34 protein-coding genes (1 of these 34 running past the window's edge) are annotated in these 57,671 nt (G+C 73.9%); 24 read left to right on the top strand and 10 right to left on the bottom strand.

The annotated features are described in order from the left end of the window. The 6 genes from ACZ6TV_RS50430 to ACZ6TV_RS50405 form a co-directional block, all read left to right on the top strand. Positions 1–778 carry the final stretch of a BTAD domain-containing putative transcriptional regulator gene (locus ACZ6TV_RS50430; RefSeq protein WP_465308003.1) on the top strand. The gene continues 2,417 nt to the left of window position 1, outside the view, so only the last 778 of its 3,195 coding nucleotides appear in the window; its start codon lies off the left edge, out of view; its stop codon occupies positions 776–778. Positions 779–895: 117 nt separating this feature from the next. Continuing rightward, positions 896–4,039 (top strand): FG-GAP repeat domain-containing protein, encoded by a 3,144-nt coding sequence (locus ACZ6TV_RS50425; protein ID WP_465308001.1) that lies wholly within the window; start codon positions 896–898, stop codon positions 4,037–4,039. Next, the gene (locus ACZ6TV_RS50420; protein WP_465307999.1) at positions 4,036–10,422 is read left to right on the top strand and encodes an RHS repeat domain-containing protein; all 6,387 of its coding nucleotides are present in this window, start codon (positions 4,036–4,038) and stop codon (positions 10,420–10,422) included. Before ACZ6TV_RS50425 ends, ACZ6TV_RS50420 begins: the two co-directional genes overlap by 4 nt. Before the next feature lie 185 nt (positions 10,423–10,607). After that, the gene (locus tag ACZ6TV_RS50415; protein ID WP_465307997.1) at positions 10,608–17,750 is read left to right on the top strand and encodes a SpvB/TcaC N-terminal domain-containing protein; all 7,143 of its coding nucleotides are present in this window, start codon (positions 10,608–10,610) and stop codon (positions 17,748–17,750) included. Between the two features lie 28 nt (positions 17,751–17,778). Beyond that, a complete protein-coding gene (locus ACZ6TV_RS50410; RefSeq protein WP_465307995.1) occupies positions 17,779–27,531 on the top strand; it encodes a Tc toxin subunit A-related protein in 9,753 nt (3,250 codons plus the stop codon). Between the two features lie 20 nt (positions 27,532–27,551). Next, complete coding sequence (locus ACZ6TV_RS50405) at positions 27,552–28,190, top strand: GNAT family N-acetyltransferase (protein WP_465307993.1); 639 nt, start codon at positions 27,552–27,554, stop codon at positions 28,188–28,190. Between the two features lie 10 nt (positions 28,191–28,200). On the opposite strand, the gene ACZ6TV_RS50400 is transcribed toward ACZ6TV_RS50405, so the two are convergent. Continuing rightward, positions 28,201–29,016 (bottom strand): NAD(P)H-binding protein, encoded by an 816-nt coding sequence (locus ACZ6TV_RS50400; protein WP_465307991.1) that lies wholly within the window; start codon positions 29,014–29,016, stop codon positions 28,201–28,203. Positions 29,017–29,276: 260 nt separating this feature from the next. On the opposite strand from ACZ6TV_RS50400, the gene ACZ6TV_RS50395 reads away from it, so the two are divergent. From ACZ6TV_RS50395 to ACZ6TV_RS50375, 5 genes are all read left to right on the top strand, one after another. After that, a complete protein-coding gene (locus ACZ6TV_RS50395) occupies positions 29,277–30,833 on the top strand; it encodes an alpha-L-arabinofuranosidase B (RefSeq protein WP_465307989.1) in 1,557 nt (518 codons plus the stop codon). Then, positions 30,833–32,227 carry a family 43 glycosylhydrolase gene (locus tag ACZ6TV_RS50390; RefSeq protein ID WP_465307987.1) on the top strand — a complete coding sequence of 465 codons (1,395 nt, stop codon included), beginning with the start codon at positions 30,833–30,835 and terminating at the stop codon, positions 32,225–32,227. The genes ACZ6TV_RS50395 and ACZ6TV_RS50390 overlap by 1 nt, the downstream gene beginning before the upstream one ends. 290 nt (positions 32,228–32,517) lie before the next feature. Next, entirely contained in the window at positions 32,518–33,174 is a 657-nt protein-coding gene (locus tag ACZ6TV_RS50385; RefSeq protein ID WP_465307986.1) for a DUF7919 family protein, read from the top strand. Then, on the top strand, positions 33,174–33,458 hold the full coding sequence (locus tag ACZ6TV_RS50380) for a hypothetical protein (RefSeq protein ID WP_465307984.1): 285 nt from the start codon (positions 33,174–33,176) through the stop codon (positions 33,456–33,458). Before ACZ6TV_RS50385 ends, ACZ6TV_RS50380 begins: the two co-directional genes overlap by 1 nt. A 170-nt stretch (positions 33,459–33,628) precedes the next feature. Further along, on the top strand, positions 33,629–34,291 hold the full coding sequence (locus ACZ6TV_RS50375; RefSeq protein WP_465307982.1) for a DUF7919 family protein: 663 nt from the start codon (positions 33,629–33,631) through the stop codon (positions 34,289–34,291). Between the two features lie 75 nt (positions 34,292–34,366). Here ACZ6TV_RS50375 and ACZ6TV_RS50370 read toward each other — a convergent pair whose 3' ends face one another. Together ACZ6TV_RS50370 and ACZ6TV_RS50365 are read right to left on the bottom strand one after the other, a co-directional pair. Next, positions 34,367–35,167 (bottom strand): NAD(P)H-binding protein, encoded by an 801-nt coding sequence (locus ACZ6TV_RS50370; protein WP_465307980.1) that lies wholly within the window; start codon positions 35,165–35,167, stop codon positions 34,367–34,369. 67 nt (positions 35,168–35,234) lie between these two features. Next, on the bottom strand, positions 35,235–37,397 hold the full coding sequence (locus ACZ6TV_RS50365) for a ricin-type beta-trefoil lectin domain protein (protein ID WP_465307978.1): 2,163 nt from the start codon (positions 37,395–37,397) through the stop codon (positions 35,235–35,237). A 257-nt stretch (positions 37,398–37,654) separates the two neighbouring features. Between ACZ6TV_RS50365 and ACZ6TV_RS50360 the strand changes: the two genes are divergently transcribed. After that, on the top strand, positions 37,655–38,560 hold the full coding sequence (locus ACZ6TV_RS50360) for an ornithine cyclodeaminase family protein (protein ID WP_465307977.1): 906 nt from the start codon (positions 37,655–37,657) through the stop codon (positions 38,558–38,560). Here the strand turns inward: ACZ6TV_RS50360 and ACZ6TV_RS50355 are convergent. Genes ACZ6TV_RS50355 through ACZ6TV_RS50340 form a run of 4 tightly spaced genes read right to left on the bottom strand, consistent with a single transcriptional unit; the run spans position 38,529 to position 41,856 of the window. Next, positions 38,529–39,545: a pyridoxal-phosphate dependent enzyme gene (locus ACZ6TV_RS50355; protein ID WP_465307975.1), complete on the bottom strand. Its 1,017-nt coding sequence runs from the start codon at positions 39,543–39,545 to the stop codon at positions 38,529–38,531. The genes ACZ6TV_RS50360 and ACZ6TV_RS50355 overlap by 32 nt on opposite strands. After that, complete coding sequence (locus ACZ6TV_RS50350; protein WP_465307973.1) at positions 39,542–40,033, bottom strand: M20/M25/M40 family metallo-hydrolase; 492 nt, start codon at positions 40,031–40,033, stop codon at positions 39,542–39,544. The genes ACZ6TV_RS50355 and ACZ6TV_RS50350 overlap by 4 nt, the downstream gene beginning before the upstream one ends. Positions 40,034–40,053: 20 nt before the next feature. Next, positions 40,054–40,728, bottom strand: a complete 675-nt coding sequence (locus ACZ6TV_RS50345; protein ID WP_465307971.1) for a GNAT family N-acetyltransferase — start codon at positions 40,726–40,728, stop codon at positions 40,054–40,056. Positions 40,729–40,737: 9 nt separating this feature from the next. Further along, positions 40,738–41,856, bottom strand: coding sequence for a PucR family transcriptional regulator (locus ACZ6TV_RS50340; protein WP_465307969.1), 1,119 nt, complete (start codon positions 41,854–41,856; stop codon positions 40,738–40,740). Between the two features lie 158 nt (positions 41,857–42,014). Here ACZ6TV_RS50340 and ACZ6TV_RS50335 point away from each other — a divergent pair, with 158 nt between their 5' ends. From ACZ6TV_RS50335 to ACZ6TV_RS50320, 4 genes are all read left to right on the top strand, one after another. Continuing rightward, complete coding sequence (locus ACZ6TV_RS50335) at positions 42,015–42,830, top strand: alpha/beta hydrolase family protein (RefSeq protein WP_465307967.1); 816 nt, start codon at positions 42,015–42,017, stop codon at positions 42,828–42,830. Between the two features lie 12 nt (positions 42,831–42,842). Beyond that, positions 42,843–43,700 carry an alpha/beta hydrolase gene (locus tag ACZ6TV_RS50330; RefSeq protein ID WP_465307965.1) on the top strand — a complete coding sequence of 286 codons (858 nt, stop codon included), beginning with the start codon at positions 42,843–42,845 and terminating at the stop codon, positions 43,698–43,700. Between the two features lie 23 nt (positions 43,701–43,723). Next, the gene (locus tag ACZ6TV_RS50325; RefSeq protein ID WP_465307963.1) at positions 43,724–45,745 is read left to right on the top strand and encodes a cell wall-binding repeat-containing protein; all 2,022 of its coding nucleotides are present in this window, start codon (positions 43,724–43,726) and stop codon (positions 45,743–45,745) included. Positions 45,746–45,809: 64 nt separating this feature from the next. Continuing rightward, positions 45,810–47,828, top strand: a complete 2,019-nt coding sequence (locus ACZ6TV_RS50320; protein ID WP_465307961.1) for a cell wall-binding repeat-containing protein — start codon at positions 45,810–45,812, stop codon at positions 47,826–47,828. A gap of 34 nt (positions 47,829–47,862) precedes the next feature. Here ACZ6TV_RS50320 and ACZ6TV_RS50315 read toward each other — a convergent pair whose 3' ends face one another. Continuing rightward, positions 47,863–48,582 carry an SDR family oxidoreductase gene (locus ACZ6TV_RS50315; protein ID WP_465307959.1) on the bottom strand — a complete coding sequence of 240 codons (720 nt, stop codon included), beginning with the start codon at positions 48,580–48,582 and terminating at the stop codon, positions 47,863–47,865. Positions 48,583–48,615: 33 nt separating this feature from the next. Further along, positions 48,616–49,875 (bottom strand): EAL and HDOD domain-containing protein, encoded by a 1,260-nt coding sequence (locus ACZ6TV_RS50310; protein WP_465307957.1) that lies wholly within the window; start codon positions 49,873–49,875, stop codon positions 48,616–48,618. 125 nt (positions 49,876–50,000) lie between these two features. On the opposite strand from ACZ6TV_RS50310, the gene ACZ6TV_RS50305 reads away from it, so the two are divergent. The 6 genes from ACZ6TV_RS50305 (at position 50,001) to ACZ6TV_RS50280 (ending at position 54,431) form a co-directional block, all read left to right on the top strand. Beyond that, a complete protein-coding gene (locus ACZ6TV_RS50305) occupies positions 50,001–50,921 on the top strand; it encodes an anti-sigma factor RsbA family regulatory protein (RefSeq protein ID WP_465308023.1) in 921 nt (306 codons plus the stop codon). A gap of 87 nt (positions 50,922–51,008) precedes the next feature. Next, positions 51,009–52,217 (top strand): inorganic phosphate transporter, encoded by a 1,209-nt coding sequence (locus ACZ6TV_RS50300; RefSeq protein WP_465307955.1) that lies wholly within the window; start codon positions 51,009–51,011, stop codon positions 52,215–52,217. 11 nt (positions 52,218–52,228) lie between these two features. Continuing rightward, complete coding sequence (locus ACZ6TV_RS50295; protein ID WP_465307953.1) at positions 52,229–52,513, top strand: hypothetical protein; 285 nt, start codon at positions 52,229–52,231, stop codon at positions 52,511–52,513. 20 nt (positions 52,514–52,533) lie between these two features. Continuing rightward, positions 52,534–52,851 carry a DUF3349 domain-containing protein gene (locus ACZ6TV_RS50290; protein WP_465307951.1) on the top strand — a complete coding sequence of 106 codons (318 nt, stop codon included), beginning with the start codon at positions 52,534–52,536 and terminating at the stop codon, positions 52,849–52,851. Between the two features lie 43 nt (positions 52,852–52,894). Next, positions 52,895–54,151 (top strand): phytase, encoded by a 1,257-nt coding sequence (locus tag ACZ6TV_RS50285; RefSeq protein WP_465307949.1) that lies wholly within the window; start codon positions 52,895–52,897, stop codon positions 54,149–54,151. 37 nt (positions 54,152–54,188) lie between these two features. Beyond that, positions 54,189–54,431, top strand: a complete 243-nt coding sequence (locus ACZ6TV_RS50280) for a CDGSH iron-sulfur domain-containing protein (RefSeq protein WP_465307947.1) — start codon at positions 54,189–54,191, stop codon at positions 54,429–54,431. Here the strand turns inward: ACZ6TV_RS50280 and ACZ6TV_RS50275 are convergent. Further along, positions 54,374–55,375 (bottom strand): iron-containing redox enzyme family protein, encoded by a 1,002-nt coding sequence (locus ACZ6TV_RS50275; protein WP_465307945.1) that lies wholly within the window; start codon positions 55,373–55,375, stop codon positions 54,374–54,376. The two genes, ACZ6TV_RS50280 and ACZ6TV_RS50275, sit on opposite strands and share 58 nt — an antisense overlap. 61 nt (positions 55,376–55,436) lie before the next feature. Between ACZ6TV_RS50275 and ACZ6TV_RS50270 the strand changes: the two genes are divergently transcribed. Both ACZ6TV_RS50270 and ACZ6TV_RS50265 read left to right on the top strand, forming a co-directional pair. Next, positions 55,437–56,387, top strand: a complete 951-nt coding sequence (locus tag ACZ6TV_RS50270) for a methyltransferase (RefSeq protein WP_465307943.1) — start codon at positions 55,437–55,439, stop codon at positions 56,385–56,387. Further along, positions 56,387–57,520, top strand: coding sequence for a carboxylate-amine ligase (locus ACZ6TV_RS50265; protein ID WP_465307941.1), 1,134 nt, complete (start codon positions 56,387–56,389; stop codon positions 57,518–57,520). Before ACZ6TV_RS50270 ends, ACZ6TV_RS50265 begins: the two co-directional genes overlap by 1 nt. Positions 57,521–57,671: the final 151 nt, after the last annotated feature.

Below are 57,671 nucleotides of genomic sequence, written 5' to 3'. Positions count from 1 at the left end.
CCTCGGCGACACCCGGGGCGCCGGCCACGCCGACCTCGGACTGGGCATGGCGCAGCACCAGCTGGGGCAGCTCAAGGCGGCGGCCGGGCACTTCCGGCGGGCCCGGGCGGCGTTCGAGGAGTCCGGTGACCCGCTCGGGCTGGGCCGGGCCCTGTACGGGCTCGGCGGCGTCGACCAGGTGCTGCACCGGCACGCGCGGGCCGCCGGACACTACCGCGCGGCGCTGGCGGTGTTCCGCGGCGAGGACGACGACGCCGGTGTCGGCGGCACCCTGATCAACCTCGGCATGGTCCGCTTCCACCTCGGCGAGCACGACGCCGCCGCCGGGCACTACCGAGAGGCGATCGCGGTGCACCGGCGCGCCGGCGACCGGGCCGGTGAGGCGACCGCCCTGACCGACCTCGGCATCATCGAGACGCTGCGGGGCGAGCCGCGGCGGGCGGCCGGGCATCACGCCCGCAGCCTCGCGCTGTTCCTGGAGGCCGGCGACCGGCACGGCGAGGCATGGGCCCGCAACGGTCTCGGCGAGGCGGCGACCCGCGACGGCCGGCCGGTGGACGCGCTCGCGGAGCACGCCGCCGCGCTCGACACCGCGGTGCGGTCCGGGATCCGCGACCAGCAGGCCCGGGCGCACGCCGGGCTCGGCCACGCCCACCGCGCGTCGCACGCGCCGGACCTGGCCCGTGAGCACTTCGCCCGGGCCCTCGCCCTCTACGACGACCTCGGCGTTCCCGAGGCCGCCGAGCTCCGTGCCCAGCTGGCGACGACGAACGACTGAACGCCCGCCGGGTACGGGAGTCGTACGGGTAGCGACGTGCACGCCGGTTGAAAGGCCCGTTCCCCATGCTCCCCCCGGACGTGTCTGCCGCACGCCCATTCCACGGAGGGACAACGCATGGGCAGGTTCTCCTCGGCGCGCCGGCGCGCCGCACTGGTCGTCGCCGGGGCCGGCCTCGGCCTCGGCTGGATCACCGTCGTGCCGCACGCCGCGACCGCGGCCCCGCCGAGCGCCGAGTGCGCCGCGGCCACGGTGCGCCAGGACGAGAAGGCGGCCAGGGCATCCGCCCTGCTGTGCGGCAAGCGCGTCGAGGTGGCCGCCGCCCGCACCGCGAAGTCGCAGACGTTCGCGAACCCGAACGGCACGATGACCTACGAGACGTCGGCGACCCCGAAGCGGGTCAAGACCGCCGGCGGCTGGACGCCGATCGACACGACGCTGCGGGCCGCGACGACCGGCGGGTACGCCGCGACGACCACGCTGCCGATGACGTTCGCGAAGGGCGGCGGCAGCGAACCGTTCGCCACCGCGCAGACCTCGGCCGGGGCGTTCTCGCTGCGCTGGCCGACAGCACTGCCCGCGGCCCGGCTCGACGGCGACACCGTCGTCTACCCGGACGTGTACGACGGCGTCGACCTGCGGGTGCGGGCCTTCGCCGACAGCTTCAACTACGTGCTCGTGGTGAAGACCCGCGCGGCCGCCGCGAACCCGGCGCTGCGCCGCATCGCGGTCGCCGTCACCGGCCCCGCCACCCGGACCCGCGCCGACGGCACGTTCGAGGTGCTCGACGACACGGGCGCCGCGGTGCTCGCCTCGGCCCCGGCGGGCATGTGGGACGCCTCCAACGGCGGCACCGCCCGCGGCGCGGAGGACCTGACCCGCACCGGCAAGGTCGCGTCCGAGCTCACCGGCGGCGAGCTGGTGCTGCGCCCCGACCCCGCGTGGCTGGCCGACGAGAGCCTCACCCTGCCGCTGTACGTCGACCCGCAGATCGGCATGCCGCGGACCAGCTTCGCGTACGCCAACATCGACAACTACGACTACTCCGGCGGCGTCGGCGACGTCGCCCGGGTCGGGCGCAACCCGGAGTGCTGCGGCACGAGCTGGCGGGCGTACTTCGCCTTCGGCCTGTCCCAGGTGCACGGCAAGCAGATCATCGCCGCCGAGCTCAAGACGATCGTCACGCACTCGTGGAACTGCACCGGCACCGACCTGACGCTGGCGCAGAGCGGCGCCATCCAGGGCGGGATCAACGGCGGCCGGATCGGCTGGGCGCCGGGCGTGCTCACGTCCTTCGGCGCCCGGTCCGCGCAGAGCTGCAGCGCGCCGGGCAACAACCCGAGCTGGGTCCTCACCTCGCAGATGCAGGGCTGGGCCGACGCCCGGTTCAACGAGTACACGTTCGTGTTCCTGGGCTCGGAGAGCAACTCCCAGCAGTGGAAGAAGCTGTCGGCGGCGAACACGAACCTCGTCGTGCAGTACAACACCCCGCCGACGGTGTCGGACCAGACCGCGACCGGCGACGGCAGCACCGTCGGCTGCTACACCAGCGGCACGGCCGGCCAGCCGGCGATCGGCTCGAACAACGGCGTGCAGCTCAGCACCAAGGTGCAGGACGCCGAGAACGACCAGAACATCGTCGGCAAGTTCGAGTGGCAGGACCTGACCACCGGCGGGCCGGTGGTGACGGTGCCCGACTCACCCGGCCTGCCCGCACCGCGCACCATCACCGTCAACGTACCGGCCGCTTCGATGCCGAACGGGCACGACATCCAGTGGCGGGTCCGGGCCTGGGACGGCGCGCACCACAGCGCGTACTCGCCCTGGTGCCACTTCGTCGTCGACGGCACCGCGCCGGCGCAGCCCCTGCTCACCAGCACCGACCTGAAGGACTTCCCGCTCCCGGCGGGTCCCGGCGCGGTCGTCGGGGCACCGGCGACGGTGACCTTCAGCCCCGTCAACCAGACCCTGGACCGGGTCGTCGGCTACTACTACTCGGTCGCCACGGTCGACAAGACGCCCTACATCTGGGTCCCGGCCAACAGCAGCGGCGTCGCGACGGCACCGGTCGTGCCCGTCGACGGGACCGGCGGCATCAACATCCTCAGCGTCGTCGCCGTCGACGCCAGCGGCAACCGGTCGCCGCAGGCACCGAACGTCGGCAACTTCCACGCCCCGGGGCTGTGGATGTTCTTCGCCAACGGCGGCACCCCGGCCAAGAAGCGGGCCGACGCCACGGGCGACGACAACGCCGACATCGTCGCCGTCGTCGACCCGGGCGGCTACCGCACGTCGCTGATGCGGTGGACGACGAAGCCCGACGGCAGCGGCCCGACCTCGCCGGTGACGTCGGTCGTCAACGACCCGAACGCCTACCCGATGGCGTCGGTGAAGGCGCTCAACGGCGACTTCAACGGCGACGGCCGCGCCGACGTGGCCATGTTCCGTGACCACGGCAACTGCCGCACGACCCTGTCGTGGTGGCTGTCGGACGGCAACGGCTACCGCGCCGCGGCGCAGCTGTGGGACTCCGGCAACGGCGGCTGGTGCTACGACCGGACGCTGGCCGTGGCGGGCGACTTCACCGGCGACGGGAAGACCGACATCGCCGCGTTCTACCGCTACGACAGCGCCCAGGAACGCGGGTTCGTGTTCGAGGCCAAGTCCGACGGCTCCGGGTTCAGCTGGCCCGTGCCGTACTGGGACTCCGGCGTCGGCAACTGGGACGGCAACCGGATCAAGGCCACCGCCGCCGGCGACTTCGACAAGGACGGCAAGGCCGAGGTGCTGCTGTACTACGACTACGGCAACTGCGACACGGGCCTGTGGCGCTTCCGCCCGCCGGGCAACAGCACGTTCGCCACGAACCCGGTCTGGCGCTCCGGCGCCGGCGCGCGGTGCATGACGAACACGGTCACGGTGCTCACCGGCGACGCCGACGGCGACGGCGACGAGGACCTCTACGAGATCCTCAAGAACGGCTCCGGCGTCTGCGCGGCGATCTCCACCGGGCAGGCCTTCACGCCCGCGTCCTGCATGGCGATCCCGGGCCTCGCCACCGCCCCGGCGTGGCGCTTCACCGGCGGTGACATCGACGGCAACGGCCGCTTCGACATCGTCAGCTTCGACGGTACGACCAGCACCTCGATCAAGGTCGTGACCGGCGGGTTCGTCGCCGGCGACTCGAAGACGGAGTGGAACTGGTGGAACTCCACCAGCGTCGCCGGCACGCTCGACCCGACCACGGTGCGTGCGCTGTGAGGGCGCGTGCCGCGGTCGTCGTCCTCACCGTCCTGGCCGTCGCCGGTGTCGTGACACCGGCGAACGCCGGACCGGTCGAGCTCGACCTGCCGAAGGACCAGCCCCTGGTCCAGACCCGGGACGCGGTGTACCGGGCACCCGCGAAGGACACCACCGCGACGGTGCGGGCGGCGCCCACCGTCGCCTGGCCCGCCGCCGGTACGGCCGACGTGTCGCTGCCCGCCTCGGCGTCGCTGCAGGCGTCGGCCACCCCGGTCCTGGCATGGGCGCCGGGGCTGCCGATCGGGGCCAGGGCCGGCGCGGTCCTCGGCCCGCAGCAGCGGCTGTCCGGCGAGGCAGTCGGCACCCCACCCGGCAAGGTCCGGGTGAGCCTGCTGCCGCACGGCACCGGCGGCCGTGACGTCGTGTTCCGGGTCGGCCGCAACGACGGCAGGTCCGGCGCCGGCGCGGTCGTCGTCGGCGTCGACTACACCGGCTTCCGCGACGCCTACGGCGCCGACTGGTCCCGCCGGCTGCGCCTGGTGGCGCTGCCGGAGTGCGCGCTGAGCACCCCGGACCTGCCGGGCTGCCAGGAGCGGGTGCTCGACTCGACCAACGATGCCGTGTCCGGCGTCGTCTCCGCGGAGGTCACCGCGCCGGCCCTGCTCGACCAGCGGCTCGACGCGACGACGGCGGCCGCGCCCCAGTCGCGCTCCGGCATGCTGGTCGCGCTCGCCGCCGGCGCCTCCTCCGACGGCGGCGACTACAAGGCCACCGACCTCAACGCCGCCAACAAGTGGACGGCGGGCGGCAGCAGCGGCGGGTTCTCCTGGGGCTACCCGATCGGGCTGCCGCCGGCCGCGGGCGGCCCGTCGCCGCAGGTGCAGCTCGGCTACTCCTCGCAGTCCGTCGACGGGATGACCGCCGCCGCGAACTCGCAGCCGAGCTGGGTCGGTGAGGGCTTCAACTGGCAGCCCGGGTCGATCGAGCGCGGGTACCGCGGCTGCACCGACGACAACAGGCCCAACAACGGCGACCTGTGCTGGGTCGGCGAGAACGCCACCATGACCCTCAACGGGCAGTCCAGCACGCTGGTGCTGGAGAACGGGCAGTGGCGGCCGTCGTCGGACAACGGCGCGAAGGTCGAGAAGCTCGCCGACGTCGCCACCGGCAACGGCGACAACGACGGCGAGTACTGGAGGGTCACCACCACCGACGGCATCGAGTACTACTTCGGCCTCAACCGCCTGCCCGGCTGGGACGGCGACGCCGCCAACGAGACCAAGTCGGTCGGCTACGAGCCGGTCTACGGCAACAACACCGGCGAGCCGTGCAACGCCGCGCCCGGCTGGTGCCAGCAGGCCTACCGGTGGAACCTCGACTATGTCGTCGACCCGTTCAAGAACACCATGTCGTTCTTCTACGACCGGCACACCAACAACTACGCCCGCAACGGCAGCGACACCACCGTCTCGGCGTACGTCCGCGACCTGTACGTGCGGGAGATCAACTACGGCACGCGGCAGAACGCGTCCGGCGCCGACACCCGCTTCGCCGGCACGGCGCCCGCCCGGGTGCTGTTCGACACCGAGGAACGGTGCGTCACCCCGGGCGCCACGTGCGTGCCGAACACCGCGAACGCGGCGAACTTCCCCGACGTCCCGGTCGACCTGTTGTGCGCCAGCACCACCAACTGCTCCGGCCGCTACTCGCCGGCGTTCTTCACCACGAAACGCCTGACGAAGATCACCACCGAGGTCGCCACGGGGAACCGGACGTGGCGGCGGGTGTCGCAGACCAGGCTCAGCCACCAGTGGAACGACCCCGGCGTCAACCTGCAGAAGGTGCTGTGGCTGTCCACCGTCCAGGGCTGCGGCACGACCGACGACCCCGACGCGTGCCTGCCGGCGGTGCGGCTGACCCCGGTCGGCATGAGCAACCGCGTCGACATGGCCGGCACGACCAACAGCATCACCCGCTACCGGATGAGCTCGATCCTCACCGAGTCCGGCAACACCATCGCCATCACGTACTCCGGGAAGGACTGCATCGCGGGGCAGAGCATGCCGGCCGCCCCCGACAACAACAGCCGGTTGTGCTTCCCGCAGTACTGGGTGCCGACGGGCACCAGCACGCCGAAGCTCGAGTACTTCCACAAGTACCGCGTGGACAGGATCGCCGAGGGCGACGGCGGCGGGGCCGACGGCACCGAGGACGAGGAGACCAGCTACGTCTACCTCGGCTCGCCCGCCTGGCACTCCGACCAGAACCCCATGACCATGCCGAACCGGCGCAGCTGGGGCATGTGGCGCGGCTACGAGAAGGTCCGCGTCCTGCGCGGCGCCGCGACCAGCGTGCGGCTGAAGTCGGAGACCACGTACTTCCGTGGCATGCACGGCGACAAGCTCGGCAGCGGCACCCGCACCGCGTCCGTCCCCGACTCCGACGGCGGCACCTGGGCCGACGAGGACCGCTTCGCCGGCACCGTCCGCGAGCAGATCAACTACCTCGGCGAGACGTCGACCGTGGTCGACAAGACCAAGACCGACCCGTACGAGTACGGGCCGACCGCCACCCAGGACGTCCTCGGCATCACCGTCAAGGCCTGGGTGACGAACATCAAGTCGACCCAGGTCACCACGACGCTCGACGGCGGCCGGCAACCCCGCAAGACGCGCACCACGAACACCTTCCTCGCCGACCGCACCGGGCGGGTGGACCGCATCGACGACGAGGCCGACCTGTCCACGACCGCCGACGACCAGTGCGCACGGCACTGGTACGCCGGCAACACCGCCGCAACCAACGTCTCGCACCTGTCGCGGGTGGAGCTCGTGGCGGTGCGCTGCGCGGCCACCCCGAACCGGGTCACGGACGTCGTCTCGGACGTGCGGGTGTGGTACGACGGGGCGAGCTCCTACTCCACCACGCTCACCAAGGGTTTCGCGTCGCGGGTCGAGCAGGTCTCGACGCCGCACGCCACGAACCCGGTGTACACGACCACCACCAGGGCGGCCGCCGACGAGCACGGCCGGACCGTGGAGTCGTGGGACGCCGAGAACTTCCGCACCGCCACCGCGTACACGCCGGCGACGGGCGGACCGGTCACGAAGACCACCGTCACGAACCCGCTCGGCTGGGTCACCGTCACCGACGTCGACCCCGCCAACGGCCGCGCCGTCTCCGTCGTGGACCAGGACGTCAGCGGGCCCGGGACGACCCGCCGGACCGACTTCGCCTACGACAAGCTCGGCCAGCTCACGTCCGTGTGGGCGCCGGGCCGGAACAAGGCGACCGAGACGGCGTCGGTGAAGTTCGCCTACGACCTGCGCCAGACCGGCGCGTCCAGCGTCGCCACCAGCAAGCTCGACACCACCGGCAGCGGATACCTGACCAGCTACGCGCTGCTGGACAGCAAGCTGCGCACCCGCCAGGAGCAGATCCCGGCGGAGGGCGGCAACCGGCTCATCAGCGAGACCCACTACGACAGCCGCGGCCTGGTGAAACTCACCCGGCCGGGATACGGCGCCACCGGCGCGCCGGGCGGCACGCTGCGGCTGGCCCTCGACACGGAGGTGCCGGCGCAGACCCGCGTCACCTACGACGGCGCGGGCCGGTCGATCGCCTCGGCGTGGCAGCTCAGCGGCGTCACCCAGTGGACCGCCACCACCGCCTACGGCGGCGACCGGGTGGACGTCAGCCCCGCCGCGGGCAGCCCGGCGACCTCCACGTTCACCGACGTGCGGGGCAGGACGACGGCGCTGTGGACCTACCGCAGCAACATCGCGAACCCGGTGAGCGGCGCGCACGACGTCATGAGCCGCACCTACCACCCCCGCGGCGCGGTCGCCTCGACCACCGACGTGTCGGGCAACACCTGGACGTTCGTGGTCGACGCCATGGGCCGGATCACCGAGGCCAACGACCCCGACACCGGCAAGAGCACGTTCGAGTACGACAAACGCGGCGCGCAGACCAAGTCGGTGAACGCCCGCAACCTCACCATGCTGTACACCTACGACGGGCTGGGCCGCAAGACCGCCGAGTACACGGGCAGCCTGGCGAACAAGACGGCCGAGTGGACCTTCGACTCGCTCGTCCACGGCCTGCCGACCGCGGCGATCCGCTACTCCGGCGGACAGGCCTACACCCGGCAGATCCTGGAGTACACGGCGACCGGCAAGGCGAAGACGGCGAAGGTGACGATCCCGGCGAACGCCATGACCGGCACCCTCGCCGGCGAGTACCTCACCGGGACGACGTACAACGCCGACGGCAGCGTCGCCACGGCCACCGGCTCGACCAAGGTGAACGCGGCGAACTACGCCGGGCTCACCGACGAGACGCTGCAGCTGGGCTACACGGCGCTGGGCAACCCGCTGACCCTGCAGTCCAACCTCGGCACGTACGTCGTGGACACCCAGTACAAGGCGGACGGGCAGCTGGGGAGCATGCAGCTGCGCGACTCGGCGGCCGGCAAGAACCTGCGGCAGCTGTGGTCGTACTACCCGGGCACCGGGCTGCTGTCCAACCACCTGGTGTACGGCGACATCCCCAACACCGTGGCGAAGAACAGCACCTACACCTACGACGCGTCCGGCAACGTCCTGTCGGTCGCGGACAGGATCGCGCAGTACGGCGCCGGCCAGGACGACGTGCAGTGCTTCCGGTACGACGACCGGTTCCGGCTCAGCGACGCGTGGACGCCGACCTCGGGCAACTGCGCCACGAACCCGGCGGCGAACGCGCTGGGCGGCCCGGCGGCGTACTGGAAGTCGTACGTGAGCGACGCGAGCGGCAACCGGACCAGCGAGGTGAGCCACCTGACCACGGGTGACGTGACCCGCACGTACACCTACCCGGCGCAGGGCGCCGGCACCGGCCGCCCGCACGCGGTGACCCAGGTCGCCACCACCACCGGCGGGACGGGCACCGACTCGTACGGCTACGACCCGACCGGCAACATGACCACCCGGTCGATCGCCGGCCGGCCGTCGCAGACGCTGACGTGGACCGCGACGAACCAGCTGGAGACGGTCACCGACAGCGCCGGCACCACGTCCTACCTCTACGACGCCGACGGTGCACGGCTCATGGCGAAGGACCCGGGCGGCACCACGCTGTACCTCGGCGACGTGGAGTACCGGCTGGCCGGCGGTGTCACCACCGGCACCCGGTCCTACGTCCACGCGGGCCGGACGGTCGCGGTGCGGACCCCGCAGGGGCTCAGCTGGCAGTGCGGCGACCACCAGGGCACGGCGGGGCTGTCGTTCAAGGCCTCCGACCTGACCAAGACGGTGCGCCGGGCGGACCCGTTCGGCAACCCGCGCGGCCCGGTGGTGACGTGGCCCTCCAGGCGCGGCTTCGTCGACGGCACCGCCGACGACACCGGCCTGGTCCACCTCGGCGCCCGCGAGTACGACCCGCGGTCGGGCCGGTTCATCTCCGTCGACCCGGTCCTGGACGCCGAGAAGTCGCAGGGCATGAACGGCTACTCGTACGCCGAGAACAACCCGGTCACCCTGGCCGACCCGGACGGCCGGTACGCGTGCCGCCCGAGGGAATGCGATCCGACCCCGGCACCGGCGGAACCGCAGCCGGAGGTGGTGCACGAGTACGACGTCGCACGCGTCAACCCCGCCGGCAAGATCAACGGCACGCCCAGGCACTACAAAGTCATCAAGCACAAGGGCCAGATGTATCTGCAGACCTGCGACTTCTACCAGCAGGGCCCGACGAACAATCCCGCGTGTTCCGCGCCCGAGCACCTGGGTGCCTCGGTCGAGTGCAACTGGGGGAACCTGAAGGGCAATGCCTGTTATGCCTCCGCGGACGGCTGGTACTACGACTTCTACGGTCATGCGTACTGCCCGTTCACGGCCAGCCAGTCGGGCTGCACCCCGAGCGTGATGACGGAGACCCCGAAGCCGGACCGGGGCTGCAACCCGGCGCCGCCGGTGATGGGTCCCGCGACCAGGCCGACGAAGCCGATGCCGGAGCGGCAGTACGACAAGTTCGAGTGCGAGAGCCACGACCCGGGCTGCCGGCTGGGCAACCAGCTGTCGTTCGCGCAGTTCCTGCTCGGGTTCTGTCCGCTGCCCCAATGCACCATCCTGGGGACCGGGTCCGGGCTCCTGTCCGCGTACTCGTACTACGTGGGCGGCGAGACCGACAAGGCCAACCGGCAGCTGTTCACCACGGTCGTCGGGCTCGCGGTCGGTCCGTGGGCCGGCAAGGGCATCGCGGCCATGGCCTGGAAGGCGGGACCCAAGGTCAAGTCCGGCCTCGAGTACGTCGGCGGCTGGATCGCGGGATTCGGGTTCGGCGCGCCGTACTGCGGCACGGAGCCGTTCGGCTGTGACGACGAGGCACCGTCGCCGGGCTGGTGGGACCCGATCAAGTAGGAACGCCCACGCAGTGACCCGCCGCGGGACGCCCCGCGGCGGGTTTTGCGTGTCCGCCCGCCCCCGCCGGAGGCCCGGATGTCTTGGACCGGACAGCGGACCGGGTTTGTGGCGACTCCGCGGGCGGCGGCGGCCGGTCACAATACCGGCACGGAGGGTGCGGCCGGCGGCGTGCGGGAGGGCATGTGAGCGGACGGCAGGCGGAGCCAGCGCAGCCCGGTCGTGCCTGGGCCGCGGGATCCCCTGCCGGTTGGGCGGCGGGCGCCGACCCGCCGGGCGCGCCGCCCGTGCCGGGCCTGCCCAAGGGCGGCGGTGCGCACCGCCCGGTCAGCGAGCGGGTCGCGGCGGTCCCGGCGACCGGCGCGATGACGGCCGGCGTGCCGTTGCCGCTGCCGCCGGGCCGGACCGGCTTCGGCCCCGACCTGGCCCTGACGTACGCGTCGGGGCGCGGCAACAGCGTGTTCGGGCTCGGCTGGAGCGTCGACGTCCCCTCGGTCGGTCGCGCCACCGAGCCGTTCCTGCCGCGGTACGTCGACGGCCCGGCACCCGGCGCGGACACCTTCGTCATGTCCGGCGGTGTGGAGCTGGTCCCGGCCGGGCGCGAGGTCACCGCCGGGGTCGAGGTGGTGCGGTACCGGTCCCGGGTGGAGGTCGACTTCACCCGCGTCGAACGGGTCCGCGACCTGGCCACCGGTGAGGTGCACTGGCGGACCCGCTCGCCGGAGAACGTGGTCAGCCGGTACGGCGTCGACGCCGCCACCCGCGTCAGCGACCCCGCCGACCCGCGCCGGGTCGCCGCGTGGCTGCTCGCCGAGGCGGCCGACGACCGCGGCAACCTGATCCGCTACGACTACGAGGCCGACGCCGCGGCCCGGCACCTGAAACGCGTCCGCTACGCGAACCGCCGCCCCGGCGTCGCCGGCGACTGGTGCTTCGAGGTCGTCCTCGACTACGGCGAGCACGACGAGCTCGACCCGCAACCCGGCGACGCCGGGGCGTGGCGGCCGCGGCAGGACCCGTTCTCGTCGTTCCGGTCCGGCTTCGAGGTCCGCACCCGGCACCTGTGCCGGCGGGTCCTCGTCTTCCACCGCTTCCCCGAGCTGGGCGACCGGCCGCGGCTCGTCACGTCGGTGCTGCTCGACCACGACGAGCACCCGGTCACGACCCGGCTCGTGTCCGTGTCGGTCGCCGGGCACGACCCCGGCCTGCCGGACCCGGCGGCGCGGACGATGGCGGCGCCACCCGCGACGTTCACCTACGCGGAGCCGGCCGCCGCAGCGCTCACCGAGGTCGCCGCGCCCGGCGCGCCGCCCGCGGGTGCCGCCGGCGCCCGGGTGCAGTGGGTGGACCTCGACGGTGACGGGCTGCCCGGCGCGCTGGTCGAGGTCGACGGGGCGTGGCTGTACCGGCGCAACGAGGGCGGCGCCCGTCTCGCGCCCGCCGTCGCGGTGCCGCACCGCCCGACCGTCGACGCGGGCCGCCGCGCGTACCTGGCCGACGTCACCGGCGACGGCCGGACCGCCCTGGTGCACCTCGACGGGGCGGCTCCCGGGTACACGAGCCGCGACGGCGACCGGTGGACCACCGACCGGGCGTTCGGCTCGGTCCCGCGCGTCGACTGGACCGCCCCCGACGTGCGCCTGCTGGACCTCGACGGAGACGGCCGGCCCGAGGTGTGCGCCGGCGGCCCCGGCGGCCTGCGCTGGCACCGGTTCCTCGGCGCGGACGGCTGGGCGGCCGAACGGTCCGGGCCGGCGCCGGCCGGCCTGCCGCCGTTCGCCGACCCGACCCTGCACGCCGCCGACATGACCGGCGACGGCCTGCCCGACCTGGTCCGGGTCGAGGAGCGCGGCGTCGCCTACTGGCCGAACCTCGGCTGGGGCCGCTTCGGCGCCCGCGTCGTCATGGCCGACCCGCCCGACCTCGCCGTCACCGGTCCGTTCGACCCCGAACGGGTCCGGCTGGTCGACGTCGACGGCACCGGCCCCGCCGACCTCGTGTACCTGGGCGCCGGCGGGGTGCGTCTGTGGCGGAACCGGTCCGGCAACGGCTGGGGTGCCGGGCGGCTGCTGACGTCCGCGACGCCGGGACCCGCCGAGCGGGTCGACGTGCTCGACCTGCTCGGGCACGGCACACCCTGCCTGGTGTGGTCCTCGGCGCTGCCCGCGGACGCCGGCCGGCCGCTGCGCTACCTCGACCTCACCGGCGGGGTGAGGCCGCACCTGCTGGTCCGCGTCGACAACGGGGTCGGCGCGGCCACCACCGTCGACTGGTCGGCGTCCACCGTGGACATGCTGGAGGACCGCCGGGCCGGGCGGCCGTGGGCGACGCGGCTGCCGTTCCCGGTGCCGGTGGTCCGGTCGGTGCGGATCCACGACCTCGTCACCGGCGTCGTGTCCGGGCGGCGGTTCGCCTACCACGACGGTCACTACGACGGCACCGACCGGGAGGTCCGCGGGTTCGGCGTCGTCGACGAGTGGGACACGACCGCCGTCGAGGCGCCGCCGTCGCCGTTCCAGTCCCTCGCGGCCGAGCACCGCGCCGCCCCGGCGCAGACCCGGACGTGGTACCGCACCGGCGCCACGGGACCGTCGTTCGAGGGCATGTCCACCGACGAGCGGCACGAGGCGCTGCGCGCGCTCACCGGCACGGTCCTGCGCACCGAGGTGTACGGCCGCGACGGCACCGCGGCGCAGGACGTCCCGTACGAGGTGACGGAGCAGCACCTCGACGTCGTCGTGGAGCAGCCGGCGGCCGGCGGTGCCCGGCCCGTCGTGCGGGTCGTCCCCGTCGAGGAGCTCACGTGGATCCTGGAACGCGACCCGGGCGACCCCCGGCTCGCGCACACGCTGACCCTCGAAGTCGACGACCGGGGCTTCGCCACGCAGTGGCTCACCGTCGCCTACCCGCGGCGCGTCCCGGCGTGCGCGGCGCAGGGCGCGCTGACCGCCGTCCACGACGTCGTCACCGTGACGCACGTCGACGAGCCGGACACACTGCGGCTCGGCGTGCCCGTCGCCCACCGCCGGTTCACCGTCACCAACCTGCGACCGGCCGGGCCGCGGCTGACCGTCGCCGAGGCCCGGGCCGCCCTCGCCGCCGCGGCCGACGTCCCGGTCGAGGCGACCGCGGTGCCGGCGGGCGTCGGACGGCGGCCGGCCGGCGCCACCCGGCACACCTACTGGACCGACGACCTGACCGGCGAGCTGCCCGGCGGCGCGGTCGGGACGCGGGCGCTGCCGGCCCGCACGTGGACGCAGGTGCTGACCGACGGCCTGGTGTCCGCCGTGTACGGCGCGAGGGTCGACGCGGCGCTGCTGACCGGCCCGGCCGGGCTGCACCGCGACCCCGACGGCTCCTGGTGGGCGCCGTCGGGACGGGCCCGCCCCGATCCGGCGGCGTTCTACCAGCCGACCCGCTTCGACGACCCGGGCGGCAACGTCACCGTCGTCGCGCACGACCCGCACCGCCTCGTCGTGACCGCCGTGACCGACGCGGCCGGCAACGCCACCCGCGCGGTCGCCGACTACCGCGTCCTCGAGGCGGCGCTGGTCACCGACCCGAACGGCACCACCGCCATGGCGGCGTTCGACCCGCTCGGCCGGGTCGTCGCCGTCGCGCACCGCGGCCCGGCGGGGGAGGGCACCACCCTCGCCGATCCCGCCGTCAGCTACACCTACGACCTCGACGCCTGGCACAAGAGCGGCCAGCCGGTGCACGCCCGCAGCCGCGAACGCACCGCCTTCGGCCCGGACCCGAAATGGGCCGAGTCGGTGACCTACGTGGACGGCACCGGCGGGGTGATCCTGGAGAAGTACCTCGCCGAACCGGGGCCGGCGCCCGCCCGCGACGCCGACGGCGAGCTGCGCCGCAACCCCGACGGCAGCCTGCTGCTGCCGGACACCGCGCCCGCGCCGCGCTGGGTCGGCACCGGCCGCGTCGTCGTGGACAACAAGGGCAACCCGCTGCTGGAGCACGAACCGTACTTCGCCCGCGACGACCGGTACGAGACCGAGGCCGAGCTGGCGGAGACCGGCCTGCCGGTGCTGCACGCCTACGACCCGCTCGGCCGGCCGGTGCGGGTCACCCACCCCGACGGCAGCGTCGAGCGGTCCGCCGTCACCGCCTGGTCGACCGAGCACTGGGACCGCAACGACACCGTCCTCGAAGGACAGTGGCGGCCGGCCGGCGACGCGGCGGCGGTGGCACGGGCCGCGAAGCTGGCGGCCGAGCACGCGGCGACCCCCACCCGGGAGCTGCTCGACCCCCTCGGCCGGCCGGTCGAGCACCACGCCGACCTCGGCGGCGGCCGGGTCCTCGTGACCCGCTCCGAGTACGACGCGGCCGGCAACACCGCCCGCGTCGTCGACCCGCGCGGGACCGTCGTCACGGAGTCCGTCTTCGACCTCGCCGGCCGGCCCGTCCTGGAACGCGGCCCGGACACCGGGACCGGCGTCGACCTGTTCGACGCGCACGGCCGCCCGCTGCTGGAGTGGGACGCCCGCGGGTTCCGGGCCCGCCACGAGTACGACGCGCTGTCCCGGCCGACCCGCACCTGGATCACCGCCCCCGGCGGCGGGGCCGAGCGGCTCGCCGACCTCGTCCGGTACGGCGACGACGACCCGCAACGGGACGTGAAACGGCTCCGCGGCCGCGAGGTGCTGCACTTCGACACCGCCGGGCTGGTCACCGTCGACGCCTACGACTACCGCGGCGAGCCGGTCGCGAGCAGCCGCCGGTTCGCCGCCGACCACCGCGTCCAGCCGGACTGGTCGGTGCTCGCCGCCGCCGGACCGGCCGCCGACCTGGCGGCGCTCGCCGGGCCGCTGCTGGAGGCGGAGGCGTTCGTGACGGCCGCCGAGTACGACGCCCGCGAGCGGCCCGTGCGGATGTTCCAGGCCGACGGGACCGTGCTGCGCCCCGCATACGGCGAGTCCGGCCTGCTGTCCACGTTGGACGTCGACGTGCCGGGCGGGGACACCCGGCAGGTGATCCGTTCGGTCACGTACGACGCGGCCGGGCGGCCGGAGCGCACCGTCCTCGGCAACGGCGCCGTCCTCACCGCCGCCTACGACCCGCAGACCCGGCGCCTGCACCGGTCGCGGCTGGTCACCGCCGCCGGTGCCGTGGTCGCCGACCGGGTCCACACCTACGACCCCGCCGGCAACCTGCTCCAGGTCGACGACGCGGCGCAGCAGACCCTGTTCTTCGCCGGGGCCGTCGCCGCGCCGACCCGGAAGTTCACCGTCGACGCGCTGTACCGGCTGCTGACCGCCGACGGCCGCGAGCACGCCGGCCCGGTCACCGACGCGGTGCGCGGCGCCGCGCAGCCGCCCGTGCAGGCCCTGCCGCACGCCAACGACCTGCAGGCCGTCCGCACGTACCGGGAGCGGTACACGTACGACGACGGCGGCAACCTCGTCGCCCTCGCCCATCAGACCGGCGCCGGCGGCTGGACCCAGCTGATCACCGTCGCCGCCGGCGGCAACCGGCTCGCGTCCAGCACCGGCCCCGCCGGCGGCCCGCCGCTGCTGACCTACACCCACGACGACGCCGGGAACCTGACCGGGCTGCCCGGCGGTGCCGGGTTCACCTGGGACGAGGAGGGCCGGCTGATCCGCGCCGACCTCGGCGGCGGCGGGACCGCCTGGTACGTCTACGACAGCGCCGGCAACCGGGTCCGCAAGGTCGTCGAGCACGGCGGTCTGGTCGACGACGTCCGGGTCCTCGGCGCCTACGAGCGGCGCCGCCGCACCGGCGCGGCCCTGCAGGCCGAGCGGCACACCGTCCTGCTCGGCACCGATGGCGGGAGCGTCGGCCGCCTCGAACGCACCACGGTCGACAGCGGGCGGCCGGGGCCGCCGCCGCAGCCGATGATCCTGTTCAGCGCCGCCGACCACCTCGGGTCGGTCATCGCCGAGCTGGACGAGGCCGGCGAGGTCATGTCCATGGAGGAGTTCCATCCGTACGGCGGCAGCGCCTACCGCTCGGAACGGGCCCGCCCCGGCACGGTGTACCGGCGGCACCGGTACACCGGGATGGACCGCGACGACGAGACCGGCCTGGCGCTGCACGGCGCCCGGTTCTACGCCACCTGGCTCGGCCGCTGGATCAGCGCCGACCCGGCGGGACTCGCCGACGGCACCAACGTGTACGCCTACGTGCGCGGCAACCCGGTGCGGCTGCGCGACCCGAGCGGCCTGTGGAGCGAGGCGGACCAGCAGAAGGCCGCGGAGCGGGGGTTCAGCAAGGACCAGATCGACCGGATGCGGAAGGTCGCACCGCCGCGCGGCGCCACCTACCGCACGCTGACCCAGGGACCGCAGGTCGCGCCCAAGGACCCGGGCTACGGCGGCAACATGTCGTATGCCGGGAAGACACCCCCGAAGCCGGCGCCGCCTCCGGCGCCGACCCCCGCCCCGCCCACGCCACCGGCTCCGCCGGCACCGCCGGCTCCTCCGCCGGGGGGACCCGGCGGCCCGTCGCCGGGCGCGCCCGGCGGGCAGCCCGGCGCGCCCGGCGGTGAGCCGCCCGGGCCGCCCGGCGGGCTGTCCGAGGTCGGCTCGAAGACCGGCACGATCATCGCGCCGACACCGACCGCCGAGGACCCGCCCTCCGGCAAGGGGTTCCTGCGCGGCGGCACCGGCACCGGCCCGAACGCCCCGAAGGGCGGCAAGGCGTCGACGACCGGCGACTGGTTCGCCCTCGCCGGCTCGGTGCTCAACTTCGACTACGAGGACAGCCCGACCGGCGACGTGGACGGCATCCCCGGCGGCTTCGGCACGCACAAGGCCAGCGAAGGGCAGAAGATCGCCCAGGGCAGCGCCGCGATCGTCGCCGGAATCCTCGACATCGTCGAGACCGGCAAGTCGGTCGTGACCAGCCTGGAGAAGGGCGCGCAGAAGCGTCTCGCCGACTTCGCGAGCAAGAAGGGCGTGCGGTACCTCGGCGGCCATGGCCTGGACCTGTCGCTGCGGTGGGCCCGCTATCAGGCGTGGGTCACCCGGATCGCGAAGAACCGCAAACCGTTGGAGCGGGTGTTCCAGATCCTCGGCAAGAAGCCGGTCCTCATCTTCGCCGACGCCGTGAACAAGGGGTTCATCGTCGAGGCGAAGCTCGGCTTCGGCTACTCCCGCAAGCAGGTCAGCCGGCTGCTGCGGCAGGCGGAGAAGTACCTGATGCTGCACGAACGGCTCGGCACCCGCGGCATCCGCTACGCGGTCGCCACCGAGAAACAGGCGAAGGAGCTGCGGGCGCTGTTCACCCGCCGGTTCCCGAAGGCGGTCAAGGACGGCGTCCTGCAGGTCTACTGGGTGCCCTGGAAATGACCCGAAGCAGCACGATGAGAGGACGCGCATGAGGCTCGCCGGTCGCGAACCCGTCCCCGGTACGCGGGGCGCCGACGTCGCCGAGCTGCAGCTGGAGCTGCGGCTGCTCGGGTTCGGCGTGTCACCCGGCGAGGTGGCCACGCAGGGCTTCGGCGACACCACCGCGGCGGCGGTCACGGCGTTCCGGCGCGGCCAGGACCTCGAGGCGGTCCCGGTCGTCGACGAGGCGACCGCGGCCCGGCTCACCCGGGCCGTGCAGGCCCGCCGCCTCGACGGGCACTACGTCGTGGCCGGCCTGGTGCGCACCGCTGGCGGCCGCGACCCGGGCCCGCTGCGCGTCGTCGTGTCCGATGTGGACCTGCGCGCCGAGGAGCGCCTCGGCGAGACGGACGTGGACCGATCCGGCGCCTACCGGGTCGAGTACCCGGCGGACCGGTTCGCCCGGGCGGAGAAGGCCGGACCGGATCTCGTCGTCCGCGTGTACGGCGGGGAACGGCTGCTCGCCGAGTCGCCGCTGCTCTTCCAGGCGACGGCGACCGAGATCGTCGACCTGGTCGTGGCGGACCCCGAACCCGGGGCGCGGCACGGCTCCGCCGAGCTCGACCAGCTCCAGGAGACGCTGCGGCCGCTGCTGCGCGGGCTCGAGCCGGCCGAGCTCACCGAGGACGACGTGGTGTTCCTCAGCCTGGAGAGCGGCGTGGAGCCGCGCCGCGTCGCGATGCTTGCCGCCGCCGCCCGGCTCGACCGCGAGCACGGCCTGGCGCTCGCCATCGCCTACGCCGTGGCCCGGACCGGGCTGCCGTCCACACTGGACGGTCTGCTCACCGTCGACCGGGACGCCCTGGTGCGGGCCGTGGACGCGGCCGTCTCCGGTGCCGTGATCCGCCCGCCGGACCGGGCCGGCGTGGAACGCTTCGCCGAGACCCTCGCCGCGCTGCGCGTCGCCGGGCTCGCCGACACGCCCGCCGCGCCCGGCCGCGGCACCATCCGCGACCTCGTCGGCGTCGTCGTCGAGGACCCGGCCCGGCAGGTCGCCGTCATCGCCCGGCTCGGCGGCGTGGAAAGCCCCGAGGGGGACGAGCCGGCGTGGCGGGACCTGGGCGACGACCCGGACCTGGCGGACCTCCGCTTCACGCTCGAGGCGGCGGCGCTCACCGGCAACCATCCGCCCCTCGCCGCGGCGCTGCTGGCCCGGCGGCGCGACGGCGCGCTCACCGCCGCCGAGGACCTCGTCACCCTGGACCGGGCCGCCTGGCGGGAGGTGACCGCCGCGGCCGGCGTACCCGAGGGCATCGACGCCGAGCTGTACGTGGCCGCGCTCGCCGAACGGGTCGAGGACGCCCACCCGACGGCGGCGTTCCGGCACCGTCTCGCCACCGAACCCTTCCGCCCGCACCACGAGGACGTGGCCCGGTTCCTGACCGCGCATCCCGGCTTCGACCTGCGCTCCACCCACCTCGCGCGGTACCTCGCCGAGCACCCCGGTGCCCTGCCCGACGCCGGCGCCCGCGCGGAACTGTCGGCGCTGCAACGCATGTCCCGCCTCACCGCCCGGTACGACGAGACCCGGGCGCTGCTCGCCGCCGGGTACGACTCCGCGCTGAAGATCGCCGCGACCGACCCGGCCGCGTTCACCACCACGGTCACCGGCGGCCTCGGCGACGCGGTGCGCGCCCTCGACCTGCACGCCAACGCGGCCCGCACGGCCGCCATGGCGCAGGCCGTCTTCGCCGCCCACGGGCCGCTGCTCAAAAGCGTCCAGCTGCCCGTGCTCGCGGACCGGACCCCGCCGGAGTACGAGGAACTGTTCGGCTCCGTGGACCTGTGCGCCTGCGACGACTGCCAGTCCGTGCTCAGCCCCAGCGCGTACCTGGTGGACCTGCTGCACTTCGTCGCCGCCAGGCGTTCCGGCGGCGCGCCCGTCAAGCCGCGGCTGACCGGCGCGGGCCGCCGGCCCGACCTCGACGAGGTCGTGCTGAACTGCGCGAACACCAATACCGTCCTGCCCGCGATCGACCTGGTCAACGAGGTCCTCGAGCAGGCCGTCGCCCCGCTCGGCTTCACCGTCGCCGGCGTCGCCGCCGCACCGTCCACCGTGGACGCCGTGCTGGCGGAGGCGTTCACGGCGGCCGGGTTCCCGCTGACCCCGGCCGCGACCGTGCTGGCAGACCCGGCCGTGGCCGGCCGGGCCCGGATCGTCGACGAGCAGTGGGCGTACACCTGCGACGCCACAGCCGGCGGGCTGCGCGTCGAGCCCTACCCGCAGACCAGCCGGTCGGCGCAGGAGCTCGCCGTCACCCCGGAACACCTCAACGCGGCCGCCTACGACCGGCTCGCCACGGCGGTGCACCCGTGGGCGCTGCCCTACGACCTGTGGGAGGACGAGGCCCGCAGCTGGCTGGACCGCCTCGGCGTGCCCCGCCCCGAGCTCCTCGCGACCTTCGACACCCACCCCGGCGCCGCCACCCACGCGGCCGCCGCCGCGCTCGGCTTCGGCCCCCGCGACCTGCCCGTGCTTCTCGGCACGTCCGGGCACACGACGGCGGCGCTGTGGGGCGCGCCGGAACCCGCGCCCGCGGCCTGGGCCGACGACCTCGCGCCGGTCCGCACGTTCACCGCACGCGCCGGCATCACCTACGACGAGCTCGTCGCGCTGCTGCGGCAGCGGTCGGTCAACGCCGGCGGCGCACTGTCGATCGTGCCCGCCCCCGGCGCGGACCCGGCGACCTGCGACACCGCGTTGCTGCGGGTCGCCGGCCTGACGGAGGACCGGCTCGCGGCCGTGCACCGACTCGTGCGGCTGTGGCGGCGGGTCGGCTGGCCGCTGGACGACCTCGACGTCGTCCTCGGTGCCCTCGGCGCCGACGTGGCGCTGGGCGTCGACGCCGCCGTGGTGCGCGGGCTGGCGCACGTCGCGGCGCTCGCCCGGCGGCTCGACGTGCCCGTGACGCTCGTCGCGGCGTGGCTCGCCCCGCTCGACACCGTCCGCCGCGAGGACGGCCGGTCGGCGTACGACGCGGTCTTCCTCGACCCGGCCGTCGTCGAACGCACCCCCGGCCGGCCCGACCCGTTCGCGCTGCGCGACGACGGCGCCGACCTCGCCGACACCGGCCGTGACCTGACCGACGCGCCGGTCCGGGCCAGGCTCAACGCGGTCCTCGGCATCGCCGGCGCCGACCTCGACGCGCTGCTGGCCGGCGGCGTGGTCGGCGCGGCCGGCAACCGGCTGCCGTGCGACCTGGCCAACCTGTCCCGGCTGTACCGGGCGGTGACCATCGCCCGGACCGCCGGACTGACCCCGGTGGACCTGCTGCGCCTGCGCGAACTGTCCGGCCTCGACCCGCTCACCGGCGACCCGGCCGCGTTCCTCGACCTGACCGGCACCCTCACCGCATGGGGCGTCGAACTCGCCGAGCTGGACTGGCTGCTGCGGCACCGGGCCACGCCCGGCTTCGAGGCACCCATCGACGGCGAACGCGCCACCGAACTGCTCGGCGCGCTGCGCGACCGGCTGCGCCGCGTCGCCGAGGAGTACCGGCCCGGCCCCGACCCGCGCGGCGACGCCTGCCGACGGGCCCTCGCGGCGCTGCGGTGGGGCGACGACCAGACCGCCGACGTCATCGGCGCGCTCGCCGGCACCGGCGTCTCGCGGGTCCCCCTCGCCGCCCTGCCGCCGCTGGGCCCGCTGCCGGCCGACGTCGGCGACCGGCTCGCGCACGACGCGACGGCCGGCGAACTGTCGTACCTCGGCACGATGACGGCGGGGGAGCGGGCGCTGCTCGCCGGTGCCGCCGCCGACCCGGCGTGGCAGGCCGCGGTCGCCGCGCTGCACGACGCGCCCCGCGCCCGGCTCGCCGGGCAGGCGAAGGCGTTCGAGGCGCCCGTGTTCGCCGAGCCGCTCGCCGCGCTGCCGGCCGGCGTCGACGTCCCGCGCGAGCTGGCGCAGCGGCTGTGGCACGACGCGGGCGCGAAACAGCTGCGGCTCGCCGGGCCGCTGTCGGAGCGGGAGCGCGGGATCCTCGCCGCCCTCACCCCGGACCCCGGGTTCCGGGCCGCCGTGGACGCGCTCGCCGCCCGGTTCCCCGCCTGGACACCGGCACCCGGCGCGGTGCTGCTGTCCGCCGCGGACTCCGCCGTGCTGCTCGACCTGCCGCTCGCCGAACGGTTCGCGGCGCTGTGGCAGCGCCTCGCCGCGTACCTGCGGGACACCGTCAGCCGCCGCACCGTGGTGCAGGCCCTCGCCGAACGGTTCGGCTTCCCGGCTGCCGTCGTCGAGGAGCTCCTGGTGCGCCGCCTGACCCGCGGCGGCCCGGTGCCGGGACCGGCCGCCGACGCGTTCGTCGACGCCGAGTTCGCCGACGCGCACGCCGAGGTCGCCGTCACCGCCGCCGGCTACCCCGAGCAGCACGCGCTGGTGACGCTCCTGGCCAAGCTCGGCACCGTCATCACCCGGTTCGGCGCCGGCGCCGCGCAGCTCGGGTGGCTGTTCGACCGGGGACCCGCCGGCACCTGGACCGCCCTGGACACGCTGCCGGTGGCGGCGCCGGCCGGTGGCGCGTCCCCGCACCTCACCGCGTGGCTGCGGGTGGCGCGGCTGTTCTCGCTCGCCCGGCGGATGCCCGGCGGCCGCGAGTGCCTCACCGCGGTCCTCGACGCCGCCGCCGCGCCCGGCGCCACACCCGCGACGCTCGACGCGGTCATCGTCGCCCGCACCGGCTGGGACGCCACCGACGTCGCCGCCCTGAGCCTCGCCGACGCGGCCGCGTACCGCGACGTCACCAACCTCGAACGGCTCGTCGGGGCGGTCACGGTCGCCGCCCGCGGCGGGGTGCGGGTTGCGGAGTGCCGGGCCTGGTGCGCCGCGCCGATGACCCGGGACGTCGCCCGCCGCATCCGGCAGGCGGTCCGGGCCAGGCTGACCGACGAGCAGTGGGCCGCGGCCGCCCGGCCCACCCAGGACGGCCTGCGGGAGCGGCAGCGCGACGCGCTCGTGGCCTACCTGCTGGCCCGCGAGCCCGGCTGGCAGCACCCCGACGACGTCGGCGCGCACTTCCTCGCCGACGTCGAGACCGGCGCGTGCGGGGGCACGTCACGGGTCAAGAGCGCGATCCTCGCCGTCCAGACGTTCGTGAACCGGTGCCTGCTCAACGTCGAGGCCGGGGTGTCCACAGGGGACGATCCCGCCTGGGCGCAGTGGGAGACGCTGGGCAGCTCCCGGGTCGCGCACGCCGCCCGGCAGGTGTTCCTGTACCCGGAGAACTGGGCCGACCCGGCGCTGCTGCCCGACAGGTCCCCGTTCCTGCGCGACCTCGAGTCCGACCTGCTGCAGTCCGACCTGTCCGACGAGGCGATCGAGGACGCGTTCGCCCGTTACCTCGAGCAGCTGCGCGACATCGCCAGGCCGCAGGTGATGGCGATGTACCACGAGGTCGAGCGGGACGGGCTCGGCCGCACGTCGCTGGACCACCTGCACGTGGTCGCCCGGACCCGCAACGCGCCGCAGCGGTACTTCCACCGCCGCCTCGTCGACGGGCACACCTGGACCCCGTGGGAGCCGATCGACGCGGACATCGAAGGCGACCACGTGATGCCGGTCGTGTGGAACCGGCGGCTGCACCTGTTCTGGCCGGTGTTCACCGAGCGCAGCTCGGACGTGTCCAGCGAGGGCCGCTCCGGCAAGGCCGTCGACGCGTCGATGACGACCCGGACCGACTGGCACGTGCGGCTGGCCTGGTCCGAGCGCAACCGCGACGGCTGGAGCGCCAAACGGCTCTCACCCGAGGACCAGGAACACGTCGCCGGCGTGCCCCGCGAGCAGCTCCGGTTCAAGATCGTGACGACCGGCCCGGAGCTGCGGGTCGACGTGTACGCCACCGCCCAGCTGCAGCAGGTCATGAGCCTGCCGGTGCAGAGCTTCGACAAGTACTCCGAGGGGCTGTCGCAGTGGGCCGACCTCGTGCTCGGCGACAAGGACCCGAAGCCGTCGACGCGATGGGGGTACCGCGTCGGCGCGTGGACGGTCAGCGAGGGCGGCCTCGACGTGCGGTTCGCCGCCCAGCAGGGCGCGCTGACCCTCATCACGCCGGTCGGGACCAGCCCGTCCTTCCAGCACTTCGTGCCGGCCGGCGGCAACACCACGCTGCACGTGCAGCGCCTCGACGCCGAGCCCGCGCCCGGCGCCTCGCTCAAGACCGTCGAGGGCCACCGGACGGACGTGCCGGTCCTCGACGAGCTGCGGGACTACACGCTGGTGGTGCCGCACCAGTACGCCCAGTTCGACGCCGGGCGGGCGTTCTTCGCCGGCGACCGCGACCGGGTCTTCCACCTGGTCCCGTCGGCCGGTGGCGCGCGGGCCGGCGCGCTGCTGGACGACCTCGGCGCGGCGCACCGCCTGCTGATGGAGCACGCGAAGCCGAAGGCCGCCGCGGTCGACGTCGTGCTCGCCAAGACGCTCGTGTCGAGCCTCGCCGACCAGCCGGTGGCACTGCCGATCAGCGCCGGCGCACCGCTGGGCGGCGCCGTCGTCCCGGGCGTGACGAGCGCGTCGGCGTCACCGATCGCGAAGGCCGTCGGGCCGGCCGCCGTCGCCGCCGTGGCGTCCGTGCTGAACCCGTCGCCTGCCCTGAAACCGCCGAAGCTCGGCATCGACCTCGCCCTCGACGTGCGGGTCTTCTACCACCCGTACGCCTCGCTGCTGCTGCGCCAGCTGCGCCGCGACGGCGTCGACGGGCTGTTCGTCCGCGACCTGCAGCGGCGGCCGTGGGACGCCCTGCCGGCACCGTCCACCGGGCGGCGGCTGGACGCAGCCACCGACCTGCGGCCGCGCAAGGTCGTCAACCAGCCGTATCCGGTCGAGGACCTCGACTTCTCCGCCGGCGGCGCGTACTCGTCCTACAACTGGGACCTGCTCGTGCACGCGCCCCGCCGCGTCGCGCAGCTGCTCGCCGCCGACGGCCGGCCGGCCCGCGCCCGCCGGTGGCTGCGGCTCATGTTCGACCCGACCGACGCGAGCAACGAGCCGTCCCCGCAACGGTTCTGGCGGGTCCGGCCGTTCTTCGAGCGCACCGCGCCGCAGTACCAGCAGCAACGCATCGACCAGCTCCTCGCGGCCCTCGCGGCGAAGACCGGCGATCCCGAGCTGGAGCGGCAGGTCGCCGCGTGGCGGGCCGACCCGTTCAACCCGCACCTCATCGCCCGGCTGCGGCCCGTCGCCTACCAGAAGGCGATCGTCATGCAGTACCTCGACACGCTGCTCGACGAGGGTGACCAGTGCGTGCGGGCGGGCACGATGGAAGCCTCCGCCGAGGCCGCCGAGCTGTACCTGCACGCCGCCCGCATCATGCGCCGCCGGCCCGAGCGCCCGCGCCCGCGGGTACGGCCGGCGCCGCAGACGTACGGGCAGATCGAGCCGCTGCTCGACGGGTTCTCCAACGCGCTCGTCGCCGCCGAGGCGCTCGTGCCGCCCGCGCCCGCCGGCATGCCGGTGACCCCGCCGGCCGGGGCCGCGCCGCCGCCCACCCTCGCCCGGGCGCTGTTCTTCTGCGTGCCGCCGAACGACCGGCTCACCGGCTACTGGGACCGCATCGCCGACCGGCTCTACAAGGTGCGGCACTGCCTCGACCTCGACGGCAACCGGCGGGAACTGCCGCTGTTCGACCCGCCGCTGGACCCCGCGATGCTGGTCGCGGCGCGAGCCGGCGGCGCGGACCTCGGCACGGTCCTCGCCGACGTCAGCGCCGCACCGCCCGTCCACCGCGCGCCCGTGCTGTTCGAACGGGCCTTCCAGCTCGCCGCCGACGTCCGCGCCGCCGGGCGCAGCCTCCTGGAGGCCCTCCAGCAGCGGGACGTGGAGCAGCTCACCGCCCTGCGGGCGGGGCACGAACGCACCCTGCTCACCGCGATGCGCGACGCCCGCCGCCGCGCGATCGACGCCTCGAAGGCCGACGTCGACGCGCTCACCGTCGCGGTCGGCGCCGCCCGCGACCGGGAGCGGCACTGGTCCGCCCTGATCGCCGCCGGCCGCAGCCCGTGGGAGCAGTCGCAGCTCGACCTGATGGCGACCGCGTCCGCGCACACCTCCACCGCCTCGGTCATCGACGTGTTCGCACAGGCCATGTACGCGGTCCCGCAGTTCAAGATGGGCAGCCCCTTCACCGCCGGCGTCGAGATGGGCGGCCAGAACCTCGGCAACATGGTCCGCGCCTACTCCGCATTCCTCGGCGGGCAGGCCGCGGCGCACAACATCGACGCCGGACGCGCCGGCATCGAGGCCGCCTTCGACCGGCTGAAGACCGACTGGAAGCTGCACGAGACGCAGGCAGCCGGCGACGCGAAGCAGCTGGAGCAGCAGATTGCCGCCGCGACCGCCCGCAACCGGATGGCCGTCGGCGAGGCGGCCGCCCTCGACCTGCAGCGCGAGCACGCCGAGGCGCACGAGGAGCTGCTGCGCACAAAGTTCACCCGCGAGGCGCTCTACGGCTGGCTGGCCGAGCAGGCCGCCGCCACCCACTACCAGGGCTTCAAGCTGCTGTACGAGACGGCGAAGGAGGTCGAGCGGGCGGTCCGCCGTGAGCTGGACGACGACACCACCTACCTCGGCTTCGACTACTGGGACGGCCAGCGCAAGGGGCTCGCCGCCGTCGACCGGCTCACCCATGACCTGCACCGCATGCAGGCCGCCTACCACCGCGGGCAACGCCGCCGGCACCAGCTCACCAAGCACGTGTCGCTCGCGCTGCTGGACCCGCTGGCGCTCGTCGCGCTCCAGCGGACCGGGACCTGCCTCGTCGACGTGCCGGAGTGGCTGTTCGACCTCGACCATCCCGGGCAGTACCTGCGCCGCATCGACCGCCTGAGTGTCACCGTGCCGTCGGTGACCGGGCCGTACACCAGCGTCAACCTGCGCCTGACCCTGCTGCGCAGCACGGTGCGGCGCAGCGCCGAACCCGGACCGGCGTACGCGCGCAGACGCTTCGACGACCCGCGCTTCACCGACCAGGTCGGCGGCGTCGAGTCGATCGTCACCAGCTCCGGCCTCGACGACCACGGCATGTTCGAGCACGCCGTCTTCGACGACCGCTACCGGCCGTTCGAGGGCGCCGGCGTCGCCGGCCAGTGGCGCATCGACCTCGACCCGGAGACCAACGCGTTCGACACCGGCACCGTCTCCGACGTGATCCTGCACGTGCGCTACACCGCCCGCGACGGCGGCGAGGCCCTGCGCGCCGCCGCGAAGGCGTCGGCCCGCAAGATCCTCGGCACCGCCGCCAAGCGGCCCGACGGCGCGGGCCTGGTCCGGATGGTCAGCGCCGCCCGCGAGCTGTCCGACGACTGGCTGCGCTGGCAGCACCCCGACGGCGCGCCGTCCGCCCGCACCCTCGCCGTGCCCGTCACCCGCGACCGCATGCCCTACCTGCTGCAGACCCGCAAGCTGCGGGTGACCCGCATCCAGGTGTTCCTGGTCCTGCGCGACCGCGCCGCATACGCCGCCGACGACTCACCGTACGCCGTCGCGACACCCCTGGAGGTCACCGTCGCGCCGGGCGCCACCGCCGCGTTCGTCCGCGACGCGGCCCTCGGCGGCCTGCCGTCCGCGTCGTTCGACTTCGCCGCCGACCCGCTCCCGCCGGGCACGGTGCGGGTCAGCGTCGCCGAGGCCGGGCTCGCCGCACTGGTCGCGGCGCTGCCGCAGGTCACCCCCGCGGGGGGCGCGCCCCGACCGCCGACCCCCGCCGAGGCGATCGAGGACATCGTCGTGGCCTGTCACTACACGGCGGCCTGAGCCCGTCCCGCCCGATATACATGGGTGTGGACCTCGTACGGATGCTTGACGCGGCCGCCGCCGGGCGGTTCCCGCCCGCCGACGGCGGGGTGACCGTGGTGCCGCAGCCGAGCGGGCGGGATGCGGGGGTCGTCGCGTTCACCGCGCACTCGGTGGTGTTCACCGACGAGGACCCGCGGTGGGTCCGCGCGACCCTGGCGGCCCTGCCCTGCGATCCGCTCGCGGCCGCGATGCACCCGCGGTTCCTGGCGGCGCTGCTGGACCGCACCGGCCGCGGGATGGACTGCGTCGACCTGCTGACGGTGGCGCCGGCCCTGGCCGGAGAGCCGCCGGTGCGGCTGCGCGAGGTGACCGACCCCGGCCATCCCCGCGTCCGCGCGGCCCTGCTCCGGCGGGACGACGTGCGGGTGTGGGCCGCCGCGGGCGGAATCCTCGTGCTCGGCCGGGGAGTGGCGGGGCGGTGGGAGACGTCGATCGAGGTCGACGAGGGCGAGCGGCACCGTGGGCTCGGCCGCGCGCTCGCCACGGCCGCCCGCCACCTCGTGCCGGCCGGGCGGCCCGTCTGGTCGCAGCAGGCGGCCGGCAACGCCCGCAGCATCCGCGCCTTCCAGGCCGCCGGGTTCCGCCCTGTCGGCTCCGAGGCCCTCCTGTACCTGTAGTCCTAGCATCCTAGGACGACGAACGCGACGTGGCCGCGCTCACCGCTTCGCGGGGACCCGCCGGCGGCCGGCCGAGGAGCCGTTCCAGGTCGGTGGTCTGCCGCTCCAGCAGGCCGGCCGCGGCGAGGCGCATCAGGAAGCCCATCGGGCCCGGCACGTCGGCCACCTCGACGGCCTCGACGGTCCGGCCGGTCGCCTCGGAGAGGGCCGCGGCGAGCCGCGGGTAGGTCCACAGTGGACCGGTGAGGTCGTAGCCCTGTCCGAGGTGCGTGTCGCCGGTCAGTACCACGGCGGCGGCCTCCGCCAGGTCGGACCGCAGGGCGGTGTTGAGCCCGCGGCCGCCGGTGGCGTGCGTGAGCGTGGTCGCGTCGCGGAGGCCGGCGTCGACGAACGCCTCGGTGTAGAACGGGTTGCGCAGCATCGTGTGGCCGAGCCCGCTGTCGAGGATCGCGCGTTCGGTGGCGTGGTGGGCGGCGTTGAGGCCCTCGCCGCCGCGGTCGGCGCCGAGGAAGCTGGTGTAGGCGACGGCCCGCACGCCGCTCGCGACGGCCGCGTCGAGCGCGTTGCGGTGCTGCCGGATCCTCCGCCCGGGGTCGAGCTCGGGGGAGGAGATGAGCAGCAGCCGGTCGGCGCCGGCGAACGCCGCTTCGAGGGATCCGGGGTCGTCGTAGTCGCCGTGGCGGACGTCGACGCCGCGGGCGGCGAGGTCGGCGCAGCGGGCGGGGTCGCGGACGGCGACGGCGAGGGGGCGGCCGGGATCGCGGGTCAGCAGGTGGTCGACGACGAGACGGCCAAGCGCGCCGGACGCGGCGCTGATGATGATCATGTGGTCAGGCAACACGGGGGCGGCTGCCGGCGCCACCGGTTTTCGGTGGCCCTGGAAAGTTTCGCGGGCCATGTTCGCGCTCACCTGGGTACGGATCGACGTGCTTGACATCGTCGATGTGAGCGATAACATCGCGATGGCCTGCCGATGGCCCGCCAGCCGTCGGCGACACCCCCCGCCGAGCCGATCCGGCGAAACCACGTGCCGCGCACCGCCCGCCCCCATGACGTGGCCCTGCGCGGACGGAAATGAGGTCAACCATGGCACTCCGACCGTCACCCAGGCGCCTGCGGCACAGGGCGCTCGCCGCCGCGTTCACCGGCGCGCTCGTCGCCGGCCTGCTGGTCGCCGCCGCCGGCACGTCGCAGGCGGCGACCACCCAGCCGTGCGACATCTACGCCGCCGGCGGGACCCCGTGCGTCGCCGCGCACAGCACCACCAGGGCGCTCTACGGCGCCTACAGCGGCCCGCTGTATCAGGTCCGCCGCGCCTCGGACAACACGACCAGGGACATCGCGCCGGTCAGCGCGGGCAGCTACGCCAACGCGGCGACCCAGGACAGCTTCTGTGTGAACACGTCGTGCCTCATCACGATCATCTACGACCAGACCGGCCGCAACAACCGGCTGACCCAGGCGCCGCCCGGCGGGTTCCAGGGCCCGGCGGCGGGCGGCTACGACAACCTCGCCAACGCGACCGCCGCGCCCATCACGATCGCCGGGCACAAGGCGTACGGCGTCTTCGTGTCCCCCGGCACCGGCTACCGCAACAACGCCACCAACGGCATCGCCCGCGGCGACCAGCCGGAGGGCATGTACGCCATCTTCGACGGCACGCACTACAACGGCGGCTGCTGCTTCGACTACGGCAACGCCGAGACGAACAGCCGCGACAACGGCAACGGCACCATGGAGGCCATCTACTTCGGCAGCAACAAGGTCTGGGGCTACGGCGTCGGCAACGGCCCGTGGATCATGGCCGACCTGGAGAACGGCCTGTTCTCCGGCGTCAACCAGCGCTACAACGCCGGTGACCCGAGCATCAGCCACCGCTTCCTGACGGCGATCGTCAAGGGTGAGCCCAACCACTGGTCGATCCGGGGCGGCAACGCCCAGTCCGGCAACCTGTCGACCTTCTACAACGGTGCCCGGCCGAACGTCGCCGGCTACAACCCGATGAAGAAGGAGGGCGCGATCATCCTCGGCATCGGCGGTGACAACAGCGTCGGCGCCGCCGGCACGTTCTACGAGGGCGTCATGACGTCCGGGTACCCGACCGACGCCACCGAGAACGCGGTCCAGGCCAACATCGTCGCGGCCGGCTACGGCACGTCGGGCTCGACCAGCGGCCCGGCGGTCGGGTCGAACGTGTCGCTGCGTGCCACGACGGCGTGCTGCACCACGCGGTACGTCAGCCACAACGGCGCGACCGTTTCCACCCAGGTGGTCAGCGCGTCGAGCTCGGCCACGGACAAGAGCAACGCGTCGTTCACGGTGCGGGCCGGCCTGGCCAACAGTGCCTGCGTCTCGTTCGAGGCGCGCAACGCCGCGGGCAGCTTCCTGCGGCACCAGAACTATCAGCTGTTCCTGCACGCCAACGACGGCAGCGCGCTGTTCGCCTCCGACGCGACGTTCTGCCCGCAGACGGGCCGCAACGGGCAGGGCAACTCGTTCGCGTCGGCGAACTTCCCGGACCGGCTGATCCGGCACTACAACAACAACGTCTACATCGCGAGCAACGGCGGGTCGAACGCGTGGGACGCGGCCGGCCTGTGGACCGACGACGTCAGCTGGGTCCCCGCGCCGGCGTGGGCATGATGCGGAAGCGACTGATCGCGCTCGCGGCCCTCGTGCTGCTCTCCGGGATGGTGTACGAGCTGCCGTCAGCGGAAGCGGCCACGGTGGACCCGGCGGCGACGTACGTGTTCGTGAACCGGCACAGCGGCAAGGCGATGGACGTCTACAACTGGTCGACGGCGGACAACGCGCCGGTGAACCAGTGGACCCGCAACGACCTCGCGGTGCAGCAGTGGCGGTTCGCCGACGCGGGCGGCGGCTGGTTCAAGGTCCGGTCGGTGCACAGCGGCAAGGTCCTCGAGCTGCCGGCGGCCGCGAACGGCACGCGGCTGGTGCAGAACACGGACTCCGGCAGCGCCCGGCAGCAGTTCCGGCTGCAGGACTCGGCAGGCGGTTACGTGCGGTTCGTGAACCGGGACAGCGGGAAGGTCGTCGACCTGTGGAACCGGTCCACCGCGGACGGTGCGATGCTGGCCGCGTACCAGGACCTCGACGGCACCAACCAGCAGTGGCAGCTGGTCCGCCTGGGCGACGCCGGGTATCCGATGCCGGCCAGGGTCACCGGTGACGTCGGCGTGCACGACCCGACCGTGGTGAAACGCCCCGACGGCAGCTACCTGGTCGCGCACACGGGGACCAACATCGCGTTGAAGACGTCGACGGACCGGGTCGCGTTCCGCAACGCCGGGTCCGTGTTCCCCGGCGGCGCGCCGTGGACGAGCGCGTACACGGGCGGGTCGAGCAACCTCTGGGCGCCGGACCTGTCCTACCGCAACGGCCGCTACTACCTGTACTACTCGGCGTCGACGTTCGGGTCCAACCGTTCGGCGATCTTCCTGGCGACCAGCACCACCGGCGCGTCGGGCAGCTGGACCGACCAGGGCCTGGTGATCGAGTCGCGGACGTCGGACACGTTCAACGCCATCGACCCGAGCCTGCTCGTGGACGACCAGGGCCGGTGGTGGCTGACGTTCGGCTCGTTCTGGTCCGGGATCAAGCTGATCCCGCTCGACCCGGGGACGGGGAAACGGTCCGGCACGACGATGCAGGGCCTCGCCGGCTACGGCCCGGGAATCGAGGCGCCGACGATCGTCAAGCGCGGCACCTGGTACTACCTGTACGTGTCGTTCGACCGCTGCTGCCAGGGCGCGGCCAGCACGTACCGGGTGATGGTGGGCCGCTCCGCCGACCCGGCCGGCCCGTACGTGGACCGGTCGGGCCGGGCGATGACCGCCGGCGGCGGGACGGAGATCCTGGCGTCGCACGGCAGCATCCACGGCCCGGGCCACGAGGCGGTCCTCGCGGACACCGACGGCGACCAGCTGTTCTACCACTACTACGCGGACAACGGCGCGTCGCTGCTGGGCATCAACCGGCTCGGCTACGACGCGGCGGGCTGGCCGTTCGTGTCCTGACGACCGGGGGGAGGCGGCGGCCGGCGGCCGGCCGAGTCCGGTTCCGAGGTCGGTGGCCTGCCGTTCGAGCAGGCCACCGGCCGCGAACCGGGTCAGGACCCCAGCGGCGCAGGCCACGACCCTGCGTCGGCAGCCACCGTTCGGCGCGGAAACCGCTTGCGTCGATGCCGCCAAGGTAAGCCGGACGTCCCAGCCGCGGCGATGCTCATCGGGCCTGACCGGCGTGCAGGTCTCGACCGCATGACCGGCCTCATCGCCGGTTATCGCACCCAACGCCGTATCTTGCCGCGGTGACCTACTTCGCGGACCTGACGCACGCGTACTCGCTCTTCGACCACGACACCGTCAGACACGAATGGGGCACGCTGGACTACCGGCCGCGGTACGAGCGGCTCAGCGTCGGCTGGTTGGACGCCTCCCAGCCGTTCGGCACGGGCCCGGTCCCGGTCTGGTTCGCCGACGCGTTGCTCGACATCGTCGGCAACCCGGCCGTCAACGAGACGCGCGGCCTGCACCACTGTGAGTTCTGCCCGTCAGACACGAGTCTCATCGCCGATCCACGGTCGGACGGCGAGTCCTGGCTTGCGTTCCGCGAGATCAGGGTGCCGGCCCGGCCGGGCGTGATGTTCGCGGCGCCGGCGCTGATCTGGCATTACGTCTCCGCTCATGCCTACCGGCCGCCCGCGGAGTTCGTCGAGGCGGTGCAGCGTTATGACGCCGGCTGGGCCACCGAGCCGAGCCCCTGGATCCCGCCCGGCGCGGAGCGCGCGGTCTGGGACCGCACCCCCAGGAACGCCATGCTTCGGTGTGTGAGGTGCGGCCGGAAGTTCGAGTTGCACTACACGCCGGACGAGCCTGGTCGCAGGGCGTTATCGCTGGCCACCCAGCAGCTCAGGGAACAGTGCCCCGACCACGGCAAGGAGTGGGAATTCTGGGACAAGCTCTGATGTGGACGCTGTTCTGTACCCTCGGCCTGCTCATCGTCGTGGTCGTGCTCGCCGCCGGCGTCCAGGACCGCGACGGGGCCAAGACCACCCTGCTGTCCATGCACCTGGCCACGCCGATCCGGTTCGTATTCGCCGACGGCGGCTGCACATCGCCCGCAAATCCGAAGGCCAGCAAGACTTCGCAGTCATCCCGCGCCGCTGGTGCGTCGAGCGGATACCTGGCCCGGCTCACCGCCGCCTCGCCCGCGACCACGAACGCGACCCCGCCACCTCCGAAGCCATGATCCGCTGGGCCGCAATCAACACCATGACCAACCGCTTGTGTCGATGCCGCCGACGTAGCCGGACGTCTCGGCTGCGGCGTTGCTCATCGCACCTGACCGATGTGCCGGTCTCGACCGCATGACCAAACGTCATCGGCTGCTTGTCGCGCTCACCGCCGTATCTTCGCCTCGTGGCCTACTTCGCGGACCTGACGCCGTACGCGTACTCGCACTTCGACGACGACACCGTCAGACTCGAATGGGGCAGGCTGCACTACAGGCCGCGGTATGAGCGGCTCAACGTCGGCTGGCTGGACGCCTCGCAGCCGTTCGGCGCGGGCCCGGTCCCGGACGGGTTCGCCGGCGCATTGCTCGACGTCATCGGCAACCCAACCGTCAATGAGACGCGAGGCCTCCACGATTGCGGGTTCTGCCCGTCTGACGTGAGTGCGATCGCCGATCCGCGGCCGGGCGGCCGGGAATGGCTTGCGTACTGCGAGATCAGGGTGCCGGCCCGGCCGGGCGTGATGTTCGCAGCGCCGGCGCTGATCTGGCATTACGTCTCCGCTCACGCCTACCGGCCGCCCGCGGAGTTCGTCGAAGCGGTGCAGCGTTACGACGCTGGCTGGGCCACCGAGCCAAGCCCTTGGATCCCACCCGACGCAGAGCGCAAGATCTGGAGCCGCACCCCCGTGAACCTGATGATTCCATGTGAGACCTGCGGTCGGAAGTTCGAGTTGCAGGTCACCCCGGTCGGTCCTGAACGCAGGGCACCTTTGCTGGCCAGCCAGCAGCTCATAGAGCAGTGCCCCGACCACGGCAAGGAGTGGGAATTCTGGGACAAGGTCCGATGAGGGTGCAGCGGTGTGCCAACGTGACCTCCGATGTCAGCGGCGGGCCGGCCGGGCGCGCCGGACACGGCGCTGGATTTACCGCTGCCAGGTGTCCGCGGTGGCCTTGGCGTAGTCGGTGAAGTCCCGTGCCGGGCGGCCGAGGACGTGGTGGATGTCGTCGGTGACGTGGGCGTTGCGGCCGTCCAGGACGGTGGTGAACAGGTACATGAGCAGGTCGGCGAGCTCGGGCGGCAGTAGGGCCGCGTAGTCGGCGGCGGGGACCGGGACGAAGGTGATGTCGCGGCCGGTCGCGGCGGCGATCTCGGCGACCGCGTCGGCGAAGGTGAGTAGCCGCGGGCCGGTCAGCTCATACACCTTGCCGTCGTGCCCGTCGGTGGTGAGCGCGGCGACGGCGACGTCGGCGATGTCGTCGGCGTCCACGAACGGCTCGGGGGTGTCGCCGACGGGCAGGGCGACCTCGCCGGCGAGGACCGGCTCGAGCAGGTAGTCCTCGCTGAAGTTCTGGTTGAACCAGCTGCAGCGCAGGATCGTGGTCTCGACGCCGGCGGCCCGCACGATCTGCTCGCTGGCGAGAGCTTCGTCCTCGCCGCGGCCGGAGAGCAGGACGAGCCGGGTGACGCCGGAGCGGACGGCGAGGTCGGTGAAGGCCTGGATGGCGGCGGGTGCGCCGGGGACGGCCAGGTCGGGCTGGAAGGACACGTACACGCCGCGGACGCCGGACAGGACCGGCGCCCACGTTGCCGGGTCGGTCCAGTCGAAGGGCGGCGAGGAGGAACGGGAGACGGCCCGGACCGGGACGCCGCTGTCACGCAGTCGTTGCGCGACGCGGCGTCCCGTCTTGCCGGTGCCGCCGAGGACCAGGATCTCGTGTGTCATGCGCCAATCTCAGCGCGGCGGCCGTGGATGGGCCATGGCCTGGACTCGCGGATCCATGTCCGGGCGTCTACGGGAAGTTGAGCAGGTAGACGTTGTTGGTCGCGGAGTTCGCCGTGCCGCCCGTGTTGTTGATGACGCGGGAGATGGTGCCGACGCCGCCGAGGGAGACGACGGCCATGTTGTGGAACTTGACGCCGGAGATGGCGGGCACCTCGAACGCCCGGGCCGACACGACGGCCGGGTTGGCGTTGAAGAAGCAGTAGCTGCCCAGGCCCCACGCCTCGAAGGTGGTGACGCCGGAGCCGACCTTGATGGCCGGGTAGCCCTGGGTGGAGCCGTTCATCCACGCGGCCTGGTTCGGCGGGTCGTAGGGCATCTCGTTCTGGAAGAAGATGATCCGCCCGTTGGCGCCGTTCCAGACGACCTCGTTCTTCTGGTAGTGCTCGACGAACAGGCCGGTGGCGAGGACGTTGTCGCCGTTGACGATGAGGCCGGTGTCGGCGGTGTTGACGGTCCATCCGACGCCGTTGCCGTGGTCGGCGCGCCACGCCCAGGTGTGGTCGATGATCGTGTTGTTGGTGTTGACGACCAGGCTGTTGGTGGCCTTGCCGCCGACCATGCCGCCGATGCGGAAGAACACGTCCTGGATGGTGGTCGGGTTGCCGGCGTGCGACACCCCGGTCTTGGCCAGGCCGACCTTCAGCAGGGTGTCGCTGTTGGTGGTGCCGGCGTCGAAGAGGATGCCCTTGATCCGGACGCCGTCGACGTCGGCGACGTCCATCGCGTTGACGCCGTTGTCGGGGATGATGGTGGCGTACCCGATGCCGAGGACCACGGTGTTGGCCTTGGTCACGTGCAGCGTCTGGTTGACGTGGTAGACGCCGGGGGTGAAGAAGACGTTGCAGCCGTTGGCGAGCGCGGTGTTGATCGTGGCGGCGGAGTCGCTGGGCTTGGCCACGAAGAACGTGCTCATCGACACCGACGTGCCGGGCGTGGAGCCGCCCGCCCAGGACGGGCCGGACGCGTTGGTGCGCAGCGACGGCAGGAACACCCGGTACTTGCCGGCGCCGTCGATGTACAGGTAGGGCACGTCACGGGAGACCGGGGTGCTGCCGAGCGTGGTGTACCGGGGACCGGCCGCCGGGTTGGTGTTGAAGTTGGTCGCCGGGGCGCCGTTGACGCCGGAGAAGACCATGTTCCAGTTGGAGCCGCTCCACGACCCGATCGTCGAGTCCTTGGTGTACCACTGCTGCTGCGACGCCGACTCGATGTTGCCGTCGATCTTCGAGTCGGAGATGTAGCCGCCGCTGGCCCAGCCGTAGCTGGCCGGGTACACGTTGAGCCCGCCGATCACGTGCATCCGGCGGTAGGGTGCGGCCTGCGCGACGGCCCACCGGTTGGTGCCGCCGAGGGTGTTGACGGACAGGTTCTCCGCGGAGCGCCAGAAGTTCTGCGTGGCGTTGCCGGCGTCGCTGGCGTTGAACGCGTCGACGGTGACCGCGCCGTTGATCCGGGTGTCGTCCGGGTTGAGGCCCAGTCCGGCGATCGAGGTGTTGAAGCCGATGTTGGCGCCCACGCTGTACGGGGTGGCGCTCGGCTTGAACAACAGCGCGTCGCGCCGGGTCTGGAACTGCGCGGTCTGGGTCGACTTCGTCGCCTCGAACACGCTGTTGAGCGAGGCCTGGATGGTGGCGTCGCTGCTGTTGTGGTCGAAGATCTTCACGTTGGGACCGAAGTCCGGGGTCTCGGAGTAGGTCGGGCAGGTCCCGGTCGGCGGCGTGGTGGTGCCGAGCGCGAACTTCTGCGCGCCGGAGCCGTTGCAGTCCCAGATCTGCAGGCGGGTGCCGTTGGCGGTGGCGCCGCTGGGCGAGTCCATGCAGCGGCCGGACTGCGGGTTGCGCAGCGAGCCGTCGGCCTGGGCGACCCACTGCTGGGCGCCGGTGCCGTTGCAGTCCCACAGCTGCAGCTTGATGCCGTTGGCGGTGCCGCCGCTGATGATGTCGAGGCAGCGGCCGATGGCGGTCAGCGCGCTGCCGTTCCACGTGTAGTGCTGGTCGGCGGCGCCGCTCTGGCAGTCCCACAGCTGGACGGCGGCGCCGTTGACGCCGGTGTCGTCGCCGGCGACGTCGACGCACTTGCCGCCGGGTCCGGTGATCGGGTTGCCGACGACGGCGGCGTCTGCCGAGGCCACCGTCAGGCCGAACGCCGCCAGTGCTGTCAACGTTGTCATAGCGAGCGCGCGGTACAGCGTTCTTGGTACGGCTCTCATTGGCCTACCTGCTCTCTGATCATCTGCCGGGCGCGGTCATGGCGGTGAGAGCGCTCTCAGCAATGGCAAAAGTGTTGCGTCGGTCGATTCGGCGTGTCAAGAGGATGTCACGATGAGCAGGTGCCACCTGCCGTGAAGACGACCGACTACCACACCGCCGGCGAGCCGTTCCGGATCGTGGCCGACCCGCCGGTGCCGCTGCCCGGGTTCGTGCTGCGGTGAGCGCGCCGCCGGTCCTCGACGCCGCCGCCGTGGCCGCCGCGTGCGGTCCCGCCGACGCGGTCGCGGCGATCACCGACGCCCTGGCCGGCGGGCTCGACCCGGCTGCGGACCCGCCCCGGCAGGCGGTGCCCCTGCGGGCGGGTGAGTTCCTGCTCATGCCGTCGGAGGCGACGGGGACCTATGCGGGGATCAAGGTCGCCACCGTCGCGCCCGGCAACCCCGGGCGTGGGCTGCCCCGGGTGCAGGCGTCGTACCTGCTGTTCGACGCGGCGACCCTCGCCCTCGTCGCGGTCCTCGACGGCACGGCCCTCACCACCCTGCGCACGCCCGCGGTGTCGGTCGCCGCCGTGCTGCCGAGGCTGCGGGCGGCGCGGGAGCCGCTGCGCGTGGCCGTGTTCGGCGCCGGTCCGCAGGCGTTCGCGCACGTCGCCACCCTCACCGCCGTCCTGCCCGTGGCGAAGGTGACACACCTGACGCGCTCCTCGGGCGGCGGCGACGGCCCGCATCCCCGCGACGTCCTCGGCGAGGCCGACGTGGTGGTGTGCGCGACCACGGCCCGTACGCCCGTCTTCGACGCCGGCCTGATCCGCGACACGGCCGTCGTCATCGCCGTCGGCTCCCACGAGCCGGCCGCGCGTGAGGTGCCGGCCGGGTTGTGCGCCCGCGCCACGGTCGTCGTCGAGGACGTCGCCACCGCGCTGCGGGAGGCCGGCGACGTCTGCCTGGCGATCGACGAGGGTGCGCTGCGGCGCGACGACCTGGTGCCGATGCGGGACGTCGTGACCGGCGCCGTCGAGCCCGACCCGGGCCGGCCGCTGCTGTTCAAGAGCGTCGGCATGGCCTGGCAGGACCTCGTCACCGCCGGGGCGGTCATGTCGGGTTGGCGGCGCGCCCCTCGGTGACCAGCACGACCACCGTGGCGCCCGCGGCCGGCGGATGCGCGCGCAGCGCCGCGAGGGGTGCCGCGCCGCACGGGCCGGCGTCGACACCATGGGCGCTCAGGTCCCGCATCGCCTCGGCGGCCCGCTCGTCGTCGACCGTCGCGCACGCGTCGAGGCCGCGGCTGATGTACGGCCACGCCAGCGACGACACGGTGCCGCAGTTGAGCCCGGCCATGCTGGTCGTGCCGGTGGCGACGGTGACCGGGCGCCCGGCGGCGACGCTCGCGTGGACACACGCGGCGGACTCCGGCTCGACGCTGAGCACGCTCGTGACGGTCCCGGCGGACCCGGCGGCGGTGCGGTAGTGGGTGAGGGCGGCCTGCAGCAGCGACCCGACCCCGGCCGGCACCACGACCAGATCGGGCCGGGCGGGCAGCTGCTCGTCGAGCTCGTGGAACAGGGTGCCGTAGCCGTCGACGATCCACCCCGGCACGTCCTCGTAGCCGTCCCACGCCATGTCCTGGACCAGCACCCGGTCAGCGGCTGATCCGGCCGCGGATCCGGCCGCCGCGGCGACGGCGGCGTCGTAGTCGCCCGGCACGTGGGTGACGTCGGCGCCCTCGTCGCGGATCGCCCGGACCGCCGCCGGGTGCACCCCGTCGGGCACGAAGATCGCCGCCCGGTGGCCGAGCCGCCGGGCGAACCGGGCCACGGCCCGCCCGTGGTTGCCGTCCGTGGCCGTGACGACCGTGACCCGGTCCGGGCGGCCGCGCAGCGCCCGGTGGACCGCCCAGGACGCGCCGAGCGCCTTGAACGCCGGCAGCCCCAGCCGCGTCGACTCGTCCTTCGCGTACAGCGCGCCGGCGCCGACCTCGCCGGCGAGGGCGGGCAGTGCGACGAGCGGGGTGGGGGCGTACCCGGGCAGCGACCGGTGGAAGTCCAGCGCGGCGGCGTCGGCGGGCGGGCAGGTCCACGCCGGGTCGCGCAGCGGGTTCGGCAGGCTCATGCGGCCGGCGCCGAGCGGGCGAGGTTGACGTAGAACCCGACGCCGGTGGCCAGGACGTCGTCGTTGAAGTCGTAGTCCGCGCTGTGCAGCGACGTCGCGTCCGCACCGGTCCCGAGCAGCGCGAAGCAGCCGGGGACCGCCCGCGCGAGCGCGCCGAAGTCCTCGCTCGCCGTCCACTGCGGGGTGTCGGCGTCGACGAGGTCCCCGGCGACGGTCGACCGGGCGGCGGCCAGGGCGGCGGCGACGGCGGCGGGGTCGTTCACGGTCGGCTCGAACTCGTGCGTGTAGGTCACCTCGCACGTCGCGTCGTGCGCGGCGCTGATCCCGGCCGCCAGCTGCCGGATACGCCGCTCCAGCAGGGCTCGTACCGCCGGGGTGAAGCCGCGCGTGTCGCCCCGGATCACCGCCTCCGACGGGACCGCGTTGCGCGCGCCGTCGGTGGTGATCTCGGTGCACGACACGACGGCCGGGTCGGCCGGGCCGTCCATACCGGCTCCTTCGGGGTGGGTCACAGGTCGCGGGTGTAGTGGCGGATCGGCTCGCCGTGCTCGTCGGTGTTCGTGCGGCCGGACAGGACCCAGCCGAGGCCCGTGTACAGCTGGTGCGCCCGCGCGTTGGTCACCTGCGTCCACAGCTGGGCGCGGGTGTAGCCGAGGTGGCGGGCCTCGGTCTGGGCGCGGGTCATGACGGTGGCGCCGAGGCGCTGACCCCAGCGGTCCGGGTCGACGGCGACCATCGTGACGTGGGCGACGCCGGGCAGCGGGTCGGTGCTCGCGCCGTCCTGGGCGAGCGCCCGCACGACCAGCGCCATCGCGACCGGTCCGCTGTCCGCGGCCTCGGCGACGACGAGGAACGCGCCGGGGGTGCCCAGCAGGCGGCGGACCCTGGACTCGGCGACGGCCCGGCCGACGCCCTCGGCGACGCCGGTCGCCGGACCGTCCTGCGCCGCGCCGTCGCCCTGGACGGAGCCGTCGTCCAGGGCCGAACGGTCCATGACGGGCGTGCCGTCGTCGAGGGCCGAACGGTCGGTCGAGGCGGCGCCGTCGTCGAGGGCCGAACGGTCGACCGAGGCGGCGGCGGGGTCGCCCCCGTGCGCCGCCGCGCGGCGGGCCAGGTCGGCGGCCGCCCACAGCCGGGCGGCGGCGGTGACGTCCGCCGTGTCCCCGACGCGTGTTGTCAGCATCCGCCCACGCTACCGGCGCCGGAGGTCCGCCGCGGTGAGCGCCGCGTCCAGCAGCCGTGCCTGCGCGGGGACGGCGGGGTCGAGGCCGGTCATCGTGGTGATGCGGTGCAGCCGGTAGTCGAGGGTGTTGCGGTGGATGTGCAGGTCCAGGGCGGTCTGCCGGCGGTTGTGGCCGTGCTCGACGAACGAGCGCAGCGTCTGCAGCAGATACGGGTGCGCCAGCAGCGGGTCGAGCTTGGCGGCGAGCCGGTCCAGGCCCGGGCCCGGACGGGACAGCTGGTACTCCACGAGGACGTCGTCGAAGTGGTACAGGCCCGAGGTGTGCCCGATGCGGGCGACGAGGTCCAGCACGTCGCGGGCCTCCACGGCCGCCGCGGGGATGCCCGCGGGCGAGGCGGCCGGCGCGGCGGTCGCCAGGACCGGCGTGGACAGCGCCTCCCGCAGGTCCGCGACGAGCGCCGCCGCGGCGACGCCGTCGGGGAGCAGGACGACGCCGTCGACGTGGTCGACCAGGACGGGGGTGCCGGCGTGCGCGTCGAGAGCGACCTGCACCAGCCGGTCCGGCGGGCGGGCCGCGAAGCGCAGCAGCAGCACGGTGTGCCGGTGCCCGACCTCGATCCTGGCGTCCTGGGCGAGGGCCTGGAACGGGTGGCCGTGCAGGAGCGCGGCGAGCAGTTCACGGCGGGCGCGGGCCGACTCGCCGCGCAGGTCCTCCTGGGCCTGCAGGTGCGCGACGACGACGGCGGGCATCATCCCGGCCAGCCCGTCCAGCAGCAGCGCACCGGCGGCCGGGAGGTCTTCGGGGTCGGCGTCGGCGGTCACCGCCCGCCACCAGGTCTTCGCGCCGATGAGGTACGCCGCGAGCGCCGCCTCGAGGGGGACGTGGTCGCGGGCGCGGCGGGCCGACAGCTCCACGACCCACGTGAGGTCGCCGGGGCGCAGCGGCCCCCGGTCGCGGAGCATCCTCAGCAGGAGGCCCAAGACGGTGCTGACCGACTCGCGGACCGGCCCGTCCAGGGCCTCGGCCGGCAGGCCACGGTAGAACGGCACGTCGGTGGCACATCCGGCGACGATCTCGGCGGTGATGCCGTCGAGCCGGGCGGCCAGTCGATCATGCAGGTCCGGCATCCCGGCATCGTCACATCGCCCAAACCCGCGCGTCAATCATTGCCGCATGTGCGCACAGACAACCGCCACCCGCCGGCGCGACGATGCAGGGACCGCCGAAGCACCGCGCCGGCCCCGCCAGGCGCCGCGGTGCCCCCCCGAAGCAACGAGGAGGCACGATGTCTCACCGTTCCCGTCTCGCCGCGCTGCTGTGCGCCGCCGCGCTGCTGGTCCCCGCCCGACCGGCCGCCGCGGCCGTCGCGGAGCCGTGGGAGGCGCCCGGCCCGTACGCCACCGCCGTGCAGATCGGTGCCGTCAACACCCTGTACTACCCGCGCGACATCGCCACCAGCCCCGGCCGGCACCCGGTGATCGTGTGGGGCAACGGCACGGGCGCCGCCCCGCTCGTCTACCGCGACCTGCTGCTGTACTGGGCGAGCCACGGCTTCATCGTCTCGGCCGCGAACACGCCCGCCTCCAACCTCGGCATCTCGATGCGGCTGGGCATCGACGCCCTCGCCCAGGCCGACACCGACCCGGGCAGCGTCTTCCACGGCAAGGTCGACCTCGCCCACATCGGCGCGTCCGGGCACTCGCAGGGCGGCGCCGCGGCGATCGTCGTCGGGGCCGACCCGCGCATCGACGCGATCCTGCCGATCCAGCCGGGTCCGCTGGCCGACATCGACGACGTGCACGTGCCGGCGCTGCTGCTCGCCGGGCAGTACGACAGCATCGTCTTCCCGTTCCTGGTGAAGGCGTTCTACAACGACGCGACCCACATCCCGGCGATCTACGCTGAGGTCAGGGGCGCCGACCACTTCACCGTCGTCGGTGACCCGGGGCCGTTCGCGGCGCCGACGACCGCCTGGTTCCGGTTCCAGCTCATGGGTGACACCGCCGCCCGCGCCGAGTTCTACGGTGCGTCCTGCGGCATCTGCACGGACACCCGCACGTGGTCCGACGTGCGCCGCAACGCCCTCGTGCCGAAGTCCTGAAAGGAAGCACCAGTGGACAGCGTTCAGATTCCCACCCCGGACGGCCCGCTGCACGCCCTGCGGTCCGGTGACGGCACCGGGCCGGTCGTGCTCGCCGCCCACGGCATCACCGCGTCGGCGATGTCGTTCGCGGCGGTCGCCCGGGCCCTGCCCGCCGGTTGGACGCTGCTCGCGCTGGACCTGCGCGGCCGGGGACGCAGCAACGGCCTCCCCGGCCCGTGGGGCATGGACCGGCACGCCGAGGACCTCGCCGCCGCCGCGCGGCAGGTCGGCCGGCCGGTCGTGCTCGCCGGGCAGTCGATGGGCGCGTACGCCGCGCTGCGGGCCGCCGCGCGCGAGCCCGGCCTGTACACCAGACTCGTCCTCATCGACGGCGGCCTTCCGCTGCCCGTCCCGGCCGGCGCCGACCCCGACGCGCTGCTGGAGGCGACCCTCGGCCCGGCGATCACCCGGCTGCGGACGACGTTCCCGACCGAGGACGCCTACGTCGACGTGTTCCGCCACCATCCCGCGCTCGCCGCGGACTGGAGCGACGACCTCGAGGCGTACGCCCGCTACGACGCGACCGGCGAACCCGGCGAGATCCGGTCCCGGGTCGACCCGGACGCCGTCGCCGCCGACGGCCGCGACCTCATCGTCGGCGCCGCCGCGTCCGGCGACGACCTGCGCGGCCTGCGGCTGCCGGCGGACCTGCTGTACGCGCCGCGCGGGATGTTCGGCCAGGAACCGGGCATGATGCCGCGGCCGCTCGTGGAGCACTGGACGGCGCAGACCGCGCTGCGTGCCGAGCTGGTTCCGGACTGCAACCACTACACGATCCTCACCGACCCGGCCGCCGCGGCCACGATCGTGCGGGTCCTCACAAGCTGACCGCTGCCTCTACACTCCTCGCGATGACCGCCGCCGCACGGGGAGACAGCATGTCGTTCGGGCTCACCCGCAGGTCCGCGATCCTCGCGGCAGTGACCGGGGCGACCGCGGTCGCCGTCCCCGGCCTGGTGCCGGGGCAGCGGAAGGCACACGCGTCGCTGCCCGGCAGCCGGGGAGCGATCACGTTCCTGCGCGGCACTCAGGTCTGGATCGCCGACGCCGACGGCAACGGCGCGCGGCTGCTCGTCGAGAACGCGGGTTACGGCCCCGGCAGCTGGTCGCCGGACGGCAGCCGGTTCGTCTACTCGACCGGCCACGCGATCGAGTCGGTGCGCCAGGACGGCAGCGACCGGGTCGTCGTGTATCAGCGCGCCACCGGCAACGTCACCGGGCCCGCGTTCACCCCCGACGGCGGGTACGTCATCTTCAGCGACAGCGGGAAGCTGTACGTCACGGCGGCCGGGACCGACCACGGCACGGTCGACGCTCTGGTGTACAGCGACCCCGGCGGTTCCTTCGCCGAGCAGGCCACCGTCTCCGTCGACGGCACGGTCGCGTTCCAGCGGGACTATGCCCTCGACGGCGTGATCCGCCGGGTCGACGGCGTCGGCACCGCCACGACGATCATCACCGGCGGCGCGGGGGAGCCGGACTTCTCCCCGGACGGCACGAAGCTCGCATTCACCCGCGTGACCGGCGGCGACGGCGCCCCGATCGTCCAGCAGGTGTGGATGGCCGACGCGGACGGCACCGACCAGGTCCAGCTGACGACGGTGTCCAACGCCGGCTTCTCCAACGGCAACCCCACCTGGACCGCGGACGGCGGCGCCGTCGTGTTCACCAGCCGCGCGGGTGCCAACCGCACCCTCAAGCGGATCGACGTCGCCACGAGGCAGATCGACCCGCTGGCCGACAACGCGTCCGACGCGACCTGCCAGCCGGTCAACGCCAACCACGTCGAGCGGGTCTGGGGCGCCACCGCGCTCGGCACCGCCGTGGCGACGTCCCGCTACAACTGGGCCGACCACGGCGTCGACGACGGCGTCCGGGCGCAGGCGAAGGCGGTCGTGCTGTCCCGCGACGACACGTATCTCGACGCGCTCGGCGGCTCCGCCCTGGCGGTGGCGAAGCAGGGTCCGCTGCTGATCACGCCCACCGGGAAGCTGCACGCCGACATCCAGGCGGAGATCCAGCGGATCCTCGGCGGCACCGGCACCGTGTACCTCCTCGGTGGCACCGTCGCGCTGTCCGCGAACGTGGAGACGAAGCTCAGGTCGCTTGGCTACTCCGTCGTGCGCCTGTGGGGCCAGGACGAGTTCGCGACGGCGGTCGCCGTCGCGAAGGCGATCACCGCCGAACCGTCCGCGATCATCCTGGCGACGTCCCTGAAGTACTACGACGCGCTCGCGGCGGGTGCCGCCGCGGGCGCGAACCCGGGCACCGTCGTCGTGCTCACCGCCGGTGAGGCCATGCCCGCGGCGTCGGCCGCCTATCTCGACGCGGTCGACCCGGACCGGGTCGCGATCATCGCGGTCGGCGGGCCGGCCGTGCGGGCGCTGGGCAACGCCGTGCTGCCGTCGTGGCCCGACGACGCGGAGTTCTATCCGGTGTTCGGCGCGACGGAGTTCGAGACCGCGGTCGCCGTCGCCGACTTCTTCTTCACCGGCCCGCGCACCGCCGCCGTCGCCACGGCGACGACCTGGTTCGACGCGCTCACCGGCGGGGCGATGATCGGCGCCAACGGCGGCCCGCTGCTGCTGTCCACGCCGGGCACGCTGAGCGAGCCGACCCGCGAGTACCTCTCCCGCAACGCCGGCACCGTCACCTACGGGGTGCTGCTCGGCGGCCCCCTCGCGCTGAAGGACGCGCTCATCACGCCGCTCGGCAACGCGATCTCGGTGCCCGGCCAGTACGACGTCTCCCAGTACACCGAGACCTTCACCGTCCCGACGACGCTGCGCCGCTCCGCCCGGCACCAACGGGCCACCGCCCCGGGCCGCACCGGCGGCATCCCCGGCACGAAGGGCCCCTCCACCGCACGCTGAACCGCCGTTACACTCCTCGCCGTGATCACCGCGCCGGTGGTCACGGCGACCACGGGGAGACAGCATGTCGTTCGGGCTCACACGCAGATCCGCGATTCTCGCGGCGGTCACCGGGGCGACCGCCGCCGCGGTCCCCGGGCTCGTGCCGGGGCAGCGGAAGGCGCACGCGTCGCTGCCGGGCAGCGGAGGGTCGATCACGTTCCGCCGCGACTTCCAGATCTTCATCGCCAACGCCGACGGCACCGGCGAGCGGACCCTCGTCGGCTACGCGCCGCAGTCGCGAGGATCCGGCGAGTGGTCGCCTGACGGCAGCCGGTTCGTGTTCTCCTCAGGCTCGGCCATCGAGTCGATGCGCCAGGACGGCAGCGACCGGGAGGTGCTCGCCGGACCGTCGACCGGCACCCTGCAGGAGCCGACCTACACCCCCGACGGCGCGTTCGTGATCTTCAGCGACTGGTTCCGGCTGCGCATCGCCCCGGCCGGCGGTGGCGGCGGCGAAGAGGGCGAGATCCTGTTCGGCGGCCCGTCCGACACGCACAGGAGCGAGCCCGCCGTCTCCGTCACCGGCACGGTCGTGTTCCAGGAGGGCCAGGGCGAGCAGAGCGTCATCCGGCGGCTCGAGAGCAACGGCGCCGCCACCACGATCATCACCGGCGGCGTGTGGGAGCCGGACTTCTCCCCGGACGGCACGAAGCTCGCCTACAGCCGCTCCACCGGCGGCATGGACGGCGTCCCGCGCGTCGTGCAGATCTGGATGGCCAACGCCGACGGGTCCGGCAAGGTGCAGCTGACGACCGAGGCCACCGCCGGCGACACCAACACCAACCCCACCTGGACGACCGACGGCACCGCCGTCCTGTTCAGCTGCCGGGTCAACGACGTGCCGCACGTCAAGCGGATCGACGTCGCCACGAAGAAGATCACCACGATCGTCGTGAACGGCTACCAGGCGACCTGCCAGCCGGTCAACAACAACACCGTCGAGCGGGTCTGGGGCGCCACCGCACTCGGCACCGCCGTGGCGACGTCCCGCTACAACTGGGCCGACCACGGCGTCGACGACGGGTTCCGGGCGCCGGCGGAGGCGGTCGTGCTGTCCCGCGACGACGTGTACTTCGACGCACTCGGCGGGTCCGCGCTCGCCGTCGGTAAGCAGGGCCCGCTGCTGATCACGCCGCCCGGGAAGCTGCACGCCGACACCCAGGCCGAGATGCAGCGGATCCTCGGCGGGTCCGGGACCGTGTACCTGCTCGGCGGCACCGTCGCGCTGTCGGCCAAGGTCGAGTCGCAGGTGCGGGACCTCGGTTACACAGTCGTTCGGCTGTGGGGCCAGGACGAGTACGCGACCGCCGTCGCCGTGGCGAAGGCGATCACCACCAAGCCGTCCGCGGTGATCCTGGCGACGTCGCTGAAGTACTACGACGCCCTGGCCGCCGGTGCCGCCGCCGGGGCGAACCCGGGCACCGTCGTGGTCCTCACCGCCGGCGACACGATGCCCGCGGCGACCGCCGCGTACCTCAACGGCCTCGACCCCGAGGCCGTCGCGATGATCGCCGTCGGCGGTCCGGCCGTCCGGGCACTGGAGAACGCCGGGGCGCGCAACCAGCTGCCGTCGTGGCCCGACGGTGCGGAGTACTACCCGGTCTTCGGCGCGACCGAGTTCGAGACCGCGGTCGCCGTGGCCGAGTTCTTCTTCACCGGCCCGCGGACCGCGGCCGTCGCCACCGCCACGACGTGGTTCGACGCGCTCACCGGCGGGGCGATGATCGGTGCCAACGGCGGTCCGCTGCTGCTGTCGGCGCCGGGCACGCTGAGCGAGCCGACCCGCGCGTACTTCTCCCGCAACGCCGGCAGCATCACCTACGGCGTCCTGCTCGGCGGCCCCCTCGCGTTGAAGGACAGCCTCATCGGGCCGCTCGGCAACGCGATCTCCGTGCCCGGCGCGGTCGGCTACGAGCAGTACACCGAGACCTTCACCGTCCCGAGGACGCTGCGCCGCTCCACCACCCAGCACCGGCGCGCCGCCACCACCGGGACGCCCGGCACCATCCCCGGCACCGAGGGCCGCGCCGCCAGCCTCTGAACGGCAGGGCTCTGAACGGCAGGGCGCTGAACGGTCAGATGGTGTGGCCGCCGTTGACGGTGACCCGCTCGCCGGTGACGAAGGCGGCCTCGTCCGACAGCAGCCAGCGGACCGCCCCGGCGACGTCGCCGGGGCGGCCCGTGCGGCCCAGCGGCACCTCGGCGGCGTAGGCGTGCACCGCTGACGCGGGGACGTCGGCGTGCCGTTCGACGGGGACCCAGCCGGGAGCGACGACGTTGACGGTGATGCCGTGCGGGCCGAGCTCCCGCGCCCACGTGCGGGCCAGGCCGACCTGGGCGGCCTTCGCGGCGACGTACGCCGACCAGCCCGGCAGTGCCCGGTCGACCATGTCGGAGCCGACCAGCACGACCCGCCCGCGGCCGGCGGCGCGCATCGCGGGCAGCGCCGCCCGGACCAGCAGCGTCGGGCTCTTCACGAAGAACAGCAGCTGGCCGAGGTGGTCGTCCCAGGTGAGGTCCTCGACGGCGACCTCGGGCTGCGGGCCGGTGGCGTTGGCGACGATCGCGGTGACCGGGCCGAGCTCCCCGGTGACCGCCGCGGCGAGCGCCGGCACGGCGGCCTCGTCGGTGACGTCGGCCTCGAACGCGGCGGCGGTGCCGCCCGCGGCGCGGATGCCGTCGACGACCTCGCGGGCCGCGCCGGCGCCGCTGCGGTAGTTGACGGCCACGGCCCAGCCGTCCGCGGCCAGGGTCCGCGCGATCGCCGCGCCCAGCCCGCGGGACGCGCCTGTCACCAGTACCACACCTGCCGCCGCCACCGCGTGAACCTACACCTCGGCGGTGAGCTCGGCGAGGGTGGCGTTGGTGGCGCGGACGGCGGACAGGTAGGCCAGGGCCATCTCGGCGGTGTCGACGGTGGGCCGGTCCGGCAGCGCGCCGGCGGGCGGCATCTCCGAGGACGGGGTCATGTACGCCCGGGCGGTGGCCAGCACGTCGCCGAGCGGCCCGGTGCCGGTGGTGAGCGCCTCGACGAGCAGGTCGTCCAGCGGCAGGTCGTGCAGCATGCGGTCGGCGGGCTCGTCGAAGAGGTCCGCGAGCGCGGACAGCAGGCCGCCGATGTAGGCGACGTCGGCGGGGACACCCGCGGACGCGGCGAGGAACTGGCAGAACCTGGCCCGCACGAGGACGTCGCTGAGCTGCTCGGGGTCGGACTCGGTGAGGTCGGTGACGAGCATCAGCGTCACCCACTGGCGGATACGGTTGAGGCCGAGGACGACGACGGTGTCGCGGATCGACGAGACGGTGCGGTTGAGGCCGAGGGCGGCGGAGTTGGTGGCGCGCAGCAGCCGCAGGGTCAGCGCCGCGTCCTGGCCGACGAGGCCGGCGATCTCGTCGATGTCGGCGTCGTCGGCGCTGAGGGCCTGCAGCATCCGCAGCCGGGTCAGCCGGGTGGGTGCGAGCGCGACGGTGGAGTTGACGTGCGGGCGGCCGAGGATGTCGCCCTGGAAGAGGTCGAAGCCGATGGCGAACGCGAGCCGCAGCGCCTCCGGGGTCTCCAGCCGCTCCGCGACCAGGCGGAGGTGGCCGTGCCGGCGGCACTCGGCGACGGTGGCGCGGACCTCGGGTTCGGAGGCGTGCAGCAGGTCGATCTTCACGTAGGTGGCGAGGGGCAGCAGCGGCTCGTGACCGCCGCCGAGCGTGAAGTCGTCCAGGGCGATCGTGTACCCCTGCTCGACCAGGGCCGTGACGCCGGCGATGACCTCGTCGTCGACGGTGGTCGTCTCCAGGATCTCCAAGACGGCCTGGGTGCCGTCGAACGGCAGCGGCAGGGCACCGGTGAGGAAGTCCCTGGTCAGGTTGACGAAGCAGTCCCGGTCGCCGGACAGCTCCCGCAGCCCGAACTCGGTGAACGCCGCGACCAGCACGCGGGCGGTGGCGTAGGAGTCGCTGCGGTCGGCGCCGGTGGCGGTCGCCCTGGCCCGGAACAGCAGCTCGTCGGCGACGACGACACCGTTGCGGTCGTAGATCGGCTGCCGGGCGACGTGCACGACGTGATCGCTGCCAGGTGCCTCCGCTTGCTCCTTCACCAGGCCATGATCGCCCGAAAACCGGGCCGAATGGTGCGGAATGGCATATATGCCCTCGCCGGTGCTGGGTTGTGGCCAAGGTACGGTGGAGGCCGGACGGGCCGACCTGGGAGGGGCGGGTGCGCATGCCGGACGCCCTGACCCACGACGCCTTCTTCTACGGCACCGACGACCGCTTCACCGACGTGCTCACGCCGTTCGTCCGGGACGGGCTGGGCCGCGGGCACGCCGTCGCCGCCGCCGTCACCGACGCCAACGCGGACCTGCTGCGCGACGCGCTCGGCCCCGACGCCGCCGCGGTGACGTTCCTCGACCGCGACGCCTGGTATCGGCGGCCCGCGAGCTCCATCGCCGGCGTGCGGCGGTTCCTGGACGACGCGGCCGGCAGCGGGCACGACCAGGTCCGGATCATCGGCGAGGTCGTCTTCGGCCCGCCGGCGCGGCACGCGACCTGGGCGCGCTACGAGTCGGCGCTCAACGCGGTGCTCGCCGACGCGCCCGCCTGGCTCGTCTGCCCGTATGACACGCGGGTGCTGCCGCGCGCGGTGCTCAACGCCGCCCGCACCACCCATCCCGGCGGCGAGGCGTATCGTCCACCGGCGGAGTTCCTCGACGCGGTGCCGGAGCCGGTCCCGCCGGTCGACGGCCCGCCCGCCGCCGCGACGGTCCTCACCGACAACGCCGCCGACGCCCGTCATCTGGTCCGCGGGGTCGCCGACGCGCACGGCTGGGCCGGCACCGACCGGCTCGACGAGCTGCTGCTGGTCACCAGCGAGATCGCGGCCAACGCCGTGCTGTATGGCGGCGCCCGCCGCGAGCTGCTCGTCTGGGTCACCGCCGAGGGGCTGGTCTGCGAGGTCGGCGACGACGGCCCGGGCCCCACCGACCCGCTCGCCGGCTACCGGCCGCCGGACGAGTGGCTGCTCGGCGGCCGCGGCATGTGGATCGCGCAGCAGCTGTCGGACGCGTTCGCCGTCAGCCACCACGACGGCTGGACCCGCGTGCGCTACACCCTCGCCCACCCGGGCGCGCCCGCGCCCGGATAGGTGACGGCGCGGGAAACGACCGGCGAAATCCCGCGTGAGCACGTCCGCGGCGGTGATGAGGCGGGCCCGCGGGGTAACGGTCCACGCGTGACCGAAACCACTGTGGTTCTCGTCCTGGTGATCGTCACGGCGCTCGGGTTCGACTTCACGAACGGGTTCCACGACACCGCCAACGCGATGGCGACCTCCATCGCCACCCATGCGCTGCGGCCGAAGGCCGCCGTGCTCCTCTCCGGCATCCTCAACCTGGTGGGTGCGTTCCTGTCCGTCGAGGTCGCACTGACCGTCAGCAACGCCGTCGTGAAGATCCAGAACTCGAACGGCACCCCGAAGCCCGGCCTCGTCGCCGACGGTGGTGCGGCGCTGCTCCTGATCGTCCTCGCGGGTCTGGTCGGCGGCATCGTGTGGAACCTGCTGACCTGGCTGCTCGGCCTGCCGTCGAGCTCCACGCACGCCCTGTTCGGCGGGCTCATCGGCGCCTCGGTCGCCGGGCTCGGCTGGGCGGGCGTCAACTGGAGCGGAGACGGCAGCAAGCTCGACGGCGTGCTCGGCAAGGTGATCCTGCCGGCGGTCATGTCACCGGTGATCGCGGGCGTCGTAGCGGCCACCGGCACCTGGCTGATCTACCGGATCACGGCCGGCGTCGCGAAACGCTTCACCGACAACGGCTTCCGCTGGGGCCAGATCGGCAGCGCCTCCCTGGTCTCGCTCGCCCACGGCACCAACGACGCGCAGAAGACCATGGGGGTCATCACCCTGGCGCTGATCGCGACAGGCGACTGGACCGACACGAAGAACATCCCGTTCTGGGTCAAGGCCGCCTGCGCGGTGTCGATCGCGCTCGGCACCTACCTGGGCGGCTGGCGGATCATCCGGACCCTCGGCAAGGGCCTCGTCGAGATCTCCCCGCCGCAGGGGCTCGCCGCCGAGTCCTCCTCCGCGGCGGTGATCCTGACCTCCAGTCACCTGGGCTTCGCGCTGTCCACGACGCACGTGGTGACCGGCTCGATCGTCGGCAGCGGCATCGGCCGCCCCGGCGCCCTGGTCCGCTGGGCCGTCGCCGGGCGCATGCTCGCCGCGTGGTTGATCACGCTGCCGGCCGCCGCGGTCGTCGGCGCGCTCATGTGGTGGATCGGCGACGGCATCGGCGGGCTGGCCGGCGCGGTCGTCATCTTCGTCCTGCTGGTCGCGGCGGCCGCGTTCATGTACCTGCGCTCGCGCAAGGCGCCGGTCGACCACACCAACGTCAACGACGACTGGGACGCCCGGCGCGAGCTCGCCGGCGCGGACCACTGAGAGGCGGCGGGATGCACAACCTCGGACTCGCGCTCGGGGCCGCCTGGAAGGTCCTGCTGGCGGGGCTGATCATCGGCGCCGGACTGCCGGCCCTCTTCGCGCTCGGCGTCAGGTCCCTCGCGTACGGCGGCGGCGACGGCGACTCGAAGGGCCGCCCGATCGGCACCGCCGGCGGCTATCTCTGCTTCGCGATCGTGCTGCTGGGCGTCGTGCTCGGCATCGCGTTCATCGTCGCGTCGGGCTTCGGCAAGGTCATCAGCTTCGAGCACGTCTACCCGACGATCCGCGACAAGTGACCGACACGTGAGGAGGCCTCGTGGGTGAGCTCCGCTCCAACTTCCTGACCCGCACCGTGGAGTGGCTGCGGGCCGGCTACCCGTCCGGTGTGCCCCGTCAGGACTACGTGGCGCTGCTCGGGCTGCTGCGCCGCACGCTGACCGACGACGAGATCCACAAGATCGCGCAGGGGCTCGCCGACCAGTCGCAGCGCACCGCCGACCCGATCAGCACCGCCGACATCGAGAACATGATCAACGACGCGGTGCTGCAGACGGCGTCCGCCGAGGACGTCACCCGCGTGTCGGCCCGCCTGGCCGCCGGCGGCTGGCCACTGGCCGATCCACCGGCCGACTGAGCGCGTTCACCTGCCGGATCGGCACGCGTCGTAGCTTCGGCGGATGCGACGACTTCTGCTGATCACCGCGGCCGCGGTGCCGCTGCTCCTGGCGCCCGCGGCCGCCCAGGCGGCACCCTCGAAGGCGGCCACGAAGGCAGCCACGACACGGGTCACCGCCGTCGTGGAGACCCCGCCCCTGTACGACGACGAGGCCGGCGGCGACGCCGACGCCGACGACCCGGCCATCTGGGTCAACGAGCGCGACCGCGGCGCCAGCCGGGTCATCGCCACCGCCAAGAACGGCGGCCTTCGCGTGTACGACCTCGCGGGCCGCGAACGGCAGGCGATCGCCACCGGGCCGGACGGCCGCTTCAACAACGTCGACCTGGTCCTGGGCTTCCGGCTCGGCGGCCGCACCGTGGACCTGGCCGTCGTCACCGACCGGGGCCGCGACCAGCTGCGCTTCTACCGCATCGACCCCGGCACCGGCCTGCTCACCGACGTGACCGCGGCGGGCGTGCCGTTCGCGTTCAGCGCCGACCAGGCGGAGGTCGAGGACCAGCGCACCGCCTACGGCCTGGCCACGTACCGGGACTTCGACGGCACCGACTACGCCGTGGTCAGCCGCCGCAGCACCAGCGACGTCGGGTTGTTCGAGCTCGCCGCCGCCGGGGACAAGGTCACCTACCGGCGGGCGGACCGGCTGACCCTGCCGTCGACGTTCCGGCTGCCGAACGGCACGTCGTGGTCGCCGTGCGCGGACCCCGGCGACGGACCCCAGGTCGAGGGCAGCGTCGTGGACCCGGCGACCCGGGTCGCGTACCTGGCGCAGGAGACCGTCGGGCTGTGGCGGATCCCGGTGTGGGGCGGCCGCTTCCACGGCGCGCCGCAGTCCGTGGAACGCACCCGCGAGTTCGGCGTCCCGGCCCGCTTCGACGAGGCCGAGGACGACTGCGTCGTCGACTACGCCGCCGACCCCGGCTACGGCGGTCGCATCGCCGCGGACGTCGAGGGTCTCACGATCCTGCGCACCGGCCCGGTCACCGGCACCCTGATCGTGTCCAGCCAGGGCGACGACACGTTCTACACCTACGACCGGCTGACGCTGCGCCCCACCGGCCACTTCGCGGTCGTCGACGGCGCCCGCGCCGACGGCTCCCAGGCGTGCGACGGCGCGGCCGTGACCGCCACCGCGCTGCCCGGCTTCCCGAACGGCCTGCTGGTCGTGCACGACGGGGAGAACACCCCGGTCGCCGGGGACCGGGAGAGCACCAACTTCAAGTTCGTCGACGCCGGCTTCCTGCGCCGCTTGCGGTGACGCGTTTGCCGCAGGGGTGCGCGGGCACCCCTGCGGCATGGAGGATCCCGTCACGTCCGTGACCGTCTGCGAGGACGGGCCGCTGCTGCTGCGCGGCCCGTTCACGCTGCTCACCCAGGACGGCGAGGCCGTCGACCCGGGCCGGGCCACCGTCGCGCTGTGCCGCTGCGGGCGGTCGGCGATCAAACCGTTCTGCGACGGCACCCACAAGGTCGTCGGCTTTCACGCCCCCAGCGCACCCAGCGCCGCCGTGGGCACCCGGCCGGCCAGCGACGACTGACCGGCCGCCCAGGCGTCCAGGACGTGGGCGGCGAAGCGGCCGTCGAGCGCGAGCGCGGCGGCCGCCCCGAACAGCACCGTCGCCGCCTCCTGCGGGTACTGCGCGCAGAACCCTCCGCAGAGGTCGTGCGCGGCGATCTGCTCGTGCACGGCGTCGGCCTCGACGTGCTCGTCGTAGAAGCGGGTCGCGGTCGCGTTGCCGCCGAGGCGGCGCAGCCCGTCGCCGTAGCGGCGGTTCGGCAGCGACGACGTCATCTCGAACACGGCGAGGTGGCCGAGCGCCGCCCCGCGCAGCCGCCGGTGCAGCCCGAACAGCGACATGAGGTTGTTCGTCGCGAGCGTGACCGCCGGGACGTCGTCCAGGTACGCGCCGTAGGTGTCGTCGAGGTCCAGCTCCCGCATCGTGGCGCGGAACAGCTCCGCGTGCATGCGTTCGGTGCGCCCGCCGCCGTACTCGTCGGCCTGGATCTCGACCAGCGCCGCCTTCGGCGGCCCGGCCAGGCGGGGGATCGCCCAGGTGTGCGGGTCCGCCTCCCGCAGGTGGTAGATCGAGCGGTGCGTCACGAACTCGCGGAACTGCCCGATGCTCGCCCGCGCCTTCAGGAACTTCGACAGCGACGGCGAGTCGTCCGCGGCGACCAGTTCCGCGAGTGCGTGCGGCACATCCAGGTGCGGCCGCGGCGCCGGTACGGCCACCGCCGCGCGCAACGCGTCCTCGAAGCGTTCCTCGGCGGCCCGGCGCAGCGCCAGCAGCGACGGCTGCCACTCCCAGCGGTCGTCGACCCCGTCGAACCCGCGGTAGTGCAGCTCGTAGCAGATGTGCAGGCTGAGCTGCAGGTCCTCCTCGGTGTCCGGGCCGGCGCCGGCGGGCAGGTCGCGTGGCGGACCGGCGAGCGCGTCGATCAGCATCTCGGAGCCGGGTCCGCGGGGGCTGGGCAGTCGCATGGCCGTCGTGTTCCCCCGCAAGAGCTGGTTAAGCAGGAACTTTGAGGGGAAAGGGGGCGGCATGTCCTCTGCCACCGGCACGCCGGTCTATGCTGACGCGGCCCTGCGGCGGCTCGGCGAAGCGCTGCGGGAAACCGGATACCGGTTCACTCCCGTCACTCCCGCCACCCACGAGCGGGTCGGCCGCCGCCCCGGCAGCGTCCGGGCCCGGTCCCTGCGCGACGTGCTCGGCTGGAGCCGCCCCTTCGGCCCCGGCGTGCTCTCCGACGGGCTGGTGGCACTGCTGGACGAGGCCGGTGTCCTGGACCGCGACGGCGACACCTGGCGCAGCCGGGTCCGCTGCTCCAGCTACGACGGCGCGCTGTTCTTCCACTCCGCGTTCCCGGCCGCCCAGCCCGACGCCGTGTTCTTCGGCCCGGACACGCTGCGCACCTGCGACGCCGTCGCCGCGCACCTGCGGAGCCTGCCGGCGCCGCCGCGGCGGGCCGTGGACATCGGCTGCGGCAGCGGCGCGGTCGCGGTCACCGTCGCGCGGCACGCGCCGGACGCCGAGGTCGTCGCCGTCGACATCAACCCGGAGGCGCTGCGGCTCACCGCCGTCAACGCGGGGCTGGCCGGCGTGCCCGTCACCGCCGTGCACAGCGACCTGCTCAGCGGCGTGGACGGGCAGTTCGACCTCATCGTGTCCAACCCGCCGTTCATGATCGACCCGCAGCGGCGGCGGTACCGTGACGGCGGCGGCGAACACGGCCACGACCTGCCGCTCGCCGTGCTCGACACCGCGCTGCGCCGGCTGTCGGCAGGTGGCTCCCTGGTGCTGTTCAGCGGCACCGGCATCGTCGACGGGCACGACCCGCTGCTCGCCGCGGCCGCCGCCCGGCTCGACGGCACCAACCTGCGCTGGACGTATCGCGAGGTCGACCCCGACGTGTACGGCGAGAACCTCGACGACGCCTACGCCCACGCCGAACGGATCGCCGTGTGCGTCCTCGTCGCGGAGAGGACCCGCTGATGTCGCTGACCGCAGGTCTCACCGACCTCGCCGACCTCGCCGGCGGCATCGCCGGGCAGCCGCTGACCGTCGGGGTCGAGGAGGAGTTCCTGCTGCTGGACCCCGGCACGTGGGGCAACGCGCCGGCCGCCGACGCCGCCCGGGAAGCGCTTGCCGGGCCGGCCCGCGAGCAGACCAGGGTCGAGTTCCGCCGCAGCATGATGGAGATGGTCACGCCGGTCTGCACGACACTGCCCGAGCTGCGCCGGCGCCTCGCCGCGAACCGGGCCGCCGCGGGCGCCGCCGCGCGGGCCGCCGGGGCCCGGCTGGTCGCCGTCGCCGCGACCCCGGTCGCCGAGCCCGACCTCAGCGTCGAGGACACGCCGCGCTTCCACGCGATCGCCCGGCACTACGGTCCGATCGCCCACGACCCCGCCCTGTGCGGCTGCCACGTCCACGTCGGCGTCCCCGACCCGGAGGTCGCCGTGCAGGTCTGCAACCACCTGCGGCCGTGGCTTCCGGTGCTGCAGGCGATGACCGCGAACTCGCCGTTCCACGCCGGCGCGGACACCTGCCACGCCAGCTGGCGCAGCATCCAGCTGGACCGGTGGCCGAGCCTCGGACCGGCGCCCTATCTGACGTCCGTGGCGCACTACGAGCGCACCGTCGCCGAGCTCGTCGGCAGCGGCACCATGCTCGACGACACGATGGTGCTGTGGTGGGTGCGGCCGTCGCGGCGGTACCCGACGGTGGAGGTCCGCGTCACCGACGTGTGCCCGACCGCGGGCGACGCCGTCCTGCTCGCCGGCCTCACCCGTGCGCTCGTCGGCACCGTCCTGGCCGACATCGCCGCCGGCCGCCCCGCCACCCGCCCGCCGGAGCACCTGCTGCGCGCCGCCCACTGGAGCGCCGCCCATCAGGGCCTCGGCGGCACCCTCATGGACCTGCGCGCCCGGCGCGCGGTGCCCGCCTGGGACATGGTCGACCTGCTCGTCTCCACCGTCGGCCCGGCCCTGCACCGCCACGGCGACGAGGCCGTCGTCGCCGCGGAGCTGTCCCGCCTGCGCGCCGAGGGCACCGGCGCCGACCGCCAGCGCCGCGCCGGCTCCCTCCCCGCCGCGATGGACCTGCTCGCCGAGGCCACCACCGCATAGCGAAGGGGCCGGCCCCGTAAGGCCGGCCCCTGCTGCTTCAACGGATCAGTGCCTATCCGGTGAAGGTCGCGGTGATCTGGGTGAACTGCCAGTTGTTCTGGGCGATGCCGCTGCAGTTGGAGACGACGCCGCCGCCGGGGCAGGGGCGGTC

Source organism: Dactylosporangium sp. NPDC051087, assembly GCF_055586325.1.
This window is presented reverse-complemented; position numbering and strand designations above follow the sequence as displayed.

What these genes read in the sequence shown, in the direction of transcription:
- ACZ6TV_RS50425 (WP_465308001.1), top strand. Translation starts at nt 896, where the DNA reads ATGGGCAGGTTCTCCTCGGCGCGCCGGCGCGCCGCACTGGTCGTCGCC.
- ACZ6TV_RS50410 (WP_465307995.1), top strand. Translation starts at nt 17,779, where the DNA reads ATGAGGCTCGCCGGTCGCGAACCCGTCCCCGGTACGCGGGGCGCCGAC.
- ACZ6TV_RS50405 (WP_465307993.1), top strand. Translation starts at nt 27,552, where the DNA reads ATGGGTGTGGACCTCGTACGGATGCTTGACGCGGCCGCCGCCGGGCGG.
- ACZ6TV_RS50400 (WP_465307991.1), bottom strand. Translation starts at nt 29,016, where the DNA reads ATGATCATCATCAGCGCCGCGTCCGGCGCGCTTGGCCGTCTCGTCGTC.
- ACZ6TV_RS50395 (WP_465307989.1), top strand. Translation starts at nt 29,277, where the DNA reads ATGGCACTCCGACCGTCACCCAGGCGCCTGCGGCACAGGGCGCTCGCC.
- ACZ6TV_RS50390 (WP_465307987.1), top strand. Translation starts at nt 30,833, where the DNA reads ATGCGGAAGCGACTGATCGCGCTCGCGGCCCTCGTGCTGCTCTCCGGG.
- ACZ6TV_RS50380 (WP_465307984.1), top strand. Translation starts at nt 33,174, where the DNA reads ATGTGGACGCTGTTCTGTACCCTCGGCCTGCTCATCGTCGTGGTCGTG.
- ACZ6TV_RS50370 (WP_465307980.1), bottom strand. Translation starts at nt 35,167, where the DNA reads ATGACACACGAGATCCTGGTCCTCGGCGGCACCGGCAAGACGGGACGC.
- ACZ6TV_RS50365 (WP_465307978.1), bottom strand. Translation starts at nt 37,397, where the DNA reads ATGACAACGTTGACAGCACTGGCGGCGTTCGGCCTGACGGTGGCCTCG.
- ACZ6TV_RS50355 (WP_465307975.1), bottom strand. Translation starts at nt 39,545, where the DNA reads ATGAGCCTGCCGAACCCGCTGCGCGACCCGGCGTGGACCTGCCCGCCC.
- ACZ6TV_RS50350 (WP_465307973.1), bottom strand. Translation starts at nt 40,033, where the DNA reads ATGGACGGCCCGGCCGACCCGGCCGTCGTGTCGTGCACCGAGATCACC.
- ACZ6TV_RS50345 (WP_465307971.1), bottom strand. Translation starts at nt 40,728, where the DNA reads ATGCTGACAACACGCGTCGGGGACACGGCGGACGTCACCGCCGCCGCC.
- ACZ6TV_RS50340 (WP_465307969.1), bottom strand. Translation starts at nt 41,856, where the DNA reads ATGCCGGACCTGCATGATCGACTGGCCGCCCGGCTCGACGGCATCACC.
- ACZ6TV_RS50335 (WP_465307967.1), top strand. Translation starts at nt 42,015, where the DNA reads ATGTCTCACCGTTCCCGTCTCGCCGCGCTGCTGTGCGCCGCCGCGCTG.
- ACZ6TV_RS50325 (WP_465307963.1), top strand. Translation starts at nt 43,724, where the DNA reads ATGACCGCCGCCGCACGGGGAGACAGCATGTCGTTCGGGCTCACCCGC.
- ACZ6TV_RS50320 (WP_465307961.1), top strand. Translation starts at nt 45,810, where the DNA reads ATGTCGTTCGGGCTCACACGCAGATCCGCGATTCTCGCGGCGGTCACC.
- ACZ6TV_RS50305 (WP_465308023.1), top strand. Translation starts at nt 50,001, where the DNA reads ATGCCGGACGCCCTGACCCACGACGCCTTCTTCTACGGCACCGACGAC.
- ACZ6TV_RS50295 (WP_465307953.1), top strand. Translation starts at nt 52,229, where the DNA reads ATGCACAACCTCGGACTCGCGCTCGGGGCCGCCTGGAAGGTCCTGCTG.
- ACZ6TV_RS50285 (WP_465307949.1), top strand. Translation starts at nt 52,895, where the DNA reads ATGCGACGACTTCTGCTGATCACCGCGGCCGCGGTGCCGCTGCTCCTG.
- ACZ6TV_RS50280 (WP_465307947.1), top strand. Translation starts at nt 54,189, where the DNA reads ATGGAGGATCCCGTCACGTCCGTGACCGTCTGCGAGGACGGGCCGCTG.
- ACZ6TV_RS50275 (WP_465307945.1), bottom strand. Translation starts at nt 55,375, where the DNA reads ATGCGACTGCCCAGCCCCCGCGGACCCGGCTCCGAGATGCTGATCGAC.
- ACZ6TV_RS50270 (WP_465307943.1), top strand. Translation starts at nt 55,437, where the DNA reads ATGTCCTCTGCCACCGGCACGCCGGTCTATGCTGACGCGGCCCTGCGG.
- ACZ6TV_RS50265 (WP_465307941.1), top strand. Translation starts at nt 56,387, where the DNA reads ATGTCGCTGACCGCAGGTCTCACCGACCTCGCCGACCTCGCCGGCGGC.